This window comes from Rathayibacter sp. AY1F4, from assembly GCF_002931775.1.
Taxonomy (GTDB): Bacteria; Actinomycetota; Actinomycetes; order Actinomycetales; family Microbacteriaceae; genus Rathayibacter.
The window spans coordinates 1-54,296 of the sequence record NZ_PSVE01000020.1; the positions used below are offsets into that span (position 1 = coordinate 1).

A 54,296-nucleotide genomic window follows, 5' to 3' on the forward strand; every position below is an offset into this window, starting at 1 on the left:
CACCACTGAGTTCCGATGGAGGAACGCCATGGCCACGACACCCGTGCTCCGCAGGATCGCGATCGCGCTGGTCGCGGTCGTCGCAGTGGGTGTGGCGGGCTCCACGATCGGTAGGCCTGCCCTTGCCGCGTGCCGGACCGGATCGTGGGGTGCCCCTGAGCGGGGCCGCTCTCTCTATCCGTCCGGCAGCCGCTCTTGACATGCGAGCGAAGTAAGTGTTCGATCAGTCACATGCCTTCCCCCTCCTCCCGCTCCACCGCCGAGGCGCAGCGCGAGCGGATCACCGCGGCGGCGCTCCACGTGTTCGCGCGCACCGGCTACGCCGCGACTCCGATCACCGAGGTCGCCGCCGAGGCCGGCGTCTCGCCCGCCTACGTCTTCCGCCTGTTCCCCGGCAAGCTCGGCGTCTTCGTCGCGGCCGTCGACCGCTGCTACGAGCAGGTCGCGTCCACGCTCGCGGCGGCGGGGGAGGCCTCGCCCTCCTCGGATCCGGCCGACCGGCTCGAGGCGATGACCGTCGCCTACATCGACCTGATCGCCGACCGCGACCTGATCATGCTGCAGTCGCAGGCGCAGAGCGCGTGCGACGTCCCCGAGATCCGCGAGGCTGTGCGCCGCGGGATCTCCGCGGTCGTCCGGACGGTCACCGTCGTCTCCGGAGCCGACGGCCCGGCCGTGCAGCGCTTCATCGCCTACGGGCAGCTCTGCCACCTGATCGTGCAGACCGACCTCGGCGGCGTCGACTCCGAGTGGGCCCGCATCGTCTCCGACGGCATCCGGCACCGCGACTGAGTCCGCGGCGCTCGCCTCTCCTCCTCTTCTTCCTCCCCTCCTCCTTCTCCTCTTCGCCACCATCCCTTTTCATATCCGCCGTTGTGACTGTTCGGTCACTCACCTACGATCTCCAGGAGCCCCTCATGTCCACCACCCTTCCCCGCACCACCACCCGCGTCGTCCTCCCCGGGGTCGTCGAGCCGTCCGGGCTGCTCCTCGAGCAGGCGCCGGTCGAGCCTCCTGCGGCCGGCGAGCTGCTCGTCGCCGTCGAGGCCACCGGCATCTCGTTCGCCGAGCAGTCGATGCGCCGCGGCCGCTACTTCGCCCAGCCGCGGTTCCCCTTCACGCCCGGCTACGACCTCGTCGGCCGGGTCCTCGCGGTCGGCCCCGGCGGCGCCGCGTCGTTCGAGGGCCGCCGGGTCGCCGCGCTCACCAAGACCGGCGGCTGGACCGGGCACGCCCGTGTCGCCGCCCGCGACTGCGTTCTCGTCCCCGACGCGGTCGCGTCGGAGGACGCCGAGGCCGTCGTGGTCAACGGAGTGACGGCGTGGCAGATGCTGCACCGCGCGGCCCGGGTCTCCCGCGGCGACACGATCCTCCTGTTCGGCGCGAACGGCGGAGTCGGCGGCCTCGTGCACCGCCTCGCCCGCCTCGAGGGGATCCGCGTGATCGGCGCCGCCTCGCCCCGCCACCACGAGGCCCTCCGAGCGGCCGGAGTGGAGCCCGTCGACTACGCCGATCCCGACCTCGCCGCCCGCGTGCGCGAGCTCGCTCCCGGCGGAGTGCAGGCCGTGTTCGACAACGTCGGCGGAGCGACGACCCGGCTGGCGTGGTCGCTGCTCGCGCCCGGCGGCACCCTCGTCGCGTACGCGATCGTCAGCGCGAGCACCGGGAGTATCTGGCCCCCCTTCCTCCGCCAGCTCGCGCGGATCCAGGCCTACCAGCTCGCCCCCAACGGCCGGCGCGCGGTCTTCTACGACCTCTGGGCGGGCCACTCGCTGCGCCCCGCGCGCTTCCGTGCGCGGCTCGAGGAGGACCTCGGACGCGTGCTCGGACTCCTCGCCGACGGCTCGCTGACGGCCAACATCGCCGCCCGCTTCCCGCTCACGGGGATCGTCGAGGCGATGGAGCTCGCCGAGTCCCGGACCCTCGACGGCAAGGTGATCCTGCTGCCGTGAGGGCGGTGCGCCCGGGTGGAGGCTGATTCCGGCGCGGAGGCGCCCGGGCGGCGAGCGGAGGAGAATGGCGCGGTGGACACGGGACTGGTCGAGGTGCTGAAGGCGCTGGGCAACCCCGCGCGGCTGCAGATCATGGAGTGGCTCCGCTCTCCCGAGGCGTCGTTCAGCGAGTTCGAGCCGATCGCCGACCGCGCCGAGTTCGGGGTCTGCGTCACCCATCTCGCCGCGAAGAGCGGTCTCGCGCAGTCGACCATCTCGTCGTACATGGGATCCCTGGAGCGCGCGGGCCTCGTCCGCTCGACGCGCGTCGGGAAGTACACCCACTACCGGAGGAGCGACGCCGACGTCGACGGGCTCCTGAAGCGGCTCGGAGCGTCGATCTAGCGACGTATCGCGAATCGTCGATATGATCGGCGGCATGACCGATGCTGCCGAGGCCGCCCCCGTGCGCCGCGCTCTCCTCGTCCACGCCCATCCCGAGGAGCGGTCCTTCTCCTCGGCGCAGGCGGACGCGGTCCTCGAGCAGCTGAGGGCCGACGGCATGGAGGTCCGCCGGCTCGACCTGTACGCCGAGGGCCGGGACCCGGTGCTGCACCGCGACCAGTTCGCGCCCGGCTCCGGCTACTTCAAGCCGCAGGTTCAGCAGATGACCGCGGTCCTCGAGAAGACGCTCGGGGAGCCCGTCGCGAGCGATCTCGACGAGCTGATGCAGGCGGATCTCCTGGTGCTCTCGTTCCCCCTGTGGTGGTTCTCGATGCCGGCGATCATGAAGGGCTGGATCGACCGGGTCTTCGTGATGGGCGCGACCTTCGGAGGCGAGCACGGCGTCTTCGCCGAGGGCGGCCTGCGCGGCAGCAGCGCCATGCTCCTGCTGACGACCGGCGGCGGCGAAGCGGCCTTCGCGCCCGGCGCCGCCGACGGCTACGGCGACCTGCAGTCGTTCCTCTTCCACATCCACCGCGGGATGCTGGAGTTCGTCGGCTACGACGTCCTGCCCCCGGTGGTCACCTACGGTCCCGCCCGCCTCGACGCGGCTGGACGCGAGGACGCCCTGCAACGGGCGCGAGCGCAGGCGTCCGCATCGACGGCCCGGCTGCGCGGCGCCTAGCAGCCGCTGCGCGCCCGGCAGGAGTCAGCTGCCCGCTCGAAGCGCCGCCACGAGCTGCCGCAGTTCGGACGCGTGGTCCCGCTTCCACTCGCGGAACGCCGGAGTCCCGTGCTGGTCCTCGGACGCGGGGACGTACTCCACGACGGCCACGTCGAGGACGGTGGCGAGCGCGTCGTCGTCCGGCTCCGTCGAGGTCCCGGCGACGCCGACCGTCGCGGAGTGATCGACGCCTGCTCCGGAGAGGGTGATCGTCCACAGCTGGATCGGCCCGTCGGGCGTCCGGGTCGCGTCGCCGGTCCTCGCGTGGACGACCTCGATGACGACTCCGCCCACCGTGCGCTGCATGGCCCGAGCGTACTCAGCGGATCCGCGTGCGGCCGAGCGGGCCCGCCCAGGGAGGCGCCGCGCTGCCGTGTCCGGCCGTCAGCCGAAGAGGAGCGCCGCGCCGATGACGATCGCGGTGAGCCCGAGGATCGCGAGGAGGACTGCGCCGCAGTCGACGACCGCGAACCAGGCAGCGCCGCGCCCCCCGAGCGTGGCGGGCTGCCTCACGGCCAGCACTCCGACGATCAGGCCGGCGATCGCTGCTCCGACGACGGCGACTCCGAGCAGCAGCGCGCCCCAGCGGGCCCAGGTCGCACCCGCTCCGAGGAACAGGAGGAGCAGGAGGAGCGCGATGCCGACGCCCACGACCCGCGTCAGCACGAGCGCCGCGGCGGCTCGGCGGTTCTGGGCGGGGCGGACGAGACGCGTCCACTCCTGCTGCAGGGGGATCGCACTGCCCCAGGGGACGCGCGCCGAGACGGTCGACCACGACGATCCGTCCCACCACCGCTCGAAACCGGGGCGCTCGGGGTCCGGAAGCCATGCGGGCCCTGCGGGGCGGAGGTCCGTCTGCGCGGGCTCGGCTGCGGTCATGGGCACACCCTGGCAGAGGGGCACGCCTGCTGTCATCGCCGGATGTCGCGCGGGAGACGGCAGCGGGTTCCCCGCCTCCCGGCCGCGCTCAGTCCCGCGACCGGCTCGCGTGCGCGCGGGCCTTCATCCGGTTGCCGCACGTCGCCATCGAGCACCACTTGGCGGTGCCGGGGCGGCTGCGGTCGAGGAGGAAGAGGTTGCACTCGTCGTTCGCGCAGGCGCGGAGCCGCCCGGGGAACCGGGTGTTCACAGCGGACCAGGCGAGGACCGACTCCACCGCGAGTCGAACCGGCTCGGGAGCGCTCAGCTCCCACACGACGCCCTCACCGGTGACGCGCGGGGTGCGCACGGCGTGCGCGACCAGGTCCGCGAGCTCCACGACGGCCGCGGGCGCGCCCGAGCGCACGACGGCCTGGAGCGCGTCGCGGGCACGGCGCAGCTGCTCGAGCTCGTCCTCGGTGCCGACTCCGCCCCACCGCCGCGCGAGCTCGCGACCGGACGCGTCGCCGAGGCCGTCCGTCGGCCGTCCGTCCACCACCGGCGCGCTGTTCAGCACCGCCAGGAGCAGCTCCTCGTCCCGATCCATCGCTCCCCGTCCTCCCGCCGTGCGGCCCGTTCGATCCATGCTAACGTCCGGCTAACCAGTAAATCTACCGTAAGGGGTTAGCCATGGTCGTCGTCCATCACCGCACCGTGTCCGTCGACGGACTCGACGTCTTCTGGCGGGAGGCCGGTCCCGTCGACGCGCCCGTCCTCCTGCTGCTGCACGGGTACCCGAGCAGCTCGCACATGTTCCGCCACCTCCTTCCCGCCCTCGCGGGGCACTACCGCGTCATCGCCCCCGACCACATCGGCTTCGGACGCTCGTCCGCGCCCTCCGTCGACGACTTCGACTACACGTTCGCGGCCCTGACCGCGGTGACCGGCCGCTTCCTCGAGACCATCGGGGTGACCCGGTACACGATGTACGTCCAGGACTACGGCGCCCCCGTCGGCTGGCGCCTCGCCCTCGCCGATCCGTCCGCGGTCGTCGCCGTGATCTCGCAGAACGGCAACGCCTACGAGGAGGGCTTCGTGCCCGGCTTCTGGGACCCGATCTGGGCCGACGCCGCCGAGCGGACCGACGAGACGCGCGAAGCCCTCCGACCGGCCCTCGGCCGGGAGGCCGTCGAATGGCAGTACACCCACGGTGTCCCCGACTCCACCACCGTCGATCCGGACGCCTGGGAGCACGACCTCGCGCTCCTCGCCCGCCCCGGCCAGGATGACGTGCAGCTGGCGCTCTTCCGCGACTACGCCACCAACCGCGAGCTCTACCCCGCCGTGCATGCGTGGATCCGCGAGTCCGGAGTCCCCGTCCTCGCCGTCTGGGGCCGGAACGACGAGATCTTCGCCCCCGCCGGCGCCCAGGCGTTCCTCCGCGACGCCCCTCACGCGCGCATCGAGCTCGTCGACGGCGGGCACTTCCTGCTCGAGTCCCACCTCGACCGCGTCGTCAGCGCGATCACGGACTGGCTGCGCCCGGCGTGATGCCCGAGGACGGGCGGGAGGGCCTCGTCGCCCGCCCGACGCTCCTCAGCGGACGGTGGTGGCAGCGGTGTCGGCGTTGCTGCGGATCGACGGATCCGGAGCCCTCACGGAGAAGGTGGTTGCGAGCGCTGTGACCGTGCCTGCGCTCGCGGCCGTGACGGTGATCTTCTCGGTGGAGGTCCGCCCGTTGCCGAGGCTGGAGCACTGGAAGACCACGACGCTGCCGATGCGGGTGTACTTCCCCGTCGCGGAGACGAACCGCACCCCCGGCGGGAGGATCACCTTCGAGTAGACGGACGTCGACGTGGAGGGTCCGGCGTTCTTCGTGATGAGCGTGTACGTGAACGTCCTCCCCTTCACCGCGGTGGTCGGAGCGGAGACGTCGACGCGGAGGTCGGCCTTCGCAGTTGCGGACGCAGGGGACACGGTGAGAGTGCTCTGCGCGGTCGCGGTTCCGGCGGTGCTGGCGGCCTGCACGGTGAAGACGTAGGCGCCGGTCCTGGTCGGAGTGCCGGTGAGGCGCCCCGTCGGATCGAGGGTGAGACCCGGGGGCAGGGCGCCCGACGACACGGTCACGACGGGAGCCGGAGTTCCCGCGACCGCGTAGGTGAAGTCGTAGGCCGAGCCGACGACGCCGGCTGCGACGGTTCCGCTGATCGTCGGCGCGACGGGTGCAGGCGGGGCGGCCTCGACGGTGATCCGCCGCGAGGCGGTGGTGGTCGTTCCGAAGGAGTTGGTCGCGGTGACGGTGAAGTCGGAGGTTCCGGGTTCTGCGGGCGTGCCCGTCACGAGCCCCTCGGGAGTCAGGGTCAGTCCGGGCGGGAGCGTCCCGCTGGCGAGGGTGTGGTCCGCGAGGCGCGCATCCCCTCCGAAGGCGAAGGAGAACGGAGTGCCGACCGTCGCCGTGGGAGGCGCGGCAGCCGTGAGGACGGGACGGGTCCCGGTGGCGAGGGTGAAGCCGTAGCCGGCGTCGATCGAGGTGACCCCCTTCAGCCCTGCGGGAACCGTGGACTGGCCGACGGTGTCGTCGCCCCAGGCGGCGACGGTGCCGTCCTCGCGGAGCGCCACGCTGTGCCCGTACCCGGCGGCGACCGCGACGACACCGGTCAGCCCGGCGGGGACGTCGCTCTCTCCGTCCCTGTCGCTCCCCTCGGCGACGACGCTGCCGTCGGCGCGGACGGCGAGGTCGTGGGTCCGTCCCGCCGCGACCGCGACGATGTCGGAGTAGCCCGCGAAGATGTCGTCGGGGCCGTCGTAGCCCCAGCTCACGACGCTGCCGTCGCTCGTGACGGCGAGGGTGTGGAAGGACGCGGCGGAGATCGCCACGACGTCGTCCAGACCGGGAGGCGCCTCCAGCACTCGCCCCTGGTCGTATCCCCAGATCGCCACTGTCCCGTCGTCGCGGAGCGCGACGCTGTGGGTGCCGCTCGAGTCGATCGCGGTGACGCCGCTCAGCCCGGCCGGCGGCTCGGTGTACCGGTCCTCCGGGGGGAAGAGCGGCGCGACGGTGCCGTCCTCGAGAAGCGCCAGATCGGGGGAGACGGCCGCGACGCCGCGGAGGTCGTCCGCCGGGAAGGGGCCGCCCTCGAGGTTGTCACCCCAGACGGCCACTGTGCCGTCGCTCCTCGCCGCGACGCCGTAGTACTGGCCGGCCGCGATGGAGACGGCGTCGGTCAGATCCTCGGGGGCGCTCGCCCGACCGTCCTCGTCGTATCCCCAGCCCACGACGCGCCCGCCCGCGACAGGATTGTCGGCCGCATGAGCCGCGGCTGCGGTGCCGGCGAGCGGCCCGTCGAGGGCGGCGAGGCCGGTCCCGAGGAGGAGGGCGCCGGTGAGGAGCGCGAGCGGGCGGACAGTGCTTCGGAGGCGCATGGGGGTCTTCCGGTCGGGTCGGCCGTCGTCGGCCGCCCTGCGACCGTGACAGCTGCGAGCGCCGTGGGCAACGCCCTCTTCCGGCCACGTCCGGAAGAGGGCGCCCGGGTGGACGTCCTACGTCGGCCCCGCTCGCCTGGTCCTGTTCACAACGGAGGAAGGATGAGGCTCCGGCGCCCGTTCCGCGCGGATCGCGGGGTCCTGGAGCAGATCCATCCTTCGTTGTGAACACCGTCTGGACGAGGTCCCGCGTCGGCGATGCTCCGAAGCCCGGCTTCGACCTCGCGCCGCAGGGGAGGCTGCCGGCGGCGCACGCGATCGTCGCCGCCGACCTCGAAGCGGCTGAGCGCCGGGGAGGCGTCCCCCTGCAGTCCGGCGACGCGCTCGTCGTCCGCAGCGGGTGGGGCTTCTCCTGGGACTCGGAGGAGCAGGCCCCCGGCAGGACCGTCGACGCCGTGACCTGGATGCACGAGCGGGGCGTGGCGCTCCCCGCGGGGGACGTCGGCGACAGCTTCCCCCCTCACGATCCCGAGATGCCGATGCCGATGCCGATGCACAGGGTCGCGCTCGCACGGCTGGGCATGCCCCTCATCGACAGCGCGGACGTGGAGCAGCTCGCCGTGGTCTGCGCCGAGCTGTCCCGCTGGTCGTTCCTGCTCAGCGTGGCCCCACCGCACCTGCTCGGGCTCACCGGCGTTCCGGTCACTCCGATCGCCGTCTTCTGACGTGCGCCGCCGCCGCTCCGCGGATCGCCGCCGAGGACCCGCCGCTCGCCGCTCAGCGGCTGAGGAGGGCGACGAGGTCGGTCGCGATGCGGTGCTCGACGTCGGCTGGGACGGGCTGCACGGCGGCGTCGAGGTCCGCGGTGACGACGGCGGCGAGGCTCCGTGCCTGGAGGGTCAGGCCGAGGTCCATCGCCTGGATCGGGTTGCCGCCGGCCGCGGTGAGGTTGATCATCCGGCCGTTCTCGAGGCGGACGATCTGCTTGCCGTTCTTCAGGCGGATGCCCTGCCGGCGCTGTCCGTCGGCGAACTCGGTGGTCGACTCCGTGGCGGCCGCGAGGGCGTCCTCGTCGATCTCCCACGGGAAGTGGCCGACGCCCGCGATCACGGCGCCGTCGGCGAACGCGTCGATCTCCGCGGCGCCGATGACACCGGGTGCGCCGGTGGCGGTGAAGACGAACTGCGCGTCCGAGAGGACGTCGGCGACGGGTCCGACGCGGTGGCCGCGGAGGATCGCCTGCAGCGAGCGGATCGGGTCGACGTCGGCGACGGAGACGCGCGCTCCGAGCTGCGCGAGGGTGTCGGCGACTCCGCGTCCGCACGGGCCGTAGCCGATGACCGCGGCGCGGGTGCCCGGGATCATGAGGTTCGTGGCGTTCATGAAGCCCTGGACGACGCTCTGGCCGACCCCGTACTCGTTCTCGACGATCAGCTTGAGGGGCGAGTCGTTGATGACGACGACCGGTCGCGGGAGGGTCGCGCTGTTCTCCCGCAGGCGGATGCCGCCGGTGGTGGTCTCCTCGGTGCCGCCGAGGTAGTGGTCCGGGACGCCCGAGTTGATGAGCCGGAGAGTCAGGTCGGCGCCGTTGTCGAGGGTGAGATCGGGATCGTGCTCGAGCACCTTCTCGATGTTGCGGAGGTGCTCCGCCTCGCCGTCGCTCTGCTTCGTGTGCACGTGCACGCCGAGGGTGCGGAGGTCGTCGGCGACGTCGTCCTTCGTGGTTCCGGGCGAGCCCGTCAGAGCGATGTCCATCCCGGCCTCGACGAGGAGCGAGACGAGGGCGGCGGTCTTGGGCTCGACGTGGAGGCAGATCGCCAGCTTCTTCCCGGAGAGCACCGGAGCGAGCTCCCGGACCGCCTGCGCGGTGAGGGGCATGTGGTCGAGAGCCCAGCGGCTCGCCGGGTGGGAGAGGGAGGAGGTCATGGCGGGTCCTGTCTGGAGTGGGTAGGTGCGTGCGTCGAGTGGGGGCGGCGTGTCGCCGGCGGCGCGGGAATCGCGTCAGGGCGCTCGGCCCCCGGCGGGCTGCCGCCGCGCCCGGCGTCGCGCGTGCTTCGAGTGCGCTTCCCGGTACGGAAGGTCTTGAGGAGGCCGATCGCCGGGGACGGCCGCGAGAGGCAGCACTCGCTTGCTCTCTGCGAGATGGAGCCTGAGGTGCATCTCCTCACGCTGCGCCGAGGTCGGCACGGCGCGGATCGTCATCGGTGAGGACACCAGCCCAGTCTGTCGATCCGGACGCGCCCTCGCTCGGATGATCGTGCCCGGCGGCAGCACCTCGGGAGGGGCCGACCTGTCGTGCGGTGACGTCCCGCGCGGATCGACAGGCGCGCCGCGTCCGCTCACCCTCCGGTGACTGGGCGAGGGGCGTCGAAGAAGAGGTAGGACACGAAGTGGATCGCAACGGTGGCGGCGATGCCGGCGGCGGGCGTGATCCAGAAGCTCCTCAGGGGGGCGGAGAGGCGACGGACGACGATGAACGAGACGACGGGAGTGATGACGACGAGCACCCACGGAGCGAAGGCCGCCCATTGGACGGCCCGCCCGAGCGTCGACAGGTCGGACCACTCATCGACGGCAGGATAGTTCTCGGAGGCGTAGCCCAACAGTCCGAATGGGACCAGGTTGACAGCGATCACGAGGTGGACCAACGCGAGCACTCCGATCCGGAGGCGTGCACGAGCGAGGTCCACTGCGCGAGTCGAGGAGGTCACGGGCGAAGGCTATCGGCGTCGCCGGGAGCGCAGAAGGAGCGGTGGTCCTCGCTTTCGGCGGTCGCTGCGCTACAGCCGCGCGAAGAACCCAAGGCCCCCAAGGCGAGGGCGGCGCTGGTGAACGCCACCGCTACCCTGACGCCATGCGCCGCAGCCTCGACGACCCTCTTCGGAACCGCGTCCGCACCGGCTCTCCGTCCGTCGCGTCCGCCTGATGGAGCGGCGACGGACGGACCGCTCGGAGCCGGTTCGCGAGTTCCGGCCCTCGAGGGCCCGGCAGAAGAACGAGTCGCGACGCCTGAGGCCGGTTGCCGTGCTCCCCGCGCTGGTCCTGCTGGCGGGGAGCGTCTGGGGAGTCGTGGTCGCCGACGACCGAGGTGCGGCGCTGGCCGTCTACCTCGGGCTGTTCGGCTTCGCCGCCGCGGTGGCTCTGGTGATCGTCGGAGTGCTGGCGCTCCGCAACCGGCGGTTCCTCGCCACCGCGTCCCTCCGGATCTCGGACCGGACGATCGAGTGCACGGACGCTCGAGGCAGGGTCGTGACCTTCGACCGCGCCGACCCATCGGTGAAGGCGCTGCTCGCCTGGGTGCCCGCCGACCCCAACAGTGAGGGGATCAACCTGCCCCCGTCGCTCATCCTGTTCCTGTCGGACGAGAGCCGGTCGCTCCGGCTCCGCGGGGCGGACTGGGAGATCGAGGATCTGCGAGCCGTCGTCGCCGCCGTGACGACGCCGCTCCTGCCGGCGGCGCGTGGCGTGCACGCCGGTAGCCGGAGCATGTGGGCGCGCCTGACCGGAGCCGCTCGTCGGCAGGAGATCGAGGCGCCGCCCGCCGCGGAGAAGACGCTCAGCCCCTCCGAGATCAACGAGCTGATCCCCGGCGCGATGAGCTTCCGCGAGACCCGTCCGCTGACGTTCGCCCTCCTGATCGGGTTCGGCTCGGTGGCTCTCGTGCTGGGCGTCGTCGTCGGAGTCGCCTTCGTGGTGGTGCCCGGGTAGCGGTGCAGGTCGGCGGCCGTGCCGTGGACCGCTGGGCGGGAGACGCGGGCGACAGGCCCACGCCCCCGACCGGCGACCCCGCCGGGGTGATATTGCCCGCGCCCTAGGCTCCACGCATGACACTCACCCAGGACTCCGGTTGGATCTGGTTCGGACTCGCGATCGTCACCGCCGGTCTCGCCGAGCAGAAGGGCCGCTCGCGCTGGCGCTGGTTCGTGCTGGGGCTGCTGCTCGGGCCGATCGCGACGGCCCTCGTCGTGCTGTGGGCGCGACCGGAGGGCGGAGTGGCGACGGACGTGCGCTGGAACTTCGCGATCGGCGCCGGCGTCGCCGCGGCGGCGCTCGTCCTCGTCGCCGTGACCTCGGCCCTCTGGCTGCTTCTCATCCCGGCGGCGATCGCGGCGCTCGCCGCCGGTCTGCTCGCCTGGCTGAGCCGCCGCGTCCCCTACGAGCACCTGCCCCGCTGACGACCGCCGCCTGGTCGAGCCTCGGAACTCGAGATCTCGCGGCCCGAGGCGGGAGGCGCCTCACTTTTCGGACAAGATCGATGACCTCGCGAGGATCGGCCGGCCGCGGCGTCAGCGTTTCGGCCAGGCCTCCCACACTCGACTGAAGGGCGCGGTCAGCTGCTGCCCGTCGTGGCCGATCCTGTGACGCACCCCGACGTCGTTGCTGTAGCCGCTCGACCAGCCGAGCTCGCTGCCGCTCCCGATGCGGTAGCCGACGATGATGCCGTCCTTGCCGGCGGCGATGCTCTCCTCGTAGCGGCCCGCGACGACGTCGAAGACGGTGCGCTCGAGGTCGTCCGCGAGGGCGGTCCACTCGTCGTCGCAGGCGTCGCAGCCGCAGACGGGGTAGTTGAAGCGGTGCAGTGCTCCGGCGTGGAGGAGGACGCCGGGGAAGACGGTCCAGACGATCGTCAGAGGTGCGGCGTCGACCGACCGCGGCGTCACGCGGACGGCGCGGGCGGCCCAGGAGATCTCCGCTTCGTCTCGTGAGGCCAGGGCCGGGTCGTCCTCGACCGTGACGTCGTAGGTGCGCTCGAGGTGCCCGAGCAGGGCGTCCGCGACGGTGTGCAGCGGCTGGAAACGCTCGAGATCGCTCGTGACGGAGTAGCTCTCGTCCGGAGGCGACTCACCCTGCCAGCGAGTGCCGTAGGGGATCGGCCGGCCGTCCTCGCCGATGAAGACGCGGTCCGCGACAGCCGGTCGGGCGTAGTCCGTCATGGACGAGAGGGTACGACGCGAGCCGTCCCGCCGTCAGGTCGGCGACTTCCTGCCGACGGGTGCCGCCCCACCCAGCCGCACGTCCCCCTCCGGATACGCGTCGTGCGAGAAGCGCAGCCGCACGCCCGCCGCCTCGACCCGCTCGAGCACCTCGGACGTCCGCTCGTGCGCCCGTGCGTCGTCGCTGATGAACCGCGGCAGTCGGCGCAGGCGCGAGGACCAGCCGAGGAACTCGCGCCCCCACGCCGTGTCGCCGGCCACCAGCACGCGCCCCTCGACGAGCACCCCCAGGTGACCGCGTGCGTGCCCCGGCAGCGGCACCACGAGCAGCGACCCGTCGCCGAACAGGTCGAATCCGGTCAGCCCCTTGATCGTCGTCGCGGGCTGCTCGTCCGCCACGATCCCGGCCGCGAACCACGGCGGCAGCAGCGCGCGGAAGATCCCCTCGCGCACGCGGTTCCGCCGCACGGAGGCGACCTGGCCCGACGACAGCACGAACGTCGCGTCCGGGAACCAGCGCACGCCGCCCACGTGGTCCGGGTGCAGGTGCGTGAGCACCACGAACTCCACGTCGGCCGGGGTCAGGCCGAGGGCGAGCAGCCGCTGGTCGACGGTCTCGTCGTCCGGCACCGTCGCGGGCAGGATCCGCTCGTACAGCCGTCCGACGAGGCCCGTCCCGCGGAACGTCGGCGGGTAGCCCGTGTCCACGAGCACCCGTCGGCCGCTCGCGTGCGTGTAGAGGAAGACGTTCGAGGGGAAGACGCGGCGGGGGAGTCCCTCCCCGCGGAACACCCGGGACAGCGGGAAGACGGTGCTCCCGCACGCCATCACCTGCAGCGACGACTCAGCCACGTGTCCTCCTCAGGTGCTCGCCGACCCGGCGGATGCCCTCGGCCAGCGGCACGGTCGGCTCGTAGCCGAGCTCGGTCCGCGCCCGCGAGATGTCGAGGGTCTGCGCGTAGGCGAGGGTCGCCACGGTGTAGCGGGTGAACGGCGGCTCGCGGCCGGGCAGCAGCCGGTAGACCCGCTCCAGGATCTCGGCGAGCGCGGTCAGCACGCGCAGGTCCACGCGGATGAAGCGCGGCTCCTCGCCCATCGCGGCGAAGAAGCGCTCGAGGAGGTCGCCGAGCGGAGCGGGCTCGCCGTTGGTGATGTTGTAGACGCCGCCGTCGGCCACGGGAGCGTCGGCAGCGAGGACCAGCGCGTGCGCGGCGTTCTCGACGCAGGTGATGTCGACGGGGTTCCGGCCGCCGTCGAAGAGGGGGATGCCACGGCGGCGGCTCGCGGCGACGAAGCGGGGGAGGAGGCTGGGGTCGCCGACGCCGATCAGGCCGCGGGGGCGCAGGATCACGAGCTCGGGGATCCGGCCGGCGCGGTGCGCCCCCTGCAGCAGCCGCTCGGCCTCGATCTTGCTGCGGATGTAGAGGCTCATCCGGCTGCCGGTGTCGACCTCCTCCTCCCGCACCAGGTACTGGTGGCGCCGGGCGGAGTAGATGCTCGGGGACGAGACGAAGACGAAGCGGCGGATCCCGCAGCGCTCGGCCAGCGCGATCATCGCCTCCGTCCCCGCGACGTTCGCGCGCTCGAACTCGCTCCACGTGCCCCACGGGCTCGAGAGAGCGGCGGCGTGCACGAGCACGTCGGCCTCGACGGTCGTCGCGCCCAGCTCGGCGAGGTCGGCGCGGAGGACCGTGGCGCCCTCCTCCTCCAGCCGCGCCAGCGCCTCGGGGGCGCGACCGGTGGCGAGCACGTCGTCACCCGCGGCCAGGAACTCGCGCACCGCGTAGCCGCCGAGGAAGCCCGTCGCCCCGGTGATCAGCACGCGGCGCCGGCGCTCAGCGGACATCGACGACCTCCAGCCCGCGCTTGCGGCCCCAGTACCAGAGCAGGATCCCCAGGTACCCGAGCGCCTTGCCCTTCCGGATCGACATCAGCACGACCGCGTCCTTGTCGAGCAGCGCCTCGCTCCGCCCGATCACCTGGCAGACCTTGAGGTGCAGCTCCAGGTCCTCGTCGGTGTCGTCGATGCTCGAGCGCGGGAAGCCGTCGACCTGGAGGTACAGCGCGGCGTCGATCGCGAGGTTGCAGCCGGCGGCCATGAACATCCGGTACCGCTGCCCGGGCCGGCGGTAGAAGACGGCCGGCGCGTGCTCCATCAGGCGGATCAGCGCGGTGCCGAGCACGCCGTCGTACCAGCGGTAGACGGCCTCGTCCCGCCGCGGGGACAGCCGCCCGCCGACGAAGCGGGCGCCGCCGCGGAGGTCGGCCTTCAGGCGCGCCACCCAGTCGGCGCTCGGCAGGCAGTCGGCGTCGGTGCGGGCGACGGCCGTCGCGCCCTCGGCGATCGCGTGGCGGAAGCCGGTGTCGGAGGCGGCTCCCGTGCCCTTCTGCGCCTCGTCGATCACGGCGACCTGCCGCTCCGGGCACCGGCGGCGGAACTCCTCGATCACGGCGCGCGAGCTGTCGGTGCTGCCGTTGTCGACGAGCAGGAGCGTGAAGTCCGGATCGGTCTGGCGGGCGAGCGCGTCGAGGGCGCCGCCGAGCAGCTTCTCCTCGTCGAGGAAGGGCACGACCACCCAGAATCCGCGCGCGTCCATCCGTCCCCCGCTCCGGGACCATGGTGTCGGCGGGGGCCCGTGCCGTCAAACCGCGCCGAACAGTGCGCGCGGAGGTACAGAGGCGCGCTATACAGGGATTCGCTCCGCACGTCCCGGGGCAGGAAGGGGCCCGCGTGCCCGACCTCCTCCCGCTCCGCATCCTCGGCACGGGCGAAGCGCTGCCCGAGCGGATCGTCACGACCGCCGAGGTCGCCGCGCTCTGCGGCCTGCCCGCCGACGAGGCCGAGCGCCGCTCCGGCGTGCGCACCCGTCACTGGGTGGCCGACGACGAGGACCCGCTGGAGCTCGGCCTGCTCGCCGCCCGCCGGGCTCTCGCGGCGGCCGGGCTCGACACGGTCGACGTGGTGCTCAACGCCTCGGGCACTCAGCTGCAGGCGATCCCGGACGGAGGCGCGCTGCTCGCGGCGGGCCTCGGCCTCGACGACGTCTCGGCGTACAGCGTCGGCGCCACCTGCCTGTCGTTCCTCTTCGCTCTGCAGGAGGCGGGGTTCCTCCTCGCCACGGGGCGCGCCGACACCGTGCTCATCGTCTCGACCGACTGCGGCAGCCGCGGCATCGACCCGGGCCAGCCCGAGAGCGCCCTGCTCTTCGGCGACGCGGCCGCCGCCGTCGTGATCGGCCGCGCCGAGACTCCGGGCCAGGGCCTGGTCACCACGCACTTCCGCACCCGCCCGAGCAGTGTGCGCCACGCGGAGCTGCGCGGCTTCGGCTCGCGGATCCGCATCGAGGAGGCGCCCGACCGGCTCGCCGACTTCCGCTTCGACATGCAGGGCAAGGCGCTGCTCGTCGACGCATTGCGGCACTTCCCGGCGTTCCTGGAGGAGGTGCGCCCCGGCCTCTCATCCGGGCTCCCCGGCATCGACCGGGTCGTCCCGCACCAGACCAGCGCGGCCGGGCTCGAGGGCATGGCCCGCCTCTGGGGTCGCGACCGGATGACGATCACGCTCGGCGAGGTCGGCAACACGATCGGCAGCGCGATCCCGCTGGCCCTGCACCGCTCGCGCGTGCAGCCGGGGGAGTCGGTGCTGCTGGTGGGCACGGGCGCCGGCACCCACTACGGCGCGGTGGTCCTGCAGGCGTGAGGGGCGGACGGCCCGGAGGCCCCGGTCGCACGGCCGCCGCGGAGCCGGTCGCGGCGCTGCTCGCCCTCGTCGGGACGATCGGAGGGGTGGTCTCCGTCGTCCTCGCCGCGCTCGGAGCCGCCGCGAGCGGGCTGGTCCTCGCGGGTTGCGCGAGCACGTACCGCAGCAGGTTCCTCGAGGTGCACGACCCGCCGATCGACTGCCTCGCAGGACCCGCGTGGCCCTTCCTCCTGTGGTCGGCCCTCGTGGGCGTCGGTGCGCTGCTCGCCTGCTCCGCCCTCGTCATCGGCGCCTACCGGCCCCGCTGGTCGGTCCCGATCGCCGTCGCCCTGGCCGCTGCGACCGCGGTGTGCGCGCTGCTGACGCTCCCGACCGGCAGCGTCTAGCCGAGGAGCGACAGGGCGGAGAGCCCGAGGAACGGGGCCGTCACCAGGAGGCAGATCGCGGCGGAGTGCCGGAACCCGTGGTCGGAGTCGCGCCCGCCGACCAGGCGGCTGAGCAGGCCCGTGACCAGCGGCGGGAGCAGGAACAGCAGCAGCCACGGAGCCAGGACGTCGGCGCCCGGCGCCGTCCAGTCCGGCTGGTCGTCGCGATCCAGCGGCGGGAGCCGTACGAGGAAGAACGCGGCCGTCAGGACGAGGGACGGGAGGACGGACAGGCAGGTGAGCGTGATCGCGGTGAACCTCGCCCCGTCGTCCCGGGAGTACCGGGCCCGGTCGGGATCGGGTGCCGGACCCCGGTCGGTGTCCTCGTCCCAGCCCGGACTGCTGAAGCGGATGCGTCCCATCAGGCGATCATGCCGTCTCCGGGCGGAGCCCTCGACCCGCGGAGGAGGGGCCGGTCCAGCGGCCGGACGCCGGGGCGTCACGAGGTGCACGGCCGCGGGGCGGCCACGTCGGCGGTCAGTGCTGTCCACGGAGGGCGCCGGAACCGCCCGCCCCTTCGTCACCGCCCTGACCGCCGCGACGATCGAGGCCGCGGAGGAGCACGCCGCGCGCTCCCTCGGAGGCCGCCTCGCGACGCCCCTTGTGGCCGTCCTCGATGAGGCCGCGAACGTCTGCCGGTGGAAGGACCTCCCCGACCTGTACTCCCACTACGGCTCGCGCGGAGTCCCGATCATGGCCGTGTTCCAGTCCTGGTCCCAGGGCGTCGGCGTGTTCGGCAAGGACGGCATGCTCAAGCTGTGGTCCGCGGCGAACGTGAAGCTGTACGCCGGCGGAGTCGCAGAGGACGAGTTCCTGCGCACCCTCTCCGAGCTGATCGGCACCTACGACAAGGAGACCACCTCCGCCAGCTACAACAAGGGCGTCCGCTCCACCACCTCGGCGCTGCGGCGAGAGAAGATCCTCGAAGTCTCCGACCTCACCAGCATGGGCCGCGGCCGCGCCATCATGCTCTCCTCCGGCTCCCGCGCGGCCCTGGTCGACACGGTGCCCTGGTACAACGGGCCGAAGGAGCAGGTCGCCGCGATCAACGCCTCCATCGCCGCCCACGACGCCAGTAGCGGACCCGCGAACGCTGCACCCGTCTCGCCTGTCGTGACGGTGATGCCTCCGCTCGAGGATCAGCCTGCGGCGGACGTCGACGCGGAGCAGAACGCGACTCTCCGGGGCGAGCGATGATGACGAGGATCTGTTCGGCGTCGACGTGGATCCCGTCACGCTGCACCCCGTCGAGGAGGAGGTGGACGAGGAGGAGGTGCCTGCGACGTACTTCGGATCTGCCGACGAGTGGGTCAGGAAGTTCCTCCGGCCCTCCTATCGACCTATCGACGCCGGGTGACGGCCAAGGGCCAGGCCGCCGGCGACCGGTGGGCGGCTGAGTGGTGGAGCAGCGTCGAGGCGCTGACGCGCATCGAAGCCCTCTGGCGGATGTGGGAAGAGACTCGTACCAGTGCGGGCTCCCTGAGCGCCTACTGGATCAATCACCTCGACCCGCACATGCGAGTCCTGCTCTCGCCCAGCGGCCCGTTCGCGACGTCGACGGACGAGAACCGACCGGGCGACATGCTGCCTTACACCGCGCCGCCGACCGGGATGTTCCCGCCGGATGTGCAGGGCTGAGGACAGCTCACGAGGAAAGACTTAGACGCCCAGCGAGGTGACCTTGCCGATCAGATCGCGGGTGAGGCGGTGTCGGTGGTGGCGCCTGGTGAGCGTAGGACCGACGCCGCTAGGTGGTGGCCGCTCTTGCATGCGAGTCGCAGGTCGCGATTGCGGAGGAATCCGGTTAGAAATCCCGCGGCGAAAGCGTCTCCAGCGCCGGTGGAGTCCCGGACGTCCGACACAGGGGACACGGGGACACTGATTGGATGTGGCACGTTGGCGATGTGCGTGGCGCGGGAGCCGTTCTTCAGCACGACAATGGTGTCGCTGATGGCTTCGAGCCGGGTGCCCGCTTGAGGTCCGACGAGCCCCAGTACCGCAGCTTCGTCGGAGTTAGCGATGAGGAACTGGGGTCGTAGCGCGGCCATCAGCTTGAGGAAAGCATCCGGCCCGAACCTTTCGAGGACGGATGCGGAGGATGCGTCGATCGACAGGGGGATACCGAGGGCGGTTGCTGTGCGGGCTGATGCTTCGACGTGTTGGCGCAATGCGGGGCCGTCGAAGGAGTAAGCCGGGATGTGGAGCAGCTCTATGTCGCGGAGCTCGTCGGGGTCGAGGGCCGTCAGGAGAAGAGATGCGCCGCGATCGGGCAGCATCGAGCGCTCACCCGAGCGGTCGACGAGGAGGACGATCGTCCCGGTCGAGCCGCGCCGTTGGAGTCGGAGTTCGACGCCGTGTCCCGCGAGGTCGTCCGCAAGCGCGTTGCCGGTGGGGTCGTCGCCGACCGCACCGTAGAACCGAGTGGGGTAGGCGCTGGCCGATGCGAAGGCGGCGACGTTCGCGGCGCTTCCGCCGCGCGATCGATGGATGGACACCACGGTGTCTGTTCCGTGGCGGAGGGGCTCGTCCATCCAGACGACCACGTCCTCGACGAGGTCTCCTAGCACTCCCAGCATCGTTGCTCCTTGGCGGGTGGTCGGCGTGGTGCTCTGACCGTAGCGGTCTCGTTACTTCCCGCCCGGATTCAATGAGGAGTGGCTGATAGCGTGCGGCTATGAGTGTCACTCTCCGGCAGGTCGAGATCTTCATCGGCGTCGCGCAAGCGTTGCACTTCGGTCGTGCCGCTGAGGCCATGAACATCTCGCAGGCCACGGTGAGCCAGGAGGTTCGGCGGCTGGAGGTGGAGCTCGGGCTGAGCCTGTTCCGCCGCTCAACGCGATCGGTGGTGCTGACGCCGGCTGGCGTTGCCGTTCTCGAGGAGGGACGTGCGCTGCTGGAGGCGGCGGCGTCGCTGACCGATCGGGCGAAGCTGTTCCGGGACGAGTACGTGAACAGACTTCGGGTCGTCGCGTCACCGAGCGTTGTGAACAGGTTGCTGCCGCAGTCGATCAGTCGAGCGGAATCGGCGCTGCCGGACCTGCGAATTGAGGAGGTCGCGGCTGAGAGCGGGGAGGTGGCTGCGAAGGTTCTCGCCCGGGGAGCCGATCTCGGCATCGGTCGCTTCCTCACCGTTCCGCCGGGCTACCAGAAGGAGAAGCTCACCGACGAGGCTTTCGTTGTCGCGTTGAGCGTGGACCATCCGCTCGCTCAGAGCGCCTCGGTTCAGCTGGCAGACCTGGGGTCGTTGCCGTTGCTGCTATGGGGGAGGGACCAGGCGCCGGAGTACTACGACGCCCTGCTCGAGCTGTGCCACATCGAGGACTTCAGCCCCCTCGTCCTCGTCAGCCCGCCGCGCATCGTGGGGTCTCGCCTGTACCTCATCGCAGAGGGACGCGCCTTCTCCTTGGTCCCTGAATCCATCGTGCCCTTCCTCCCCGCAGGGGTTCGAGGGATCCCCTTGGCCCGCCCTGCGTCGCTCCCACTCGAGGTGCTCTACCGGATCAATGATCCGCGGGACGGCATGACATCATTCCTCGACATCCTGCGCTCGGTCGCCCGCTCACCATCCGGCTCAACGCCTCGCGCCACATGACACGTCGAAGAGGCGCTGTCCGAATGCTGCCGTCCAGCCCCTGACTCGGCGTGATCCGTCTACTCCCTCGGACGCCACGCATCGAAAGGCCACACCCATGACCCGCACGCCGTCCAACGAAATCGACCTCTCGGTACCGGGTACGCCCTGGATCAAGATCTGCGGACTCACCACACCTGAGACGGTCCGAGCCGCGGTCGGGGCCGGCGCCGATGCTGTGGGCTTCGTGTTCGCCGCGGGGAGCCCGCGTCTCCTGCGAAGCGAAGACGCCGCTGTCCTTCGACGACACGTTCCTGCCGACGTTGAAGTCGTCGGAGTCTTCCGACGACAGAGCGTTGGCGAGATCTCGCAGATCGCGCGCACCGTCGGACTCGATGCAGTCCAGCTGCACGGAGGAGAGGGAGCGGACGTGATCGACGCGGTCCTGCAGCTCGGCGTGCCCGTCATTCAGGCGTTGAGCATGGACGACTACCTTCTGATGAGGCAGAACTCGACCGTGCCGGACCCGCGCGCTCGCCTCCTGCTAGATGCGCCAGATCCCGGGAGTGGATCCCTCGGCCGGGTCGACGAACTGGCTCAGCACCGTCCCGACGCCCCGTGGCTTCTCGCGGGCGGTTTGAACCCGGGCAACGTCCGACGCCTCGTTGAGGGCCTTCGTCCTTTCGGCGTCGACGTGTCTAGCGGAGTAGAGGAGAGCCGGGGCGTCAAGTCGGTTCAGCTGATCCGAGACTTCATCCGTGCCGCCCGAGGAGGCCTTGCACCCGAGCGATCACGCTGACCCCGAGCGACTCTGGCGAGACCGCTCCAAGAAATATCTCGCGAGAAACACCATTCTTCACCTCAAGCTATCAATTGCCGCGAAGTATCCATTGTTCACAGCTGAGCATGTAGCTAGCCTCGTCGCTATTCCGCCGACGACGATCGCTGTTCCATGGCACGTCCAGGCCAGCTGCGAGCAGAGAGAAGCGGTGTCCTCATGGTCATCATCCGCACGGCCCTGACCCAGACCACCTGGACGGGCGACAAGGAGTCGATGCTCGACAAGCACGAGCAGTTCGCCCGCGACGCGGCAGCCCAGGGCGCCCAGATCATCTGCTTCCAGGAGCTCTTCTACGGCCCCTACTTCGGGATCACCCAGGACCAGAAGTACTACCGCTACGCCGAGCCGGCCGACGGCCCGATCGTGCAGCGCTTCGCCGCACTGGCGAAGGAGCTGAACCTGGTGATGGTCCTCCCGATCTATGAGGAGGACATGGCTGGCGTCTACTACAACACCGCCGTGGTGGTGGATGCCGACGGGACGATCCTCGGGAAGTACCGCAAGCACCACATCCCGCACCTGGACCGGTTCTGGGAGAAGTTCTACTTCCGTCCCGGCAACCTCGGCTACCCGGTCTTCGACACCGCCGTCGGCAAGGTCGGCGTGCACATCTGCTACGACCGCCACTTCCCTGAGGGATGGCGTGAGCTGGGCCTGGGCGGCGCGCAGATGGTCTTCAACCCCAACGCCTCCAAGCCCGGCCTGTCGAACCGGCTGTGGGAACTCGAAGGACCTGCCGCCGCCGGCGCCAACCAGTACTTCGTCCTCGTCCCCAACCGGGTCGGCCGCGAGGACAACGAGTACGGCGAGCTCGCCGTCGACTTCTACGGAACGTCCTACGTCGCCGATCCTCGCGGGAACTTCGTCGGTGACCTCGGCTCTCAAGAGAGCGAAGAGCTCCTCATCAGGGACATCGACCTCGATCTGATTCGCGCTACTCGCGACGACTGGCAGTTCTACCGCGATCGCCGCCCCGACGCCTACTCCGACATCATCGCGCCGTAACGATGAAGACCCTCATCGTTGGCGGCACGGTCGTCAACGCGACCGGCACCGGAGCAGCAGACGTCCTGATCGACGGCGAGACCATCGTCGCGGTGCTCGCGCCCGGCTCGACGCTGCTGGGCTTCGACCTCGCGGCGAACGTCGACCGCGTGATCGACGCGGCCGGCAAGTACGTCATCCCCGGCGGGATCGACGCGCACACGCACATGGAGATGCCGTTCGGCGGCACCTCCGCCTCGGACACCTTCGAGACCGGCACCCGGGCCGCGGCCTGGGGCGGGACGACCTCGATCGTCGACTTCGTGGTGCAGTACCCGGGCGAGAGCGTGGTCGACCGCTACCAGGCCTGGCAGGAGAAGGCGGCCGGGAACTGCGCGATCGACTACGGCTTCCACCAGATCCTCTCCGACGTGCAGGACTCGTCGCTGGTGGCGATGGACGAGCTGATGGACGAGGGGGTGACCAGCTTCAAGCTCTTCATGGCCTACAAGGGCGTGTTCCTCTCCGACGACGGGCAGATCCTGCGGGCGTTCCAGAAGGGCGCGGAGAACGGCGCGATGATGATGATGCACGCCGAGAACGGCGCCCTCATCGACGAGCTGGTGAAGCAGACCCTCGCCGCCGGGAACACCGCGCCGTACTTCCACGGCACCTCTCGCCCCTGGCAGGCGGAGGAGGAGGCGACGCACCGCGCGATCATGATCGCCGACCTCACCGGCGCGCCGCTCTACGTGGTGCACGTGTCGGCGAAGCAGGCGGTGGAGCAGATCGCGCAGGCCCGCGACCGCGGCATGAACGTCTTCGGGGAGACCTGCCCGCAGTACCTCTACCTCTCGCTCGAGGACCAGCTCGGCGCGTCCTCCGAGCAGTGGGGGAGCTTCGAGGGCGCGAAGTGGGTGTGCTCCACGCCGCTGCGCTCGAAGGCCGAGGGGCACCAGCACCACATGTGGCAGTCGCTGCGCACGAACGACATCCAGATGGTCTCCACCGACCACTGCCCCTTCTGCATGAAGGGCCAGAAGGACATGGGCGTCGGCGACTTCTCGAAGATCCCCAACGGCATCGGCTCGGTCGAGCACCGGATGGACCTGATGTACCAGGGCGTCGTGTCGGGGCAGATCTCCCTGCCGCGCTGGGTCGAGCTCACCTCCACCACTCCCGCGCGGATGTTCGGGATGTACGGGCAGAAGGGCGTCATCCAGCCCGGCGCCGACGGCGACGTCGTGATCTACGACCCGAACGGGCACACCTCGATCGGGATCGGCGAGGGCCGCAGCCACCACATGGCGATGGACTACTCCGCCTGGGAGGGCTTCGAGATCGACGGCCACGTCGACACCGTGATCTCCCGCGGCAAGGTCGTCGTCGACGACGGCGACTACGTCGGCACGGCCGGCGACGGGAAATACATCAAGCGCGGGCTCAGCCAGTACTTGATCTGACGTCCTGGCCCGAACCGATACCTCAGCCGTCGGTGCACTGTTCACCCGGCTTCGTGAAGACCCCCGCCTCCACCAGCACTCCTGGTGCATCGTGCGGACCGCACCGCAGTCCTCTCGTCCGATCAGAAGGAATCCCATGGAATTCGGCGCTGTCGCCCAGACCAACCCGCCCGCCGCCCGCGTCGTTGCCTTGGCACAACTCGCGGAGCAGCACAGCTTCGACTACTTCTGGACTTACGACTCGCACATCCTGTGGCTCGAGCCGTACGTGATCTACTCGCAGATCCTCGACCGCACGTCTCAGATCAAGGTCGGCACGATGGTCACCAATCCGGCGACCCGTGACTGGACCGTCACCGCATCGACATTCGCCACGCTGAACTCGATGTACGGCAACCGGACCGTCTGCGGGATCGGGCGAGGAGACTCAGCCGTGCGAGTCAGCGGTGGATCTCCCGTGACGCTCAAGACCTTCCGGGAGTCGATTCAGGTCATTCGCGAGCTCGCGAACGGGCGCGCGGCGACCCTCAATGGCTCGACCATCCGGTTCCCGTGGGGGCAGAAGTCCACGCTCGAGATGTGGGTGGCCGCCTACGGCCCTCTCGCGCTGAAGGTCGCGGGAGAGCTCGGTGACGCGTTCATCCTGCAGTGCGGAGACCCCGACATCGCGGAGTGGATGATCCGCACGGTGCGCGCTGCGGCCGAGAACGTCGGGCGGGATCCTCAGTCGATCAAGTTCTGTGTGGCCGCGCCGATGTACATCACCGATGGCACTCAGGCCGGCCTCGATCACGCTCGTGAGCAGTGCCGCTGGTTCGGCGGGATGGTCGGCAACCACGTTGCCGACATCGTCTCGAAGTACGGAACCGACAGCGACATCCCCACCGCGTTGACCGACTACATCAAGGGCCGAGAGGGCTACGACTACAACGAGCATGGGAAATCCGGCAACACTCACGTTTCGTTCGTCCCCGACGAGATCGTCGACCGGTTCTGCGTGATCGGCACGGCGGAGGAGCACATCGAGAGGATGCGCCGCTACGAGGAGCTGGGTGTTGACCAGTTCGCGGGCTACCTCGATCACGACAACAAGGAAGAAACCCTCCGCAGCTACGGAGCACACGTGATCCCTGCAATGCGTGCCGGTCAGCTGGCGAAGTCCTGAGCTGCACTCGATGACCTTTTGAGAGCCGAAGGTCGGTACGTCTTCTCCGCGTGATCGGCTCGACCCGTCACGGCCATGCGGGCATCCTCTCCGACGGGACCCTTCAGAAGAACGGATCCGTCATGACCCTGACCCTCGGCTACAAAGCTTCCGCAGAACAGTTCGCCCCTCGAGAGCTCGTCGAGATCGCGGTGCTCGCCGAGCAGCACGGCATGGAGTCGGTGGCTGTCAGTGATCACTTCCAGCCGTGGCGGCATCAGGGTGGGCACGCGCCGTTCTCCTTGAGCTGGATGGCGGCCGTGGGAGAGCGGACGCAGCGGATCCGCATCGGCACGTCCGTGATGACTCCGACGTTCCGCTACAACCCGGCGGTTCTCGCGCAGGCTTTCGCGACGATGGGGTGCCTGTATCCAGGACGGATCATGCTCGGTGTCGGCACGGGCGAAGCCCTGAACGAGGTGGCGACCGGGTTCCGGGGAGCCGGCGCGCAGGACTGGCCGGATTTCCGGGAGCGTTTCGCGCGACTTCGGGAAGCGATCACTCTCATGCGCGAGCTCTGGCAAGGGGATCGGGTCGATTTCGCGGGGGAGTTCTACTCCACCCATGGTGCTTCGATCTATGACGTCCCTGAGCAGCAGATCCCCGTCTACATCGCTGCTGGAGGACCTGTCGTCGCGAAGTACGCGGGACGAGCTGGTGATGGCTTCATCTGCACCTCCGGCAAGGGGATGGAGCTGTACACGGAGAAGCTGATGCCCGCGGTCGCGGCGGGCGCGGCGGCCGCGGGTCGCGACGTGGCGTCGGTGGACACGATGATCGAGATCAAGCTCAGTTACGACACCGATCCGGTCCGCGCTCTCGAGAACACCCGGTTCTGGTCTCCGCTGTCGCTGAGCAAGGAGCAGAAGCACGACATCACCGATCCTGTCGAGATGGAGCGAGCGGCGGACGCTCTGCCGATCGAGGAGATCGCGAAGCGCTGGATCGTCGCCTCTGATCCCGATGAGGCGGTTGCCGCGATCGGTCAGTACGTCGACGCGGGTTTCCGTCACCTGGTCTTCCACGGGCCTGGCGGTGACCAGGCGCGCTTCCTCGAGCAGTTCGAGCGGGATCTCGCGCCCCGCCTGCGCGCTCTGATCTGACGCCGACCGCGAGGATCGTCTGCGACGCGATGATGCCCGCCAGCTCGATGAGCTGGCGGGCATCAGTCGTTCCGTTCGAGTGCGCGGCCGCGGTCGGTGAGAGCCGCGGCCTCAGCTCAGCGGTTCGAGTCGAGCTGGTAGGGCTTGCCGGCCGCAGCCGGTCCTCGGGAGCGGCCGACCAGTCCCGCGACCGCGAGGATGGTGACGAGGTAGGGGAGCATCAGCATGAACTCGCTCGGCACCGGCGATCCGATGACGCCGAGAACGTTCTGCAGGTTGGTCGCGAAGCCGAACAGCAGCGCGGCGAGTGTCGCGCGGATCGGGTCCCACCGACCGAAGATCACCGCGGCGAGGGCGATGAAGCCGGCTCCAGCGGTCATCTCTTTTCCGAAGAGTCCGACGGCGTCGAGGGTGTAGTAGGACCCGCCGAGGCCGGCGATCGCGCCGGCGATCGAGACATTGACGAACCGGGTGCGGGCCACGTTGATGCCGACGGTGTCGGCTGCCTTGGGGTGCTCGCCGACAGCTCGTAGGCGAAGGCCCCACTTGGTGCGGAACAGACCCCACCAGACCGCGGCGACCGTCACGTACATCAGGTACACGATCACCGTCTGGTTGAAGAGGACGGCGCCGAGTAACGGGATGCCGGAGAGCACCGGGATCGCGATCCTCTCGAATTGGACGGGAGTGTTCAGGCCCGCAGCATCTCCTGCCATCGACTGGGAGTAGATGAAGCTGGTCAGACCGATGACGAGGACGTTGAGGACGACGCCGACGATGACCTGGTCGACGACGTAGCGGATCGCGAACGCGGCGAGGACCAGGGAAACGGCGACTCCGGCGAGCATCGCCGCGATCAGGCCGAGGACGGGCTGCTGGGTGATGGTGGAGACGATGCTCGCCGAGAAGGCGCCGGCGAGGAGCTGGCCTTCGATGGCGATGTTCACCACGCCGACTTTCTCGGAGATGACGCCTCCGAGGGCTCCGAAGATCAGGGGGACTGAGAGCCCGACCGTTCCGAGCAGAAGACCCGGGACGGGCAGGGTCGACCCTGCTGAGGCCCAGGTGAGGAAGCCTGCGAGGAAGACGATGCCGAAGACGCTCGCGAGCCAGAGCGGGACGGTGCGGAATCGTCGGGTCATTTCGAGAGAGACGATGGTGAGCGCGACCAGGATCACGGCCGCTGCGGTCCCCGCGTCGCGGGTAGGGACCGCGAGCTGGGGCAGAGCGAAGAAGTCGCTCTCGCTAGCGAGAGAGAACGTGCTCGTTCCGTCGCGCCCGAGGATCACGAACAGGATCACGGCGAGGCCGGTGAACGCGGCGAACGCGGCGGGTGCCTTGGCGCTGCGGGTGCGAAGGCGGACGGGATCGATGGTCGCGGGGAGGGTGAGTGCTGTACTCATGCGGAGGCCGCCTTCGATGTCGTGGCTCGGACTCGGGGGAGAGCTCCCGGCGTCGGAAGCCGGAAGACCGCTCGCACGAGGGGCGGTGCGGCGATGAACAGGACGATGAGGGACTGGACGACGAGCACGACGTCGATGGGGACGCCCTCGGCGGCCTGCATCGAGTAGCCGCCGGCCTTGAAGGCACCGAAGAGGATGCCGGCGAAGAACACGCCCCACGGCCGTGAACGGCCCAGCAGCGCGACGGTGATCGCGTCGAAGCCGATGCCCGCGTCGATACCGGAGGTGAAGCCGGTGGTGACGGTCCCGAGGACTTGGGAGACGCCGGCCAGACCGAGTAGGCCACCAGAGATGAGCATCGCGAGGACGTAGTTGTTCTTCACGTCGATGCCCGCCACTCGTGCGGCGTTCGGGTTCTCGCCGATGGCTCGAAAGCGGAAGCCCAGGCTCGAGCGCCCGAGGAGCCACCAGATTCCGACGGTGGTGAGGAGGGCCAGCACAAACCCGAGGTTGAGGGCGTAGTCCGGGCCGAGGAGCCGCGGAAAGATCGCGGTGTCGGCCATGGCGGGGGACTTGGGGTTGTTCGAGCCGGGAGCCTGTAGCGCTCCGGGGGTGCGCAGGAGGTAGGAGACGAGGTAGAACGCGACGTAGTTGAGCATGATCGTGAGGATCACTTCGTGGGCGCCGGTGCGTGCTTTGAGCAGACCGACGATGCCGCCCCAGAGCGCACCTCCGAGTACGCCTGCGCCGAGGGCGATGACGAGGTGCACTCCGGCGGGCAGGTCGAAGGAGAAGCCGACCCAGCCGGCGCAGGCAGCGGCGATGAGCATCTGCCCGCGGCCGCCGATGTTGAACAGTCCGACGCGGAACGCGAGGGCGACACCGAGCCCTCCGACGATCAGGGGCGTGGCGAAGTTGAAGGTGTCGAAGAGCGGCTTGATGCCCGCGGCGAAGCCGTCGCGGCGGAAGTTGTAGACGGAGCCTTGGAATAGCGCCGAGTAGGCGCCGGCGACCGAGTTCCATGCCGCTGCGAGTAGGTCGATGGGGCGGGCGAAGAAGTATCCCGCCGCCTGCTGCACCTGCTCGTTGGTGGTGGCGATCAAGATCCCGCCGACGACGAGGGAGAGCAGGATCGCGAGGAATGACATCAGGGCGCTGCCGGCAAGAATCTCACGGAGGATGCGAGAGGCAGCAGTGTCGGACCGGCGGGACGGCTTCTCCTGTCCCGGGTGTTGGCCGGTCTCATCGCCGGGGGTGGTCTCGAGACCGGTGTCGGGGTTTGCTCGGGGGAGCTGGAAGTCGCTCATGCGGCCGTTCCTGTCTCGACCGGTGCTTGGCCGGCCATCATGAGGCCCAGGACCTCGCGGGGTGTGTCGGCGGGGACGATGCCGATGATGCCGCCCTTGTACATGACGGCGATCCGGTCGGCGAGGGCGGTCACTTCGTCGAGCTCGGTGGAGATGACGATGACGGGGACGCCGGAGTCGCGGGTGGCAATGATGCGCTTGTGCACGAATTCGATGGAGCCGACGTCGATTCCGCGGGTGGGCTGGGCGGCGATGAACAGGCGCAGCTCGCGGCTGAGTTCTCGGGCCAGCACGACTTTCTGCTGGTTCCCACCGGAGAGGCGTCCTACCGGTGTGCTGATGCCTTGGGTGCGGACATCGAACTCGGCTACCCGTTCCAGCGCGAATCTCTGGAGGACACGGCTCTGCACGGCTCCGCCCTTGACGAAGGGGGCGCCGTCGCTGCGGTCGAGCATGAGGTTCTCGGCGATGGTGAATTCGGCGACGAGGCCGTCTTCGGTGCGGTCTTCGGGGACGAAGCCGACCCCGGCGTCGAGGATGCGGCGGACGGGGAGTCCGCGCAGTTCGACGTCATCGAGGGTGATGGAGCCGCGCACGCGGTCCTGCAGTCCCATGATCGCCTCGGTCAGTTCGGTCTGGCCATTGCCTTGGACGCCTGCGAGGGCGAGGACCTCGCCTCGGCGGACCTCGAAGGAGACGTCGTCGACGACGATCTGACCGGTGGGGTCGGTGACGGTGAGGCCTCGGACGACCAGAGCGTTCGCGCCTGCACGCGCCGGTTCCTTACGAACAGTGAGTTCGACGGCGCGGCCGACCATCAGGGCCGCCAGTTCGGCGTTGGTGGCGGCGGGGTCTGCTTCGCCGACGACCTTGCCGAGGCGGATGACGGTGATGCGGTCTGCCACTTCACGGACCTCGCGCAGCTTGTGAGTGATGAAGACGATCGCCGTACCCGCTTCGCGCAGCTGGCGCATGATGACGATGAGCTCGTCGGTCTCCTGCGGGGTGAGGACCGCGGTGGGCTCGTCGAAGACGAGCACTTTCGCATCGCGGGAGAGTGCCTTGATGATCTCGACCCGCTGCTGGACGCCGACGGGGAGGTCCTCGACGATCGCGTCCGGGTCGACTTCGAAGCCGAAGCGGGCGGAGATCTCTCTGACGCGGCGTCGGGCGGCGTCGATGTCGAGCCGGCCTCCTGCGCGGGTCTGCTCGTGGCCGAGCATCACGTTCTCCGCGACGGTGAAGACGGGGACGAGCATGAAGTGCTGATGCACCATCCCGATCCCTGATTTCATCGCGTCACCGGGGCCGGTGAAGTGCTGCACCTGGTCGTCGAGCAGGATCTCGCCTTCGTCGGCGCGGTAGAGGCCGTAGAGGACGTTCATCAGGGTGGATTTGCCTGCGCCGTTCTCGCCGAGCAGGCAGTGGATCTCGCCGGGTGTGACGGTGAGGTCGATGTGGTCGTTGGCGGTGAGGGCGCCGAAGCGCTTCGTGATGCCGCGGAGTTCGAGTTTCATGGTTCTCCCTGGGGAGAGGGGTGCGGCCGGCTCGGGAGTCGGCCGCACGTCCTCAGTTCGCGGTCGGGGCGGAGGGGGAGTCGATGGTGATCGAGCCATCGATGATGCCGGCGGTGATGGTGTCGAGCTCGTCCTGGAGGGCGGGGTCGACCTTGTCGGCGAAGTCGTGGAACGGCGCGATGCCGACGCCCTCGTTCTTGAGGGTGCCGATGTAGGGGGTGCTGTCGAAGGATCCCGAGCCGACGGCTGTCGTGACGTCGGAGACGCCGACCTTGATGCCCTTGAGCACGGAGGTGAGGAAGAGGTCCTTGTTCTCGGGGTTGGTCTCGTAAGAGTCGGCGTCGACGCCGATGAGGGCCACGTCCTGGCCGGAGTCGCGGATGGCTTCGGCGGCGCTGAGGAAGATGGGGCCGCCGACGGGGAGGAGGACGTCGGCGTCCTGATCGATCAGGGACTGCGCGGCGGTCTTGGCCTCGACTCCGGCGGCGAATCCACCGGTGAAGCTGCCGCTCTGCGCGTCGACGTCCCAGCCGACGACGCGCACGTCCTTGCCCTTCTGCTCGTTGAAGTAGGCGACTCCGTCGGCGAAGCCGTCCATGAACAGCGTCACGGTCGGGTACTGCTGACCGCCGAAGGTTCCGACCACTCCGGTCTTGGAGTAGGACGCGGCCGCGTAGCCGGCGAGGAAGGAGGCCTGCGAGGTGTCGAAGGTGATCGGCTTGACGTTCTCGAGCGAGATCGAGGAGTCGTCGATGATGGCGAAGTCGACGTCCGGGGCGCCTTCTGCGGAGGCCTTCGTCGCGTCAGCGAGCGCGAACCCGACGGTGACGATCAGGCTGCAGCCCTGGTCGACGAGGTTCTGGATGTTGGGGGCGTAGTCCGTCTCGGACTCGGAGGTGACCGCCGTCGCTTCGACACCGAGGTCCGAGGCGGCGGCGGTGAGTCCCTCGCGGCCGAGCTGGTTGAAGGACTTGTCGTCGAATCCGCCGGCGTCGGAGACCATGCAGGGCAGGTAGTCGCCGGAGGCGGCCGCGGATTCGGTGGAAGCGGCGGGCGCGGAGGCGCAGCCGGCGAGGACGGACACAGCGCCGAGGAGAGTGACGCCGGCGTAGAGAGCTTTCTTCATGGGGTTCCTTCGGGGTGTGCCGGGCGGACGGACGCCGGCAGGCGAAGGAGAGAGCTGCGCGGATCGGGTGCGCAGAACGGTCTCTCAGGCGACGATGCCGAGCGTGCGGAGGGGCTGATCGGGCGGATGGGGCCAGGATCAGTCCCGCCCGTGGGCGGGGGAGTGGGTGAGTAGGAGTGACGGTACGCAGTACGCCCCTCCGGAAAAAGATGCAATAGCCACCCATTCATAGGGTGGACCTATAGCAATGCGTGACGTCCGGAAAAGGTGACACCGTGTGGCCCGTCCTCCAGGTAGGACGGGCCACACGGTGTGCGCGAGGGGTTCTCGCGTCACGGGAATCGGGTGATCGGGACGCTCTTGTCAGGTCGGGTCAGCGGGCGCTGATCGACTTCGCGATCTCGGCGCCGAGCTGCACGTTGTTGCGGTACACGTCGATGTTGACCTCGAGGCTTTCGCCGTTGGTCGCCTTCTGGATGTAGTCGAGCAGGAACGGAGTGGTGTCGTGGCCGACGATGTTCGCGTCGGCGGCCGCACCGTGGGCAGAGGTGAGGACCTTCTCGAGCGTGTCGGGGGAGAGCTGCTTGTCGGCGGGGATGGGGTTGGCGACGAGGACGGTGGAGTTGAGCTGGAGTGCGTCGCGGGCGGCGACGACCTCTGCGATCTCGTCGGTGGTGTCGACGGCGTAGTCGATGTCGTAGCCGGAGTCGGTGATGTAGAAGCCGGGGTAGTCGGTGGTCTTCCATCCGATGACGGGCACGTTCAGGGTCTCGAGTCGCTCGAGGGTGAGGCCGATGTCGAGGATGGACTTCACGCCGGCGCTGATGACGACGATCGGCAGGGCGGCGAGGGCGCCGAGGTCGGCGGACTCGTCGAAGGTCTCGGAGGCGCCCTGGTGGACGCCGCCGAGGCCGCCGGTGGAGAACACCTTGATGCCGGCGCGGTGGGCGGCGTAGGCGGTCGCGGCGACGGTGGTGCCGGCGGAGAGCTTCTTCGCGGCGACGATGGGCAGGTCGCGGATGGAGGCCTTGACGACGGTGTCGTCGTTGCTGAGCTGCTCGATCTCGGCGGTCGAGAGTCCGATGACGAGTTCGCCGTTGACGACGCCGATGGTGGCGGGGGTGACTCCGGCAGCGCGGAGCTGCTTCTCGGACTCGGTGGCGACCTCGAAGTTGCGGGGGCGGGGCAGCCCGTGGGTGAAGATGGTCGATTCGAGCGCGAGGACCGGCTTGCCTGCGGCGACGGCTTCCTGGACCTCGGTCGAGATGCGAAGGGTTGAAGTCATGGTCTGGTTCCTGTCTTTCGGTTGGTGCACCGAGAGTCGACGCTTTCAGCCCTGCAGGGCTGGGAAGCGGCCGTTCTGGTGCGGGTGATGGTTAGTGGGTGGGGAGGGAAGTTGTGTTGAGCTCCACGCCGCGGGGCTTGGGGAGCAGGAAGGACACTGCGAGGGCGAGGAGGGTGATGCCGGCGCCGGCGAACATGGCGAGGGCGTAGCCGGAGGTGGTGGGGACGCCGTCAGCGGTGCTGCCGATCATCTGGAGAGCAGGGATCACGGTGAAGCTGATACCCGCGCCGAAGCCGAAAGCGGCGGAGTTCAGTCCAGGCAGGAATCCGGGGTTCTCCGGCGGGCTGAGCACGACTCCGAGGCCGTTGAGCACGATGTTCGCCATGCCGGCGTACGTGACTCCGAGGAAGAGTGTCGAGCCGATGAGGAACGCGAGGCTGTGGGTTCCGAGGAACGCCATGGCCAAGATGCCGAGGACGGAGCCGCCGAGTCCGAGGCGGAGGATCGTGCGGTATCCCCAGACCGGCGCGAGGCGGCCGGCGAAGGGTCCGACGATCCACCCCAGGAGCGCGTACGGAGTGAGGAGGAGCAGGGAGGTGGTGTCTGCTGCGAGTCCGAATCCGCTCTCGGTGTTCTGAGAGATGGACAGCGCGACGGCGTTCACGACGGCGAGGACGCCGGCGAGGGTGAGGGCGGTGGTGAGCAGAAGCGCCCAGACGGCTCGTTGCTTCAGAAGCGCGATCGCGGCGAGGGGCACTTCGACGACGCTCTCCACCTGCACGAAGACGAAGGCGAGCACGACTCCTGCGACGGCGAGACCACCGACGAGCCACCAGTTCGTGCCGCTGAGTTTCTGCAGTTCATTGAGGGCGAGCTGCAGGGAGAGGATCGCGCCGGCGAGGATCAGCACCCCCCACCAGTCCATGCGGGACCGTGCCGAGGGCCGCGACTCCGGTGTCCAGACCTGGGTGATGAGAATCGCAGCGACTCCGAGGACCGCGATGATCCAGAAGATGGGTCGGAACCCGAAGTAGGTGGTGATCAGGCCGCCTGCGATCGCATCAACGCCCGCGATTCCGCCGTTGACGGCGGCGACAAGGCCCATGAGATAGCCGTACCGTCGCGGATCGCGCACTTCGGTGCGCAGGATCAGCAGGCTGACGGCCACGACCGGGCCGGAGGCGCCTTGCAGTGCGCGGGCGGCCAGCAGGATCGGTAGGTTCGGCGCGAGGGCGGCGATGACGCTGCCGACGGTCATCGCTGTGAGCATCAGGAGCATGACGCGCCGACGCCCGATGATGTCGCTCCACCGGGGAAGGAAGATCCCGAACACGGCGGTGGCGCTGAAGAAGACGGTCTGCGCGAGAGCCGCGCTGGCCTCCGATACGTCGAGCTCTCGGGCCATGGTGACCAGGGCGGGCGAGAGCATGCTCGCGTTGAGCTGGAATGCGGCGCAGGCGACGAGCAGCGCGAACACCATGCCGGCGTTGGAGCGCGGTCTACGAGAAGTCTCGGCTTCCGTGGCGAGTCGGGTCATGGGGTGTCCTTGGAAGGCGTGAAGTCAGGAAATTGCAGGGATTCCGGCGGTCGCGCCGGGCGAGGCGAGGACCAGTGCAGCGCTCGCGTGACCACCGACGGCGGCTTCCTTGAGGTCTCCGGTCAGGAGCAAGGAGGCGAGAAACCCTGCGGCGAATGCGTCGCCGGCTCCGGTGGAGTCGCGGACGAGCGCGACGGGCGGGACGGGGATGACGAGCGCGTCTCGCCCTACCCGAAGGATCCGCGTCGGGTTCGCACCCGCTTTCAAGACGACAGTGGTGTCCCAGAGCCTGCGCAGGATCGGCTCGACATCGCTCCCGACGCCCAGTCCGAGCAGGTCGGCTTCGTCGTTGTTGGCGATGAGGTATTCCGGCCGGAGCTCTTCGATGTAGTCGAGGAACGCCGCAGCCCCGAAACTCTCGATCACCTGCGTTGACGAGGTGTCGATCGAGATGGCGCCGCCCTGTTTGCGGACGGTGACGATCATGGATTCGACGGTCTCTCGGAGAGGAGAGCCGTCGAAGGAGTACGCGGGAACGTGCAGAAGTTCGACGCCGGAGAGCCAGTCAGCGGGGATCTGCTCGAGCTGGGTGGCGGCGCCACGGTTGGGGAGCATCGTGCGCTCGCCGTCCGGCTCGATCAGGATGACGATCGTGCCTGAGGTGCCCTTCCGCTGCAGACGGATGTCCACGCCGTCGGCTTCAAGGAGCCGGCTGAGGTGCTCGCCGATCGCGTCATCTCCGACGCAGCCGATGAAGCGCGTCGCGTACCGGCTTGCCGCGAACGCTGCGACGTTCGCTGCCGACCCGCCGCGAGTCCGATAGATGTCTGCCTTGTTGTCGGTTCCGCTTCGCAGCGCACCGGCCGGCCAGACCACGACGTCCTCGATGAGGTCTCCTACGACCGCAAGCATCGTTGCTCCCATCTCCGCCCGGCGAAGTGCCGCGGCGTTACTTAGGACGGTACGGATCCCGATCAATCAGACAAAGAGGCAGATTGATCGAGATTGATAGTTCAACTCGATTAATAAGGAGTGCGGTGTGCTCGAGGTGGAAAGCGATGACCTTCCTCGCACCGCGCACCCGGGCCCGCCGCAAGAACATCGGTCGGCCTCGTGGGCATCAGTGGGATGCGTGGCTGGCGGGTGCCGCCTGGCGTCCTCGAACAAGACGCCAATCGACGATTCCGGCTACGACGAGAAGCAGCCCGAGAACCGCCCCGAGAGCGAATCCTGCGTCGGGGCCGGCGCCGGTGACCACAACGCCAGCTCCCGCCGTGAGAACGGCCTGGCTGACAACCAGCGAGCTCGCGAGGATCGCGAACGCTGAGGTGTGACGTGGTCCCGGAACAGACTCCGCGGCGAAGCTGAAGATCGAGACCAGGCTCGCTCCCACGCCGAGCCCGAGGATGAGGAGACCCACGGTGAGCAGGGGAAGGTCGGGAGACACTGCCATCACCGCGAGTCCGGCCAACGCAAGAACGGCGGTGACAACCCAGCGGAGTCGGCGCGGGAGGAACCGCCCAGGGATACGGCTGATCGCCGCAGCAGAGATGATCGACCCGATGCTCATGACTCCGTAGACGAGTCCTGTCCACTCCGCCATGCTCTGCAGTTCGAGCTCACTGGTGAGCGCGGTCAGGGTCGTGCCGAAGATTCCGCCGACGAGCACCATGCCTGATACCAGGACGATGAATCGCACGTTCACGAACCGGGTCGGTGCGAACTCGTGACCCTCGAGCGGATCCGTTCTCGCGGCGGCCGACCGATGCAGGGCGAAGCCGATGACGGCGGTCGCTGTCAGCCCGGCTGCGCCCAGTAGAGGCGCGAACGGTCCCAGGAGTACCGAGAAGACTCCGACGAGGACGGGACCCACGACGAAAGCACCTTCGTCCGCCATCGACTCGTACCCCATGGCGCGGTCGAGCTGCGCTGATGCCAGCCCGACTCTGCGAGCCTTGGCTGTCACGCGAGACCGCGACATCGGGGCGACCTGCGGGCTTGCCAGCCCCGCGGCCAGAGCAGCTGTCCCAACTGACCACAACGGCGCGGAGATCGCGACCAACCCGACGAAAAGGAGCAGCGCTACCAGGAACACCGCACCCACGCCGAGAAGGACGGCACGTTGGCCGAAGCGCTCGACCAGGCGGCCGACGACAGGAGCGCTGACCGCGGTACCGATCCCCGCAACCGCGGAGATGATCCCCGCGACGGCAACCGTCTCTCCACGCTCGACGAGCAACGTCAGCGTTCCGACGATCATCATCGTGAACGGGAGCCGCGCGACGAGAGCAAGCGCAAGGTAAGGCAGGCCCATCAGGGCGATGACGCCGCCGGATTGGAGTGGCCTGACCGTCTCGATACTTCCTGTGGTGCTCATTACTTAAGGGTTACCCGTTTTATAGCGCTCTTCAACTTTAATCGGGCCAAATTAATAGCTTCAGCCGATGAGTTGCTACCGGTGAGTTCGGTGGTGCTCCGTATGCTCGTGCGCTTGGCAAATCCGGCGCGCGAGCTCGCGAACCTCCTGGACTAGTGGTCTGCTGCGCCCGGGGTGCACGCCATTTCGGTCACCGAGACTCGCGGCGGCGCCGATGCTGATGGAACCACTGTGGAGTTCTGGCGGCGCATCGGAGACGCGCTCGGGTACATCGTCGACCTCGAGCGCAGGATGGACGATCTGGAACGCGCCGGCCACTCCGACGTCTCCGCATCACGAGGGGTCTTACCGGCCTGCTACCGCGCGATCGTCCTCCCCGACCAGAGCTGGGGCGCAGCGAACAAGAAGCTCCTCTCCGGCGAGCAGATGGCGTCACGTCGTCTCCTGGCGACGTTGATCGACGTCACCGAAGGTCGCTCCGAACTGACGTCACCCCGACGCCGGGCGCTGCTCGAGTGCGTGGAGGACGCCCTTTCCGCGCTCGCGGAGACCGACGACCTCCTCGACGACAGCGAGCGGCGGTACATCCTGAACCTGCTCACGTCGATTCAGAGCCTCCTGAACGAGAAGGACGTGATCGGCAACGTCAACCTCGCCTCCCTCGTGCGGGTGTGCACCGCGACGGCCTCGTTCGCCCAGTCCGCGGGCGGCGGGTAGGCGAGGACGTCGTCCGCGCCTCCGATGAGCCCGCGGTCGCGGAGCCTCTGCACGGCCGCGCGGAGGTCCGGCGGGTCGAGGTGCGTCGCGAGAGCCGCGTCGTCGAGCGTCATCGGCCGCCCGCGCAGCAGGATGCCCAGCAGAGTGTCGTCGTCCATCGCTCCCTCTCGCGGGAGCGCGGCACCGGCTCCGCGACCACAGTGCCCAGGGGCGCAGGGTCGTTCAACGGCTTGCATCGAGGGGGATTCCGTGAGGGAGGCGTCGGGGCGCGCGACCCGTGGTCCGCTCCAGCGGATACCGTCCTCCCGACCCGCCGTTCAGCCCTGCCGCTCGACCAGCGCCCGCAGCGCGTCCCGCACGAACTGCGCGCCGACCGCGCCGCCGTAGTGCGCCGAGAACCGCTCGTCGTCGACGTACATGTCGCCGAGCCCGAGCAGGTACTCGTCGCTCGGCCGTCCGGACGCGTCGCGGGGCGTCGCCGGCACCTCCGCGAGCCAGGCCCGGTGCCGCTCGGCGAGCGCGAGGGCGGCGTCCCCCGTCGGATCTGCTCCGCTCGCCGCCGCGGCGGTCCACGCGCCGGCGAGGTCCGCCTGCCTCCGCTGCCACCGCTCGCGCTCCTCCGCGCTCATCGACTGCCACCAGCGGTCGCCGTCGGCGTAAGCCGGGGCGCCCCAGCGGCGCTCCACCTCCTCGCGGTGCTCCGCGTGGTCGAACCCGTCGAACATCTCCTCGGCCATCGGCCCGTTCCCCTCTCTCATCGTGGTGATCGTCCCGGCGACCGCCCGGATGCGGCGGTCGATCCGCCGGCGCTCCTCCTGGAGCACGTCGAGGTGCCGCTCGAGAGCGGCCACCGGCTCCGCGTCGCGCCGCAGGATCCGCCCGATCTCGGGCAGCCCGAGACCGAGGTCGCGCAGCAGCAGGATCCGCTGCAGCGTCACGAGCGCGGCCGCGTCGTAGTAGCGGTAGCCGTTCGCGCCCACCCGGCTCGGCGGCAGCAGCCCCTCGGCCCCGTAGTGCCGCAGCGTCCGGCTGGTCGTGCCGGCGAGCCGCGCCACGTCGTGCACGGTCCACTCCTGCTCCACAGCGCCCTCCGTCTCCGCGTCGCCGGTGACTCCGGCGGCGATGGAAGCGACGGTACGGGTTGACGCAGCGTCAATGTCAAGCGGCGCGGACGAATCCGCTATCGGGCGCCGATCCTGCGCGTTCCCACCCGGAGGACGAGCTCGGTCACCGGCACCGCGGCGATCGAGCAGCAGGCGGCGGGCACCACGGTCAGCAGCGCGACGACAGCGTCCGTCCCGTCGCCCGCGTCGGTCCACGCCGCGATCGAGACCACGATCCAGGCGATCGCGAGGATGCAGACCGCAGAAGCGGTCCAGAGGACCGGCCAGGGCGCGCGACCCCGTCCCGCGGAGTAGGGGAGCCCGCCGACGGCCGCCGTCACGGCGGCCGCCAGAAGCGCTCGGGCCAGCGGGAGGAGCAGCTCGCCGGGGTCCCGGCCGGTGTCGAGGGAGGACAGGGCGAACAGGACCGAGGTCGTCGCGAGCGAGAGGACCCCGGCGACGGCGACGAGCGTCAGCAGGGTCCGGATCAGGAGCCTCACCGGTCGCCTCCGGCGAGGAACGCGCCGCGCTCCTCCAGCAGCCGCCGCAGGTGCCGGTCGAGCACCAGCCGCTCCGCGATCCGCCCGAGGACGCCGAGCGGGGCGGAGTACTCGAGCCGGTCGATCATCACGGAGCCGGAGCCGTCGGACTCGAAGCGGTGCTCGTGCCGGAAGGTCGCGAAGGGCCCGCGGGTCTGCTCGTCGACGAAGGAGTGCGGGGCGTCGAGCGCGGTGACGGCGCTGGTCAGCCGGAGCGGGACGCCGAAGTGCCGGGCGCTCCAGGTCACGTGCTCGCCGAGCCCGATCAGCCCGGTGGTCGTCCCGGAGACCGCGCGCTCGCGGGCGCCGGCCTGCGAGCGCGTGTGCAGGTCGATGTCGCGCGCCCGGTCGAACATCTCGGCGGCCGGGCGGGCGGAGCGGGTCACGACCTGGAGGAGCACGGTGTCGATCCTGCCCGTCGCGCCCGCGGCCGGCCGCGGACGCGCCGGTCCGTCCGCCTCACCAGCTCGTCACCACGGTCCGCGTGATCACCCACCCCTCGTCGCGGCGGACGAGGCGGCTCGTCAGCTGGAGCCGCCAGGTCGCGTGCAGGCGGCCGATGGTCGCCTCGGTGATGGTTCGGGAGGTGAGCACCGGGTGCGCGGCGCCGCCCGAGAGGGCGCTCTCGACGTGGTCGATCTCGTGGTATTCCTTGCGCGCCTCGTCGATGTCGGCGAGCCACTCCTCCCGCGACTGCACCAGGCCGGTCGGGTGCTCGATCACGAAGCGCTCGTCGAGCAGCGCCTCGAGCGCGGGCAGGTCCACCAGCTCCAGCGCGTCGAAGAGGGCGGCGTGGACGGCGGTCGGGCCGTCGTCCTCCAGCTCGTCGCCCGTGCCGGCGGTCCCGTCGCCGCTCATGCCGGCGGTCCCGTCGTCGCGCGGCGGACGAGCTGCGTCGGCAGCTGCACGTGCAGCGAGCGCGGCTCGCGCCCGGCCATCAGGGCGATCAGCATCTCGGCGGCGGTCGCTCCGAGCGTCTGCATCGGCTGGCGGACGGTGGTCAGCGGCGGATCGAAGCGCGCGGCCTCGGGCACGTCGTCGAAGCCGATCACCGACAGGTCGTGGGGCACGGCGAGGCCCAGGTGCGCGGCGGTCTCGATGATCGCCAGCGCCGAGACGTCGTTGGCGGCGAAGACCGCGGTCGGCCGGTCGGGCAGCGACAGGAGCGAGGAGGCGGGCCGCCGGGCGGTGTCGCGGTGGTAGTTGCCCACCCGCAGCAGGCGCTCGTCGAAGGCGATGCCGGCCTCCGCCAGCGCCGCCCGGTAGCCGGCCTCCCGCAGCCGCGCCGAGCGCAGGTCGCCGCGGCCCGCGACGAAGCCGATGCGGCGGTGCCCGAGGGCGACGAGGTGGCGGGTGGCGAGCAGGGCGCCGCCGAAGTTGTCGGACTCGACGGTCGGCAGGTCGGCGCGGCCGGTGTGCGGGTCCACAGCGACGAGCGGGATGTCGGAGGGCGCGCTCACCACGCTCGGCGTCACCATGATCGCCCCGTCGATGAGGGTGCCGCTGAGCCGGCTGAGCGAGCGCCGCTCCCAGCCCTCCTGCTCGCCCTCGTGGGAGCCGGAGTAGGCGAGCAGGTCGAACCGCGACTCCGCCAGGACCGACCCCACGCCCTTCAGGATCTCGGCGCTGAACGGCTCGAACCCCGCGACGAGCACGCCGATCACGCCCGTGCGCCGGGAGCGCATGCTGCTCGCGACGAGGCTCGACTCGTAGCCGAGCTCGCGCACGACCTCGAGCACGCGGGTGGCGGTGGACGGGGCGATGCCGTAGCGGCCGTTCACGGCCTTGGACACCGTCGCCACCGAGACGCCGGCGGCAGCGGCGACGTCGTGGATGGTCGGTCGGGTGGTCATGTGGCCGACTGTAACCCGTGCTTCGAAAACCATTTCGAAAACGTTTGACCACTTTCGCAAGCACTGCGGACACTGACTCCACCCGCGAAGGCGGGAACCCCCCACGGCGCCGGTGCACCAGACGGCGCCCTCGATGAAGAGAACGGTTGGACGATGAAGTTCAGGAAGATCGCAGTGGCGACAGCAGCCCTGCTCGGCACGGTCGCGGCCCTCACCGGCTGCTCGGCCCAGGACTCGGGATCGAGCGACGGCACCGTCGCGATGACCCTCTGGCAGAACTCGACCACGGGCCCCGGCCAGGAGTTCTGGGACAAGACGATCGCGGACTTCGAGGCCGCGAACCCCGGAGTGACCATCGAGTCGCAGGCCATCCAGAACGAGGACCTCGACGGCAAGCTCCAGACGGCGCTCAACTCGGGCGACGCCCCCGACGTCTTCCTCCAGCGCGGAGGCGGCAAGCTCGCCGCCATGGTCGCGGGCGGACAGCTGAAGGACCTCACCGACGGCATCTCGGACCAGGCGCGCAGCGAGATCCCCGAGGGCTCGTTCTCGGCGAACACGCTCGACGACAAGGTCTGGGCGATGCCGGTCGCCGTCCTCCCGGGCGGCCTGTTCTACAGCCAGGACGTCTTCACGGCGGCGGGCGTCACCGAGACCCCGAAGACCATCGATGAGCTCGACTCCGCGATCACCAAGATCAAGGGCAGCGGAGCCCAGGCCGTCGCGCTCGGCGCGAAGGACGCCTGGCCCGCCGCGCACTGGTACTACTTCTTCGCGCTCCGCGAGTGCAGCGCCGACACCATGGCCGAGGCGGCCGACACCAAGGACTTCTCGGACGACTGCTGGGTCCGCGCGGGCGAGGACCTGCAGGACTTCTCGGCCACCGAGCCGTTCAACGAGGGCTTCCTCACCACCGCCGCCCAGCAGGGCGCGGGCAGCTCGGCCGGACTCCTCGCCAACCACCAGGCGTCGATGGAGCTCATGGGCGCGTGGGACCCGGGCGTGATCGCCTCCCTCACCCCCGACGAGAAGCCGCTGCCCGACCTGGGCTGGTTCCCCTTCCCCGAGATCGACGGCGGCGACGGCGAGGCCGGCGCGATCATGGGCGGCGTCGACGGCTACTCCTGCTCCGCGGGCGCTCCCGACGAGTGCGTCGACTTCCTCAACTACCTGGCCACCTCCGACGTGCAGAAGGAGTACTACGCGGCCTTCAACGCGCCCCCGGTGAACACCGTGGCGCAGGAGGCGGTCACCGAGCCGTACCTGCAGCAGATCCTCGAGGCCTACAACTCGGCCCCGTACGTCTCGCAGTGGCTCGACACCGTCTACGGCCTCAACGTCGGCAACGCGCTGAACGTCGGCGTCGTCGACCTGCTGGCCGGCAAGAGCGACCCCGAGCAGCTGGTCGAGGCCGTCAACGCCGCCGCGGCGAAGGCCTAGCCACCATGGCACTCCGCGAGAGCCCGCTCCTCGGAGTGGATGAGCCCCGCGGGACCGCGCGCACCGGAGGCGTCACCTCGACGCCTCCGGTGCGCCGGCGCCGCCGCAGCGTCGGCTGGGCGGGGCGCTTCGAGATCGCGCTCCTGGTCGGCCCGGCGCTGATCGTCTTCCTCGCCTTCGTGATCTTCCCGGTCGTGATGGCGGCCTACTACGGCTTCTTCAGCTGGCAGGGCTACGGAGTGCCGACGGACTTCGTCGGCTTCCGCAACTACCTGACGATCCTGCAGGACCCCACCTTCCACGACGCCCTCGCGCACAACGGCATCATCGTGGTGCTCTCGCTCGTGCTCCAGGGGCCGGTCGCGATCCTCCTGGCGCTGCTGCTGAACCGCAAGCTGCGCGGGCAGTCGATCATCCGCGTCCTGATCTTCGTGCCGTACGTGATCTCGGAGGTCGTCGTCGGCACCGGCTGGAGCCTGATGCTCCAGACCAGCGGCGCGGTCAACGGCCTGCTCGAGAAGGTCGGCCTCGGCGCGCTGAAGCAGGACTGGCTCTCGGATCCGGCGATCGCGATCTGGACGCTGATGCTGATCATCACGTGGAAGTACATCGGCTTCGCCGTGATCCTCTTCCTCGCGGGACTGCAGGGCATCCCCGAGGAGCTGTCCGAGGCCGCGGCCATCGACGGCGCCTCCTACTGGCAGGTGCAGCGGCGGATCACCCTGCCCCTGCTCGCGCCGACCCTGCGGATCTGGGCGTTCCTGTCGATCATCGGCGCACTGCAGCTGTTCGACCTCGTCTACATCATCTGGGGCCAGTACGTGTCCTCGACCGCGGGCACCTCGACCATGGCGATATACCTGGTCACCAACGGCCGCAACGCCGGCAACTACGGGTACGGGAACGCCGTCGCGGTGGTCCTGTTCCTGATCTCGCTCGTGGTGGCGCTGCTCTACCAGCGCTTCGTGCTCCGGCGCGACACAGCGGGCGCACTGACGGGAGACAAGCGATGACCGGCACGACGATGACGGCCCCGCCGATCACTCCGGAGACCCCTCGGCCTCTCGCGGTGAAGCGGCGCCGGCAGCCCCTGGGTCGCGGCACGACGATCGCCTACGTCGTGGCGATCGTCGTGATCGCGCTGATGCTCGCCCCGGTGGCGTACATCATCCTCGGCGGCTTCCGCACGAACGCGCAGATCACCACCGACCCGGCGGGCCTGCCCTCGCCGTGGAACGTGCAGAACTACCTCGACGTGATCACCGGCGGCGTCTTCTGGCAGGAGGTCGGCAACTCCACCATCGCCGGCCTCGCGACGACGCTCGGCGTGGTCGTGCTCGGCCTGATGGCGAGCTACGTCCTGGCCCGCTACGACTTCACCGGACGCGGCGTGTTCTACGCGCTCTTCGCCGCCGGCCTGATGTTCCCGATGACCGTGGCGATCACTCCTCTCTACCTGGTGATCAAGAGCCTCGGCCTGATGAACTCGCTCGCCGGAGTGGTGCTGCCGCAGATCGCGTTCGGCCTGCCGACGACGATCATCATCCTGGTGCCGTTCCTCCGCGCGATCCCGGACGAGATCCAGGAGGCGGCCTTCATCGACGGCTGCAGCCGGATCGGCTTCTTCTTCCGCATGGTCGTGCGCCTGGCGATGCCCGGCGTGATCACCACGGGGATCCTCGCGTTCATCGCGAGCTGGAACAGCTACCTGCTGCCCCTGTTCATCCTCAACAACGAGTCCACCTTCACGCTCCCGCTCGGAGTCCAGGCGTTCTCGTCGCAGTACTCGGTCGACACGGCGAAGGTGCTCGCCTTCGTGTCGCTGTCGATGATCCCGGCGCTGATCTTCTTCAGCGTCTTCGAGCGCCGCATCGTCGGCGGGCTGACGGGGGCGGTGAAGGGATGAGCGGATCGCTCCGCCCGTCCGCCGCGTCCCCCGTTCCGTCCGCACCCGTCGCCCCACCCGCAGAGAGGGTCGCACCGTGACCGCACCGCACGCACCAGAGGACCCCCAGGCCCCGTCCGCCCGCACCACCGAGCTGCTGGGCCGGATGACGCTGGAGGAGAAGCTCTCCCAGCTGGTCGGCTACTGGGTCGACCAGGGCGGCGAGGTCGTCGCCCCGCTCGCCGGCGAGATGGCCACCTCGACCGGGTACGCCGAGGCGACCCGCGAGGGGATCGGCCAGCTGACCCGCGTCTACGGCACGCGCCCCGTCGATCCGCTCGAGCGCGCCCGCTGGCTGTGGGCGGAGCAGCGCCGGCTCGTCGAGGAGACGCGGCTGGGCATCCCGGCGATCGTCCACGAGGAGTGCCTGACCGGGCTCGCCGCCTGGCAGGCCGCGACGTTCCCGACTCCGCTCGCCTGGGGCGCCTCGTTCGACCCGGAGCTCGTGGCCGAGCTCGGCGCCGTGATCGGCGGCTCGATGCGCGAGCTCGGGATCCACCAGGGCCTGGCGCCCGTGCTCGACGTGATCCGCGACCCCCGCTGGGGCCGGGTCGACGAGTGCATCGCCGAGGACCCGTACGTGGTCGGCACGATCGGCACCGCGTACGTGCAGGGGCTGCAGTCCACCGGCGTCGACGCGACGCTGAAGCACTTCATCGGCTACTCCGCCTCCCGCGGCGGCCGCAACCACGCGCCGGTGCACGCCGGACCGCGCGAGATCGCGGACGTGCTGCTGCCGCCGTTCGAGATGGCGATCCGCGACGGGGGCGCCCGCTCGGTGATGAACTCCTACGCCGAGATCGACGGGGACCCGGTCGGAGCGACGCCCGCCTACCTCACGGGCGTGCTGCGCGAGCGCTGGGGCTTCGACGGCGTGGTCGTCGCCGACTACTTCTCGGTCGCGTTCCTCCACCTCATGCACGCGGTCGCCGCCGATCTGGGCGAGGCGGCCGAGCTGGCGCTCGCCGCGGGGATCGACGTGGAGCTGCCCACGGGCGACGCGTTCCTCGCGCCGCTGGCGGCGCGCATCCGGGCCGGGGAGGCCGACGAGGCGCTCGTCGACCGGGCCGTGCTGCGGGTGCTCGCGCAGAAGGAGCGGCTCGGCCTGCTCGACGCGCGCTTCGACGACGCCCCCGAGTCGATCGACCTCGACTCGCCGGCCCACCGCGACATCGCCCGCCGCCTGGCCGAGGAGTCGGTGGTGCTGCTCGCCAACGACGGCGTCCTGCCGCTCGCTGCGCCGCGCCGCCTCGCGCTGATCGGTCCCAACGCCGACAGCGCGCCCGCGCTCATGGGCTGCTACTCCTTCGCCAACCACGTGCTGGCGCACCACCCGGGCGTGCCGCTGGGCTTCGAGATCTCGACGGTCGCCGACGCGCTGGCCGGCGAGTTCGGCTCGGCCGAGCTGCTGCTCGCCGAGGGCTGCTCGGTCGAGGGGGAGGACGCCTCCGGGATCGCCGAGGCGGTCCGGGCGGCCGCCGACTCCGACGTGGCGATCGTGGTCGTCGGCGACCGGGCGGGCCTGTTCGGCCGCGGCACGGTCGGCGAGGGCAACGACGTCGAGAGCCTCGAGCTCCCGGGCCGCCAGCGCGAGCTGGTCGAGGCCGTCGTGGCGACGGGGACCCCGGTCGTGCTCGTGCTGCTGACCGGCCGCCCCTACGCCGTGGGCTGGGCGCTCGACGGGCCGTCGGCTCCCGCCGCCGTGCTGCAGGCGTTCTTCCCGGGGGAGGAGGGCGCCGGCGCGATCGCGGGCGTCGTCTCGGGACGGGTCGACCCCTCCGGCCACCTGCCGGTCTCGCTGCCGCGCTCGGCCGGAGCGCAGCCGTTCTCGTACCTGCACCCGATCCTCGGCGGGCCGTCGGACGTGACCTCCGCCGACAGCACGCCGGTGCGGCCGTTCGGCCACGGCCTCTCGTACACGACCTTCGCCCGGACGGAGCTGGCGGTCGAGGAGTCCGCCCCGACGGACGGATCCTTCACGGCGACCGTGCGCGTCCGCAACACGGGCGAGCGGGCGGGCACCGACCTGGTGCAGCTGTACGCCCGCGACGTGTTCGCGAGCGTGACCCGGCCGGTGGCGCAGCTGCTCGGCTACGCGCGGGTCGCGCTCGAGCCCGGCGAGGAGGCGGAGGTCCGCTTCGAGGTCCCGGCCGCGCGCCTGGCCTTCACCGGACGCGAGGGCGTGCGGATCGTCGAGCCCGGCCGCGTCGAGCTGTGGGTGGGCCCGGACTGCGCGACGCGCGAGACGGAGACGGCGCTCGAGCTGGTCGGCCCGGCCGCCGCTGTCGACGCCTCCTCGCAGCGCCTCGTCGGCACCCGGGTCCAGCGGGCGGGAGCGGGCGTCCCGGCCTGACTCCGTCCACACCGCAGGAGGGATCGCTCCGGCGGCCCGTGGATCCGCGGATCCCGGTGCCCGTGGGGCGATCCTTCCTGCGGTCTGAGCACGGCGCGGCTCCGGCACCGCTCTGGCGCGGCTCGGACGGGCGCGGCAGGCTGGGGGGATGAGCGACGACGCGAAGCAGACCCTCCTCCGCTACCTGCAGGAGGGGCGCGACGCCCTGCTGCAGAAGCTCGACGGGCTCGACGAGTACGACGTGCGGCGGCCGCTGGTCGCGACGGGCACGAACCTGCTCGGCCTGGTGAAGCACGTGGCGGGCACCGAGGCGGGCTACCTCGGCGCCGTGTTCGGGCGGCCGTTCCCGGAGCCGATGCCGTGGATGGAGGACGAGTCGGAGCCGAACTCGGACATGTGGGCGACGGCCGACGAGTCGACGGCCGACGTCGTCGCGCTGTACCGCCGCGTGTGGGCCCACTCCGACGCGACGGTCGCGGCCCTTCCGCTCGACGCTCCCGGGCAGGTCCCCTGGTGGACGAACCGCGACGTGACGCTGCACCGGATCCTCGTCCACATCACCGCGGAGACGCACCGGCACGCCGGCCACGCCGACATCGTCCGCGAGCTGATCGACGGGCGGGTCGGGCTCCGGACGCCCGGCGACAACCTCCCGCCGGTGCCGGAGGAGTGGTGGCCGGAGTACCGGGAGCGCCTCGAGTCGCTGGCGCGCGCCGTCCGCGACCGGGGCTGACGTGCCGGCGTCCGTCGGCACCGCGGTCACGCCGGCACGCGCGGCGCGGCTGCTCGACGACCTCGATCCCGCGACGGAGGAGGCGCTCGACGCGGCCCTGGGCGGTCGCGGTCGGGGCCGGGCCGCCCTGCAGCGGCGCCGCGACGGCGCGTCGCCGGAGGAGCGGAGACAGCGGGCCGCGCTCGAGCGCCGGGCGTTCAGCGCGGAGGCGGACCCCGCGGCGCTCGAGGAGCTGGCACTGCTGCGCGCGCAGCTCCGCGAGCGGGAGGAGGCGCTCGACACCGCGGTCGCGGAACTGGCCCCGCCCGCCGGACCCGCAGCGGCCCAGGGCCGGATCGGCCGCGGGACGGCGAGCGACCGGACCGGGATGCGCCGCGACCGGACCGGCCGCGACGAGACCGGCCGGGACGAGTCGGGCCGAGGCGAACCCGGCCGGGACGCGGCGCCCGGCTGGGGCGAGCGCAGTGAGACCACCGGAGGCGCCGACGCCGACTCCCGCATCTCCGCCCCGCCCCGCCCGCGCCGCCGCCTCGGGGTGATCGCCGCGCTCGTCGCCATGCTCGGGCTCGCCGCCCTCGGCACGGCCGCCTCCGTCGCGCTGGCCCCTCGCCCGTCGCTGGAGGTCTTCACCGAGCCCTGGGCCGTCCCCGACGACGTCGCCACGCGCCCGCTGTCGACCCTCGCGAGCCTCCGCGTCTTCCACTGGGGGCCGACGCGCTACCTGGGCAGCATCGCCGGAGTCGACTACTTCGCCACCCTCAGCCTCGACTCCTTCTCGGCCGCGGAGCTCGCCGACGAGTCCGTCTGCCTCTACGGGCTCGCGCGCTCCGACGGCGACGTCGTCGTCACGGACTGCGCGGCGACCACGGACTTCGTCGCGAGCGGCATGGCCCTCTCGCCCGACGACTACCAGGGCGACGCGGGCGGCACCGGAGTCGCCTGGGGTCCGACCGGGGGGATCCGCTCGGCCGGCTGAGGCGGCTCCGCCCGACTCCACCCGGCCCGCCCGACGTCCCCGATCAGCCCCCCAGGCCCCGCCCCGTCAGACCCGCCGCGTCGACGCCCGCTCCACCAGCGGCATCGGCACCAGCACCCGCTCGCCCGGAGCGCCGCTCAGCAGCAGCTCGACCGCCCGGCGGCCCATCTCCTCGTGCGGCAGCGCCACGGTCGTCAGCCCGGGGCGGAGGTAGGCGGCCAGCTCGTCGTCGTCGAACGACACCACGGCGACATCGCCCGGGATCGAGAGCCCCGCCTCCGCGACCGCCTGGTAGGCGCCGAACGCCATCCGGTCGTTGAGGCAGAGCAGGAGGCGGATGTCGTCGCGCCGCGCCAGCAGGTCGGCGACCGCGCGGTGGCCGTGCTCGGGCTCCCAGTCGGGGATCGACTCCTCGGCGACGAACGCGAGCCCCTTCTCGGCCATGGCGTCGCGGATGCCGGCGACGCGCTCGGCCACCGTCGCCGAGCGGAAGCGGTCGCGCTCGACCTCGTCGTTCTGCCCGATCAGCGCGATCCCGTCGCGGTAGCCGTGCGCGTGCAGCAGCTCCACCGCGGCACGTCCGCCCGCGTACTCGTCGGGCAGGATCGACGCGGGGTGCTGCGAGTTCGTCGCGTTGAGCATCACCACGGAGGTGGAGGCGGGCAGCTCCGGCACGTAGAACTCGCGGGAGCGCATCGAGGCGAAGATGATGCCGTCGACCTGGCGGTCGAGCACCGCGTCGACGGCCTCGGCCTCGCGCGCCGGATCGCCGCCGGTCTCAAGGAGCAGGACGACGTGCCGGGCCGCCTCGGCCGCCGTGAGCGCGCCCTTGATCAGGCCGCCGGCGAAGCGCGTGGTCGCGATCTGGTCCGAGATGAAGCCGATCGTGCGGGTCTTGTCGGTGCGGAGGCCGCGGGCGGCGACGTTGGGCCGGTAGTGCAGCGCCTCGGCGGCGGCGAACACCCGCTCGTGGGCGTCCTTCGACAGTCCGGTCTCGGGCTTCCCGTTCAGGATCATCGACGCGGCCGAGATCGACAGCCCGGCCTCGCGGGCCACGTCGGCGAGCGTCACGCGCTTCTTCGCCATGCCCGCCGCCTCCCGCCGTCGCCCTTGACAAGTCTTCCGTGTGCACAGACTATATCCACACCTGAAACCTTTTAGTCCCCCGCTCAAAGGTTTCAGGCGGCCGTCCGGAGCCGCGGCTCGAGCCCCTCCGGGCGGCCGGGCACCAGCAGCACCTGCACCCACGACGAAGGAGTCACCGCATGTCTTTCCCCACCCCCGGCGCGCCGATCGGCCGCAGGACCGTCCTGGTCGGCGCCGGCTCGGTCGCGGCCCTGTTCACCCTCGCCGCCTGCGCGCCCGGAGGTTCGAGCGCTCCGGCCGCGAGCTCCTCGGTCGACGTGAGCACCGAGCTCACCAGCGACACCGTCGAGCTCGTCATCGCCGACGAGACCGGCTTCCCCGTCACCGACAAGCTGACGGAGGAGTTCACCAAGCAGTTCCCGAACGTCACCTTCACCATCAACCGCGACACCTTCGCGAACCTCACCGCCAACTCGCCGAAGCTGCTCGCGAGCGACACGCCCCCGGACCTCATCCGCCTCCCCACCATCGGCGACACCGTCAAGGACGGCCTGCTCGCGAACCTCGACCCGTGGTTCGACGCCTACGGCTGGGACGCCTGGTCGGCCTCGCAGCTCGCCCCGCTCCGCGTCGACTCCGACGGCGTCCGCGGGAAGGGCTCGCTCTACCAGCTGGGCCTGGGCTACAGCGTCACCGGCATCTACATGAACCTCGAGCTCGCGAAGCAGCTCGGGATCGACGCCCCGCCGACCACGCTCGCCGAGTTCGAGGAGGACCTCGCGAAGGCGAAGGCCGGCGGCGTCCTGCCGATCATGGCCGGCGACAAGGACGGAGTGGTCAACTTCGTCGTGCAGGCGGCGATGAACCAGTACGCCGACAAGCAGGAGATGGCCGATTGGATCTTCACGGTCCCCGGCGCCACCTACGAGACCGACGGCAACCTGAAGGGCGCCGAGCTCATCCGCACCTGGGCCGACGCGGGCTACTTCCCCTCGGACATCAACGCGATCGACTACTCCTCCTTCGTCAGCCGCTTCCAGGGCGGCGAGGGCCTGTTCGCCTTCAACGGCAACTGGGCGGCCGCCGACACGCAGACCAAGATGGGCGACGGCGTCGACTTCTTCCTCGTGCCCCCGGCCGAGGAGGGCGGGAACCACGTGGCCATGGGCGCCGCCAACTCGTTCTCGGTCGCCGCGAAGTCGTCGCACCTCAACGAGATCGTCTTCTTCCTCAACTGGATCCACACGAACGAGGCCGCGCGCCAGATCGTCGTCGACGTGACCGGTGCCGCTCCCGGCGGCGACCCGGCCCAGGCGCTCCCCGAGGTCGAGTCGGGCTCGCTGCTCGAGCAGGCGCTCGCCATGTCGGCGCAGATCGGCGCGGAGGACGGCCAGGTCGACTTCATGTCGAACGCGACCGCGGGCATCTACGCGGGCGCGATCATCCCGGAGTCGCAGCTGCTGGTGACCAGCCAGATCTCCGGCCAGGACTTCGTCACGGCCGTGCAGGAGTTCTACGCGAAGGAACTCGCCGGATGACCGCGGCCGGCCCTCTCGTCTCGAGCGCCGTCGACCGCGGGGGCCGGAGCGGGACGCCGCGCCGCAGGAGCACTGCGGCGCGGCGGGCGACCCTCGTCGGCTGGCTCTTCGTCGTGCCGGCCCTGCTCGTCTACATCGCGTTCGTCATCTACCCGCTGATCACCGGGGTGCAGTACTCGTTCTACAAGTGGAACGGCGTCGGCCCCTCCGAGTGGGTGGGCTTCGCGAACTACCTCCGCGTGTTCACCGATCCCGACCTGCTCGGCTCGATCGGCAACGCCTTCGTGCTGATCCTCTACTTCACGGTGATCCCGGTCTCGGCGGGCCTGGTCCTCGCGAGCCTGCTGCGCTCGATGCGCCCCGGCGTGTTCTCGAGCGTGTCGCAGACGATCCTGTTCCTGCCGCAGATCATCCCGCTCGCCGCGGCCGGCATCGCCTGGTCGTGGATGTACTCGCAGACCGGAGCGGTCAACCAGATCCTGCAGGCCGTCGGGCTCGGCTCGCTCGCGCGGCCGTGGCTGGGCGACTTCCAGACCGCCCTCCCCGCCGTCGGCCTGATCGGCTCGTGGGTGCTCACCGGGCTCTGCACGGTCCTCTTCCTCACCGGCATCGGCAAGATCGACGTCTCGCTCTACGAGGCCATCCGGCTCGACGGAGGCACGTGGCTGCGCGAGTTCTTCACCATCACGGTCCCGGGCCTGCGCCAGGAGATCTCGGTGCTCACCACGATCACCGTGATCGCGGCGCTGAGCAGCTTCGACATCATCTACACGACCACGCTCGGCGGCCCCGGCCGCTCGACCCTGGTGCCCGGCATCTCGATCTACCGGATCGGCTTCACCCAGAGCGACGTGGGGCTCGCCTCCGCCTTCGGGATCGTGCTGATGGTGCTCGTGCTCGCCTGCGTCCTCCCCCTTCAGCGCCTCTCGAGAGTGAGCGACCGATGATCGTCACCAAGTCCGAGGTCGTCATCGGCCGCGTCGTCCTGATCGTCGTGCTCGTGCTGACCGTCATCCCGCTGGTCAACATGCTCTCGGCGGCGCTGCAGCCGGCGGACGTGAATCCGACCGGCCTCACCTGGCCGACGGACCCGCAGTGGGGCAACTTCGCCCAGGCCTTCGAGACGGGGCACGTCCTGCAGCTGATGGGATCGAGCGCCCTGATCGTGCTCGGCGTCGTCCCGATCAGCCTGCTCTTCGCGACCCTCGCCGGCTACGCGCTCGGCAACCTGCGCATCCGCGGCGGCGGGTTCGTCTTCGTGTTCCTCATCCTCGGGCTCACGATCCCGTTCGAGTCGCTGATCATCCCGCTGTACTACGAGATCCAGTCGCTGGGCCTGCTGAACACCCAGTGGGCGATCATCCTGCCGCTGATCGGGCTCTACATGCCCTTCAGCGTCGTGTGGATGCGCGCGCACTTCGTCCGGATCCCGTCCGAGCTCTCGGAGGCGGCGCGCGTGGACGGCGCGACGACCTGGCAGGAGTTCCGGCGGATCCAGCTGCCGCTCGCGCGCCCGGCCCTGTCGGCGCTCGCGATCCTGCTGTTCCTCTGGACCTGGAACCAGTTCCTCCTGCCGGTGGTGCTCGTCTCCGATCCGCTGGACCGCACCGTCGCCGGAGCGCTCACCTTCTTCCAGGGGCAGTACAGCAACAGCATTCCGCTGCTCAACGCGGGCGCGCTGCTGATCATCGTGCCGACGATCCTGGTCTTCGTGATCTTCCAGCGGCAGTTCATCACCGCTCTGCTGCAGGGCGCGGTGAAGGGGTGACCGCGGTGCACGGAGTCGTGGAGCCCGGGTTCGAGGGGGTCCGCGACGCCTTCGCCGAGGCCGTCCGGCCCGGCTCGGGAGCGGCGGTCGCGGTGCGGCTGCACGGCCGGTCGGTCGTCGACCTCTGGGCGGGAGAGGCGGGGGCGGAGGAGCCGTGGCGGGAGGACACCCTCAGCGTCGTCTTCTCGTGCACGAAGGGCCTCGTCTCCCTCCTCGCCGCACGTCTCGTGCAGGAGGGGCTGCTCGACTACGACGCCCGGGTGGCCGACTACTGGCCCGAGTTCGCCGCGGCGGGCAAGGCCGACGTGCGCGTGCAGGACCTGCTCGCCCACCGGGCCGGGCTCTCGGCCCCCCGCCTCCCGCTCACGACCGCCGACCTCGCCGACTGGGACCTCGTCGCAGGGCGCCTCGCCGAGCAGGAGCCCCTGTGGGAGCCGGGCACGGGGTACGCCTACCACCCGATCACGCACGGCTGGCTGATCGGCGAGGTGATCCGCCGGGTGACCGGGCGGAGCGTCGGCGCCGCGTTCCAGGAGCGGATCGCCGGACCGGTCGGCGCGGAGGCGTGGATCGGGCTGCCCGCCTCCGAGCAGGGCCGCGTCGCGACGATGCTCGTCGGTCCCACCCTCGCCGAGCTCACGGCGGCGCAGGCCGCGGCGCGCACCCCCGGAGTCGTCGACTGGGGCGAGCGGGCGATGACTCTCGGCGGTGCGCTGCCCGTCGAGCTCGTCGGACCGGGCACGGGCTTCAACGATCCCGTGCTGCAGGCCGCCGAGATCCCCGGAGCGGGCGGCATCGGCTCGGCCCGCGCGCTCGCCGCGATCTGGTCGGCGGCGTTCACCGAGACGGACGGCGTGCGGCTGCTCGAGGACGCGACGATCGAGCGGGCCACCGCTCCGCTCAGCAGCGGCCCGCCGGTGTGGCCGGTGCCGGGCCCGTGGCCGGCCTGGGGCTGCGGCTTCCAGCTCGGCACGGACGCGCGCCGGTACCTCACGCCGAGCGGCTTCGGGCACGACGGCGCGGGCGGACAGGTCGCCTTCGCCGACCCGGACGCGGGAGTCGGCTTCGCGTTCCTCACCAACCGGATGGAGGGGGTCGGCGACGTGCGCGCGACCCGCGTCGTCGAGGCGCTCGCGACCGCGCTGCAACTGCCCACTCCGCGCGGACTCTGACCCCTCCGCCCCACCCCCGTCAAGGGCTGGGGCGCCCGGTCGGCGCCGTCCTAGCGTCGGGGGACGGGCCGACCGGAGGGGCGGTCCGGGATCCAGGGGAGGGCGAGATGCAGAAGCTGTACTACGCGAGCGGATTCGTGCTGCTGGGCGACGAGGTGTGCTCGGCGGTCGTCGAGTACGCGCAGGCGCTGGCGAACGTGGGGAAGTCGGACCTGGTCGTGGTGCCGTCGCTCTCGGACGAGGGGCTGCGAGGCGAGACCCGTCTCCTGGTCGGACCGGCCAGCCAGCTCTTCACCAGCCCGGCGCTCGACCGCGGCGTCGACCTCGACGACCCGGAGGCGGTGGAGTCGATGCGCGAGAAGACCCGACGGCTCCAGCCCGCGCGGCCGACCGTGCAGCCGCGCGGCGAGGGCGACGACAGCGAGGACGACGGCGGGACCGACTACCTCTGACGCCTCAGGTGTCGAGCGTGGTGCTGGGACGCTCGCCGAAGCGGTGGGCGTACGAGGCCGAGAACCGGCCGAGGTGCGCGAAGCCCCAGCGCCGTGCGACCTCGCTGACGCTGACGCCTCCGGACTCGCCCGCCCGCAGCTCCTTCTGCACGCCGTCCAGCCGGATCCGCCGCAGGTAGTCGACCGCGGTGAAGCCGAACTCGCGCCGGAACTCGGTCTGCAGCGTCCGCAGGCCGATGCCCGCCGCGTCGGCGATCTGCTCGGTCCGGAGCGGCTCGCGGGCGTGCTCGTACATGTACTCGATAGCCTGGCGGAGGCGCCCCGAGCGGGGTACTCCGAGGTCGCCGGGAGTGTCCAGCGTCGAGTGCGGGAAGGTCTCGAGCAGGGCGACGGCGACCGCGCGGTCGGCCTCGCGGCGCAGCAGCGGCGAGCTGTCGGCGTCGTAGATCACCCGGGCGACCGTC

At 70.6% G+C, this 54,296-nt stretch carries 58 protein-coding genes (1 of these 58 running past the window's edge); 31 read left to right on the forward strand and 27 right to left on the reverse strand.

The window, feature by feature from the left end:
- Nucleotides 1-231: 231 nt before the first annotated feature.
- The 4 genes from C5C59_RS12605 (at nt 232) to C5C59_RS12620 (ending at nt 3,060) form a co-directional block, all read left to right on the forward strand.
- Nucleotides 232-792 carry a TetR/AcrR family transcriptional regulator gene (locus tag C5C59_RS12605; RefSeq protein WP_104239208.1) on the forward strand — a complete coding sequence of 187 codons (561 nt, stop codon included), beginning with the start codon at nt 232-234 and terminating at the stop codon, nt 790-792.
- Between the two features lie 125 nt (nt 793-917).
- The gene (locus C5C59_RS12610; RefSeq protein WP_104239209.1) at nt 918-1,952 is read left to right on the forward strand and encodes a medium chain dehydrogenase/reductase family protein; all 1,035 of its coding nucleotides are present in this window, start codon (nt 918-920) and stop codon (nt 1,950-1,952) included.
- A 72-nt stretch (nt 1,953-2,024) separates the two neighbouring features.
- Nucleotides 2,025-2,336, forward strand: a complete 312-nt coding sequence (locus tag C5C59_RS12615; protein ID WP_219812482.1) for a helix-turn-helix transcriptional regulator — start codon at nt 2,025-2,027, stop codon at nt 2,334-2,336.
- Nucleotides 2,337-2,370: 34 nt separating this feature from the next.
- Nucleotides 2,371-3,060 carry an NAD(P)H-dependent oxidoreductase gene (locus C5C59_RS12620; RefSeq protein WP_104239232.1) on the forward strand — a complete coding sequence of 230 codons (690 nt, stop codon included), beginning with the start codon at nt 2,371-2,373 and terminating at the stop codon, nt 3,058-3,060.
- A 24-nt stretch (nt 3,061-3,084) separates the two neighbouring features.
- On the opposite strand, the gene C5C59_RS12625 is transcribed toward C5C59_RS12620, so the two are convergent.
- The 3 genes from C5C59_RS12625 to C5C59_RS12635 all read right to left on the reverse strand — a co-directional run bounded on the left by C5C59_RS12625 (nt 3,085) and on the right by C5C59_RS12635 (nt 4,564).
- The gene (locus tag C5C59_RS12625; RefSeq protein WP_104239210.1) at nt 3,085-3,405 is read right to left on the reverse strand and encodes a hypothetical protein; all 321 of its coding nucleotides are present in this window, start codon (nt 3,403-3,405) and stop codon (nt 3,085-3,087) included.
- Between the two features lie 78 nt (nt 3,406-3,483).
- Nucleotides 3,484-3,978, reverse strand: a complete 495-nt coding sequence (locus C5C59_RS12630; RefSeq protein ID WP_181134900.1) for a DUF2510 domain-containing protein — start codon at nt 3,976-3,978, stop codon at nt 3,484-3,486.
- 88 nt (nt 3,979-4,066) lie between these two features.
- Nucleotides 4,067-4,564: a CGNR zinc finger domain-containing protein gene (locus C5C59_RS12635; protein WP_104239212.1), complete on the reverse strand. Its 498-nt coding sequence runs from the start codon at nt 4,562-4,564 to the stop codon at nt 4,067-4,069.
- Nucleotides 4,565-4,647: 83 nt separating this feature from the next.
- Here C5C59_RS12635 and C5C59_RS12640 point away from each other — a divergent pair, with 83 nt between their 5' ends.
- The gene (locus tag C5C59_RS12640; protein ID WP_104239213.1) at nt 4,648-5,508 is read left to right on the forward strand and encodes an alpha/beta fold hydrolase; all 861 of its coding nucleotides are present in this window, start codon (nt 4,648-4,650) and stop codon (nt 5,506-5,508) included.
- Nucleotides 5,509-5,553: 45 nt separating this feature from the next.
- Here C5C59_RS12640 and C5C59_RS12645 read toward each other — a convergent pair whose 3' ends face one another.
- Nucleotides 5,554-7,380 (reverse strand): putative Ig domain-containing protein, encoded by a 1,827-nt coding sequence (locus tag C5C59_RS12645; RefSeq protein ID WP_104239214.1) that lies wholly within the window; start codon nt 7,378-7,380, stop codon nt 5,554-5,556.
- A 224-nt stretch (nt 7,381-7,604) separates the two neighbouring features.
- Between C5C59_RS12645 and C5C59_RS12650 the strand changes: the two genes are divergently transcribed.
- The gene (locus tag C5C59_RS12650; RefSeq protein WP_104239215.1) at nt 7,605-8,105 is read left to right on the forward strand and encodes a cyclase family protein; all 501 of its coding nucleotides are present in this window, start codon (nt 7,605-7,607) and stop codon (nt 8,103-8,105) included.
- Nucleotides 8,106-8,157: 52 nt separating this feature from the next.
- Here the strand turns inward: C5C59_RS12650 and C5C59_RS12655 are convergent, their stop codons facing one another.
- Both C5C59_RS12655 and C5C59_RS12660 read right to left on the reverse strand, forming a co-directional pair.
- Entirely contained in the window at nt 8,158-9,306 is a 1,149-nt protein-coding gene (locus tag C5C59_RS12655; RefSeq protein ID WP_104239216.1) for an adenosylhomocysteinase, read from the reverse strand.
- A 413-nt stretch (nt 9,307-9,719) separates the two neighbouring features.
- Entirely contained in the window at nt 9,720-10,091 is a 372-nt protein-coding gene (locus C5C59_RS12660) for a hypothetical protein (RefSeq protein WP_146082867.1), read from the reverse strand.
- A gap of 313 nt (nt 10,092-10,404) precedes the next feature.
- On the opposite strand from C5C59_RS12660, the gene C5C59_RS12665 reads away from it, so the two are divergent.
- Together C5C59_RS12665 and C5C59_RS12670 are read left to right on the forward strand one after the other, a co-directional pair.
- Nucleotides 10,405-11,088, forward strand: coding sequence for a hypothetical protein (locus tag C5C59_RS12665; RefSeq protein WP_104239218.1), 684 nt, complete (start codon nt 10,405-10,407; stop codon nt 11,086-11,088).
- A 116-nt stretch (nt 11,089-11,204) separates the two neighbouring features.
- The gene (locus C5C59_RS12670) at nt 11,205-11,555 is read left to right on the forward strand and encodes a hypothetical protein (protein WP_104226336.1); all 351 of its coding nucleotides are present in this window, start codon (nt 11,205-11,207) and stop codon (nt 11,553-11,555) included.
- Nucleotides 11,556-11,666: 111 nt separating this feature from the next.
- Here C5C59_RS12670 and C5C59_RS17345 read toward each other — a convergent pair whose 3' ends face one another.
- Genes C5C59_RS17345 through C5C59_RS12690 form a run of 4 tightly spaced genes read right to left on the reverse strand, consistent with a single transcriptional unit; the run spans nt 11,667 to nt 14,911 of the window.
- A complete protein-coding gene (locus tag C5C59_RS17345; RefSeq protein ID WP_181134901.1) occupies nt 11,667-12,314 on the reverse strand; it encodes a DUF6226 family protein in 648 nt (215 codons plus the stop codon).
- A 33-nt stretch (nt 12,315-12,347) separates the two neighbouring features.
- Entirely contained in the window at nt 12,348-13,166 is an 819-nt protein-coding gene (locus C5C59_RS12680) for an MBL fold metallo-hydrolase (protein ID WP_104239219.1), read from the reverse strand.
- On the reverse strand, nt 13,159-14,160 hold the full coding sequence (locus tag C5C59_RS12685; protein WP_104239220.1) for an NAD(P)-dependent oxidoreductase: 1,002 nt from the start codon (nt 14,158-14,160) through the stop codon (nt 13,159-13,161). Before C5C59_RS12685 ends, C5C59_RS12680 begins: the two co-directional genes overlap by 8 nt.
- A complete protein-coding gene (locus tag C5C59_RS12690; RefSeq protein ID WP_104239221.1) occupies nt 14,150-14,911 on the reverse strand; it encodes a glycosyltransferase family A protein in 762 nt (253 codons plus the stop codon). Before C5C59_RS12690 ends, C5C59_RS12685 begins: the two co-directional genes overlap by 11 nt.
- A 134-nt stretch (nt 14,912-15,045) precedes the next feature.
- Here C5C59_RS12690 and C5C59_RS12695 point away from each other — a divergent pair, with 134 nt between their 5' ends.
- Both C5C59_RS12695 and C5C59_RS12700 read left to right on the forward strand, forming a co-directional pair.
- Nucleotides 15,046-16,014: a 3-oxoacyl-ACP synthase III family protein gene (locus C5C59_RS12695; RefSeq protein ID WP_219812483.1), complete on the forward strand. Its 969-nt coding sequence runs from the start codon at nt 15,046-15,048 to the stop codon at nt 16,012-16,014.
- An 86-nt stretch (nt 16,015-16,100) separates the two neighbouring features.
- Nucleotides 16,101-16,400 (forward strand): hypothetical protein, encoded by a 300-nt coding sequence (locus C5C59_RS12700; protein ID WP_146082868.1) that lies wholly within the window; start codon nt 16,101-16,103, stop codon nt 16,398-16,400.
- On the opposite strand, the gene C5C59_RS12705 is transcribed toward C5C59_RS12700, so the two are convergent.
- Nucleotides 16,397-16,801 (reverse strand): hypothetical protein, encoded by a 405-nt coding sequence (locus C5C59_RS12705; RefSeq protein WP_104239224.1) that lies wholly within the window; start codon nt 16,799-16,801, stop codon nt 16,397-16,399. The genes C5C59_RS12700 and C5C59_RS12705 overlap by 4 nt on opposite strands.
- A gap of 118 nt (nt 16,802-16,919) precedes the next feature.
- On the opposite strand from C5C59_RS12705, the gene C5C59_RS12710 reads away from it, so the two are divergent.
- Genes C5C59_RS12710 through C5C59_RS12715 form a run of 3 tightly spaced genes read left to right on the forward strand, consistent with a single transcriptional unit; the run spans nt 16,920 to nt 18,077 of the window.
- A complete protein-coding gene (locus tag C5C59_RS12710) occupies nt 16,920-17,636 on the forward strand; it encodes a type IV secretory system conjugative DNA transfer family protein (RefSeq protein WP_258062768.1) in 717 nt (238 codons plus the stop codon).
- Between the two features lie 25 nt (nt 17,637-17,661).
- A complete protein-coding gene (locus tag C5C59_RS17605; protein WP_258062769.1) occupies nt 17,662-17,796 on the forward strand; it encodes a hypothetical protein in 135 nt (44 codons plus the stop codon).
- On the forward strand, nt 17,793-18,077 hold the full coding sequence (locus tag C5C59_RS12715) for a DUF4913 domain-containing protein (protein WP_219812484.1): 285 nt from the start codon (nt 17,793-17,795) through the stop codon (nt 18,075-18,077). Before C5C59_RS17605 ends, C5C59_RS12715 begins: the two co-directional genes overlap by 4 nt.
- A 50-nt stretch (nt 18,078-18,127) precedes the next feature.
- On the opposite strand, the gene C5C59_RS12720 is transcribed toward C5C59_RS12715, so the two are convergent.
- Nucleotides 18,128-19,015 (reverse strand): PfkB family carbohydrate kinase, encoded by an 888-nt coding sequence (locus C5C59_RS12720; RefSeq protein WP_104239227.1) that lies wholly within the window; start codon nt 19,013-19,015, stop codon nt 18,128-18,130.
- A 98-nt stretch (nt 19,016-19,113) separates the two neighbouring features.
- On the opposite strand from C5C59_RS12720, the gene C5C59_RS12725 reads away from it, so the two are divergent.
- The 6 genes from C5C59_RS12725 to fgd all read left to right on the forward strand — a co-directional run bounded on the left by C5C59_RS12725 (nt 19,114) and on the right by fgd (nt 25,605).
- Nucleotides 19,114-20,031, forward strand: coding sequence for a LysR family transcriptional regulator (locus tag C5C59_RS12725; protein WP_104239228.1), 918 nt, complete (start codon nt 19,114-19,116; stop codon nt 20,029-20,031).
- Between the two features lie 97 nt (nt 20,032-20,128).
- The gene (locus C5C59_RS12730) at nt 20,129-20,809 is read left to right on the forward strand and encodes a phosphoribosylanthranilate isomerase (protein ID WP_104239229.1); all 681 of its coding nucleotides are present in this window, start codon (nt 20,129-20,131) and stop codon (nt 20,807-20,809) included.
- A gap of 198 nt (nt 20,810-21,007) precedes the next feature.
- Nucleotides 21,008-21,856: a nitrilase-related carbon-nitrogen hydrolase gene (locus tag C5C59_RS12735; RefSeq protein WP_104239230.1), complete on the forward strand. Its 849-nt coding sequence runs from the start codon at nt 21,008-21,010 to the stop codon at nt 21,854-21,856.
- A gap of 2 nt (nt 21,857-21,858) precedes the next feature.
- Nucleotides 21,859-23,298, forward strand: a complete 1,440-nt coding sequence (gene hydA / locus C5C59_RS12740) for a dihydropyrimidinase (protein ID WP_104251285.1) — start codon at nt 21,859-21,861, stop codon at nt 23,296-23,298.
- A 136-nt stretch (nt 23,299-23,434) separates the two neighbouring features.
- Nucleotides 23,435-24,463: a TIGR03842 family LLM class F420-dependent oxidoreductase gene (locus C5C59_RS12745; RefSeq protein ID WP_104239161.1), complete on the forward strand. Its 1,029-nt coding sequence runs from the start codon at nt 23,435-23,437 to the stop codon at nt 24,461-24,463.
- A 122-nt stretch (nt 24,464-24,585) separates the two neighbouring features.
- Nucleotides 24,586-25,605, forward strand: a complete 1,020-nt coding sequence (gene fgd / locus C5C59_RS12750) for a glucose-6-phosphate dehydrogenase (coenzyme-F420) (RefSeq protein ID WP_104239162.1) — start codon at nt 24,586-24,588, stop codon at nt 25,603-25,605.
- Between the two features lie 116 nt (nt 25,606-25,721).
- On the opposite strand, the gene C5C59_RS12755 is transcribed toward fgd, so the two are convergent.
- The 8 genes from C5C59_RS12755 to C5C59_RS12790 all read right to left on the reverse strand — a co-directional run bounded on the left by C5C59_RS12755 (nt 25,722) and on the right by C5C59_RS12790 (nt 36,157).
- Entirely contained in the window at nt 25,722-27,008 is a 1,287-nt protein-coding gene (locus C5C59_RS12755; RefSeq protein WP_104239163.1) for an ABC transporter permease, read from the reverse strand.
- Nucleotides 27,005-28,315, reverse strand: coding sequence for an ABC transporter permease (locus C5C59_RS12760; RefSeq protein ID WP_104239164.1), 1,311 nt, complete (start codon nt 28,313-28,315; stop codon nt 27,005-27,007). The genes C5C59_RS12755 and C5C59_RS12760 overlap by 4 nt, the downstream gene beginning before the upstream one ends.
- Complete coding sequence (locus tag C5C59_RS12765) at nt 28,312-29,832, reverse strand: ABC transporter ATP-binding protein (protein ID WP_104239165.1); 1,521 nt, start codon at nt 29,830-29,832, stop codon at nt 28,312-28,314. The genes C5C59_RS12760 and C5C59_RS12765 overlap by 4 nt, the downstream gene beginning before the upstream one ends.
- Nucleotides 29,833-29,884: 52 nt before the next feature.
- On the reverse strand, nt 29,885-30,958 hold the full coding sequence (locus tag C5C59_RS12770) for a BMP family protein (protein ID WP_104239166.1): 1,074 nt from the start codon (nt 30,956-30,958) through the stop codon (nt 29,885-29,887).
- 373 nt (nt 30,959-31,331) lie between these two features.
- Nucleotides 31,332-32,243, reverse strand: coding sequence for a pseudouridine-5'-phosphate glycosidase (locus C5C59_RS12775; protein ID WP_104239167.1), 912 nt, complete (start codon nt 32,241-32,243; stop codon nt 31,332-31,334).
- Nucleotides 32,244-32,334: 91 nt separating this feature from the next.
- A complete protein-coding gene (locus C5C59_RS12780; protein ID WP_104239168.1) occupies nt 32,335-33,780 on the reverse strand; it encodes an MFS transporter in 1,446 nt (481 codons plus the stop codon).
- 24 nt (nt 33,781-33,804) lie between these two features.
- The gene (locus C5C59_RS12785; protein ID WP_104239169.1) at nt 33,805-34,692 is read right to left on the reverse strand and encodes a carbohydrate kinase family protein; all 888 of its coding nucleotides are present in this window, start codon (nt 34,690-34,692) and stop codon (nt 33,805-33,807) included.
- A gap of 208 nt (nt 34,693-34,900) precedes the next feature.
- A complete protein-coding gene (locus C5C59_RS12790; RefSeq protein ID WP_104239170.1) occupies nt 34,901-36,157 on the reverse strand; it encodes an MFS transporter in 1,257 nt (418 codons plus the stop codon).
- A 174-nt stretch (nt 36,158-36,331) separates the two neighbouring features.
- Here C5C59_RS12790 and C5C59_RS12795 point away from each other — a divergent pair, with 174 nt between their 5' ends.
- A complete protein-coding gene (locus C5C59_RS12795; RefSeq protein WP_146082863.1) occupies nt 36,332-36,874 on the forward strand; it encodes a hypothetical protein in 543 nt (180 codons plus the stop codon).
- Nucleotides 36,875-37,191: 317 nt separating this feature from the next.
- On the opposite strand, the gene C5C59_RS12800 is transcribed toward C5C59_RS12795, so the two are convergent.
- The 5 genes from C5C59_RS12800 to C5C59_RS12820 form a co-directional block, all read right to left on the reverse strand.
- On the reverse strand, nt 37,192-37,956 hold the full coding sequence (locus tag C5C59_RS12800; protein WP_104239172.1) for a TipAS antibiotic-recognition domain-containing protein: 765 nt from the start codon (nt 37,954-37,956) through the stop codon (nt 37,192-37,194).
- 98 nt (nt 37,957-38,054) lie between these two features.
- On the reverse strand, nt 38,055-38,477 hold the full coding sequence (locus C5C59_RS12805; RefSeq protein ID WP_104239173.1) for a hypothetical protein: 423 nt from the start codon (nt 38,475-38,477) through the stop codon (nt 38,055-38,057).
- The gene (locus C5C59_RS12810; protein ID WP_258060635.1) at nt 38,474-38,917 is read right to left on the reverse strand and encodes an SRPBCC family protein; all 444 of its coding nucleotides are present in this window, start codon (nt 38,915-38,917) and stop codon (nt 38,474-38,476) included. The genes C5C59_RS12805 and C5C59_RS12810 overlap by 4 nt, the downstream gene beginning before the upstream one ends.
- 58 nt (nt 38,918-38,975) lie before the next feature.
- Nucleotides 38,976-39,374: a nuclear transport factor 2 family protein gene (locus C5C59_RS12815; protein ID WP_104239174.1), complete on the reverse strand. Its 399-nt coding sequence runs from the start codon at nt 39,372-39,374 to the stop codon at nt 38,976-38,978.
- Nucleotides 39,371-40,369: a LacI family DNA-binding transcriptional regulator gene (locus C5C59_RS12820; RefSeq protein ID WP_104224902.1), complete on the reverse strand. Its 999-nt coding sequence runs from the start codon at nt 40,367-40,369 to the stop codon at nt 39,371-39,373. The genes C5C59_RS12815 and C5C59_RS12820 overlap by 4 nt, the downstream gene beginning before the upstream one ends.
- 153 nt (nt 40,370-40,522) lie before the next feature.
- On the opposite strand from C5C59_RS12820, the gene C5C59_RS12825 reads away from it, so the two are divergent.
- The 6 genes from C5C59_RS12825 (at nt 40,523) to C5C59_RS12850 (ending at nt 47,816) form a co-directional block, all read left to right on the forward strand.
- The gene (locus C5C59_RS12825) at nt 40,523-41,809 is read left to right on the forward strand and encodes an ABC transporter substrate-binding protein (RefSeq protein ID WP_104239175.1); all 1,287 of its coding nucleotides are present in this window, start codon (nt 40,523-40,525) and stop codon (nt 41,807-41,809) included.
- 5 nt (nt 41,810-41,814) lie between these two features.
- Nucleotides 41,815-42,822, forward strand: a complete 1,008-nt coding sequence (locus C5C59_RS12830; RefSeq protein WP_104226347.1) for a carbohydrate ABC transporter permease — start codon at nt 41,815-41,817, stop codon at nt 42,820-42,822.
- The gene (locus C5C59_RS12835; protein ID WP_104224899.1) at nt 42,819-43,715 is read left to right on the forward strand and encodes a carbohydrate ABC transporter permease; all 897 of its coding nucleotides are present in this window, start codon (nt 42,819-42,821) and stop codon (nt 43,713-43,715) included. Before C5C59_RS12830 ends, C5C59_RS12835 begins: the two co-directional genes overlap by 4 nt.
- A gap of 145 nt (nt 43,716-43,860) precedes the next feature.
- A complete protein-coding gene (locus tag C5C59_RS12840) occupies nt 43,861-46,107 on the forward strand; it encodes a glycoside hydrolase family 3 N-terminal domain-containing protein (protein WP_104239176.1) in 2,247 nt (748 codons plus the stop codon).
- Between the two features lie 148 nt (nt 46,108-46,255).
- Nucleotides 46,256-46,840: a DinB family protein gene (locus C5C59_RS12845; RefSeq protein WP_104239177.1), complete on the forward strand. Its 585-nt coding sequence runs from the start codon at nt 46,256-46,258 to the stop codon at nt 46,838-46,840.
- 1 nt (nt 46,841) lies between these two features.
- The gene (locus C5C59_RS12850) at nt 46,842-47,816 is read left to right on the forward strand and encodes a hypothetical protein (protein ID WP_104251286.1); all 975 of its coding nucleotides are present in this window, start codon (nt 46,842-46,844) and stop codon (nt 47,814-47,816) included.
- Nucleotides 47,817-47,882: 66 nt separating this feature from the next.
- On the opposite strand, the gene C5C59_RS12855 is transcribed toward C5C59_RS12850, so the two are convergent.
- Nucleotides 47,883-48,902, reverse strand: a complete 1,020-nt coding sequence (locus C5C59_RS12855; RefSeq protein WP_104239129.1) for a LacI family DNA-binding transcriptional regulator — start codon at nt 48,900-48,902, stop codon at nt 47,883-47,885.
- Between the two features lie 179 nt (nt 48,903-49,081).
- On the opposite strand from C5C59_RS12855, the gene C5C59_RS12860 reads away from it, so the two are divergent.
- From C5C59_RS12860 to C5C59_RS12880, 5 genes are all read left to right on the forward strand, one after another.
- Complete coding sequence (locus C5C59_RS12860; protein WP_104239128.1) at nt 49,082-50,440, forward strand: ABC transporter substrate-binding protein; 1,359 nt, start codon at nt 49,082-49,084, stop codon at nt 50,438-50,440.
- A complete protein-coding gene (locus C5C59_RS12865; RefSeq protein WP_104239127.1) occupies nt 50,437-51,387 on the forward strand; it encodes a carbohydrate ABC transporter permease in 951 nt (316 codons plus the stop codon). Before C5C59_RS12860 ends, C5C59_RS12865 begins: the two co-directional genes overlap by 4 nt.
- Nucleotides 51,384-52,208, forward strand: a complete 825-nt coding sequence (locus C5C59_RS12870; protein ID WP_104239126.1) for a carbohydrate ABC transporter permease — start codon at nt 51,384-51,386, stop codon at nt 52,206-52,208. Before C5C59_RS12865 ends, C5C59_RS12870 begins: the two co-directional genes overlap by 4 nt.
- On the forward strand, nt 52,205-53,380 hold the full coding sequence (locus C5C59_RS12875; protein ID WP_104239125.1) for a serine hydrolase domain-containing protein: 1,176 nt from the start codon (nt 52,205-52,207) through the stop codon (nt 53,378-53,380). The genes C5C59_RS12870 and C5C59_RS12875 overlap by 4 nt, the downstream gene beginning before the upstream one ends.
- Before the next feature lie 107 nt (nt 53,381-53,487).
- Nucleotides 53,488-53,832: a hypothetical protein gene (locus tag C5C59_RS12880; protein ID WP_104223414.1), complete on the forward strand. Its 345-nt coding sequence runs from the start codon at nt 53,488-53,490 to the stop codon at nt 53,830-53,832.
- Nucleotides 53,833-53,836: 4 nt separating this feature from the next.
- On the opposite strand, the gene C5C59_RS12885 is transcribed toward C5C59_RS12880, so the two are convergent.
- Nucleotides 53,837-54,296: the 3' portion of a helix-turn-helix transcriptional regulator gene (locus C5C59_RS12885; RefSeq protein ID WP_104239124.1), read on the reverse strand. Its footprint extends 488 nt past the window's final position; only the last 460 of its 948 coding nucleotides appear in the window; the start codon falls outside the window, past its right edge; it ends in the stop codon at nt 53,837-53,839.

What these genes read in the sequence shown, in the direction of transcription:
- C5C59_RS12605 (WP_104239208.1), top strand. Translation starts at nt 232, where the DNA reads ATGCCTTCCCCCTCCTCCCGCTCCACCGCCGAGGCGCAGCGCGAGCGG.
- C5C59_RS12610 (WP_104239209.1), top strand. Translation starts at nt 918, where the DNA reads ATGTCCACCACCCTTCCCCGCACCACCACCCGCGTCGTCCTCCCCGGG.
- C5C59_RS12620 (WP_104239232.1), top strand. Translation starts at nt 2,371, where the DNA reads ATGACCGATGCTGCCGAGGCCGCCCCCGTGCGCCGCGCTCTCCTCGTC.
- C5C59_RS12625 (WP_104239210.1), bottom strand. Translation starts at nt 3,405, where the DNA reads ATGCAGCGCACGGTGGGCGGAGTCGTCATCGAGGTCGTCCACGCGAGG.
- C5C59_RS12630 (WP_181134900.1), bottom strand. Translation starts at nt 3,978, where the DNA reads ATGACCGCAGCCGAGCCCGCGCAGACGGACCTCCGCCCCGCAGGGCCC.
- C5C59_RS12635 (WP_104239212.1), bottom strand. Translation starts at nt 4,564, where the DNA reads ATGGATCGGGACGAGGAGCTGCTCCTGGCGGTGCTGAACAGCGCGCCG.
- C5C59_RS12640 (WP_104239213.1), top strand. Translation starts at nt 4,648, where the DNA reads ATGGTCGTCGTCCATCACCGCACCGTGTCCGTCGACGGACTCGACGTC.
- C5C59_RS12645 (WP_104239214.1), bottom strand. Translation starts at nt 7,380, where the DNA reads ATGCGCCTCCGAAGCACTGTCCGCCCGCTCGCGCTCCTCACCGGCGCC.
- C5C59_RS12655 (WP_104239216.1), bottom strand. Translation starts at nt 9,306, where the DNA reads ATGACCTCCTCCCTCTCCCACCCGGCGAGCCGCTGGGCTCTCGACCAC.
- C5C59_RS12670 (WP_104226336.1), top strand. Translation starts at nt 11,205, where the DNA reads ATGACACTCACCCAGGACTCCGGTTGGATCTGGTTCGGACTCGCGATC.
- C5C59_RS17345 (WP_181134901.1), bottom strand. Translation starts at nt 12,314, where the DNA reads ATGACGGACTACGCCCGACCGGCTGTCGCGGACCGCGTCTTCATCGGC.
- C5C59_RS12685 (WP_104239220.1), bottom strand. Translation starts at nt 14,160, where the DNA reads ATGTCCGCTGAGCGCCGGCGCCGCGTGCTGATCACCGGGGCGACGGGC.
- C5C59_RS12690 (WP_104239221.1), bottom strand. Translation starts at nt 14,911, where the DNA reads ATGGACGCGCGCGGATTCTGGGTGGTCGTGCCCTTCCTCGACGAGGAG.
- C5C59_RS12705 (WP_104239224.1), bottom strand. Translation starts at nt 16,801, where the DNA reads ATGGGACGCATCCGCTTCAGCAGTCCGGGCTGGGACGAGGACACCGAC.
- C5C59_RS12720 (WP_104239227.1), bottom strand. Translation starts at nt 19,015, where the DNA reads ATGCTGGGAGTGCTAGGAGACCTCGTCGAGGACGTGGTCGTCTGGATG.
- C5C59_RS12725 (WP_104239228.1), top strand. Translation starts at nt 19,114, where the DNA reads ATGAGTGTCACTCTCCGGCAGGTCGAGATCTTCATCGGCGTCGCGCAA.
- C5C59_RS12730 (WP_104239229.1), top strand. Translation starts at nt 20,129, where the DNA reads ATGACCCGCACGCCGTCCAACGAAATCGACCTCTCGGTACCGGGTACG.
- C5C59_RS12735 (WP_104239230.1), top strand. Translation starts at nt 21,008, where the DNA reads ATGGTCATCATCCGCACGGCCCTGACCCAGACCACCTGGACGGGCGAC.
- hydA (WP_104251285.1), top strand. Translation starts at nt 21,859, where the DNA reads ATGAAGACCCTCATCGTTGGCGGCACGGTCGTCAACGCGACCGGCACC.
- C5C59_RS12745 (WP_104239161.1), top strand. Translation starts at nt 23,435, where the DNA reads ATGGAATTCGGCGCTGTCGCCCAGACCAACCCGCCCGCCGCCCGCGTC.
- fgd (WP_104239162.1), top strand. Translation starts at nt 24,586, where the DNA reads ATGACCCTGACCCTCGGCTACAAAGCTTCCGCAGAACAGTTCGCCCCT.
- C5C59_RS12755 (WP_104239163.1), bottom strand. Translation starts at nt 27,008, where the DNA reads ATGAGTACAGCACTCACCCTCCCCGCGACCATCGATCCCGTCCGCCTT.
- C5C59_RS12760 (WP_104239164.1), bottom strand. Translation starts at nt 28,315, where the DNA reads ATGAGCGACTTCCAGCTCCCCCGAGCAAACCCCGACACCGGTCTCGAG.
- C5C59_RS12765 (WP_104239165.1), bottom strand. Translation starts at nt 29,832, where the DNA reads ATGAAACTCGAACTCCGCGGCATCACGAAGCGCTTCGGCGCCCTCACC.
- C5C59_RS12770 (WP_104239166.1), bottom strand. Translation starts at nt 30,958, where the DNA reads ATGAAGAAAGCTCTCTACGCCGGCGTCACTCTCCTCGGCGCTGTGTCC.
- C5C59_RS12775 (WP_104239167.1), bottom strand. Translation starts at nt 32,243, where the DNA reads ATGACTTCAACCCTTCGCATCTCGACCGAGGTCCAGGAAGCCGTCGCC.
- C5C59_RS12780 (WP_104239168.1), bottom strand. Translation starts at nt 33,780, where the DNA reads ATGACCCGACTCGCCACGGAAGCCGAGACTTCTCGTAGACCGCGCTCC.
- C5C59_RS12785 (WP_104239169.1), bottom strand. Translation starts at nt 34,692, where the DNA reads ATGCTTGCGGTCGTAGGAGACCTCATCGAGGACGTCGTGGTCTGGCCG.
- C5C59_RS12790 (WP_104239170.1), bottom strand. Translation starts at nt 36,157, where the DNA reads ATGAGCACCACAGGAAGTATCGAGACGGTCAGGCCACTCCAATCCGGC.
- C5C59_RS12815 (WP_104239174.1), bottom strand. Translation starts at nt 39,374, where the DNA reads ATGAGCGGCGACGGGACCGCCGGCACGGGCGACGAGCTGGAGGACGAC.
- C5C59_RS12820 (WP_104224902.1), bottom strand. Translation starts at nt 40,369, where the DNA reads ATGACCACCCGACCGACCATCCACGACGTCGCCGCTGCCGCCGGCGTC.
- C5C59_RS12825 (WP_104239175.1), top strand. Translation starts at nt 40,523, where the DNA reads ATGAAGTTCAGGAAGATCGCAGTGGCGACAGCAGCCCTGCTCGGCACG.
- C5C59_RS12830 (WP_104226347.1), top strand. Translation starts at nt 41,815, where the DNA reads ATGGCACTCCGCGAGAGCCCGCTCCTCGGAGTGGATGAGCCCCGCGGG.
- C5C59_RS12835 (WP_104224899.1), top strand. Translation starts at nt 42,819, where the DNA reads ATGACCGGCACGACGATGACGGCCCCGCCGATCACTCCGGAGACCCCT.
- C5C59_RS12840 (WP_104239176.1), top strand. Translation starts at nt 43,861, where the DNA reads ATGACGCTGGAGGAGAAGCTCTCCCAGCTGGTCGGCTACTGGGTCGAC.
- C5C59_RS12845 (WP_104239177.1), top strand. Translation starts at nt 46,256, where the DNA reads ATGAGCGACGACGCGAAGCAGACCCTCCTCCGCTACCTGCAGGAGGGG.
- C5C59_RS12855 (WP_104239129.1), bottom strand. Translation starts at nt 48,902, where the DNA reads ATGGCGAAGAAGCGCGTGACGCTCGCCGACGTGGCCCGCGAGGCCGGG.
- C5C59_RS12860 (WP_104239128.1), top strand. Translation starts at nt 49,082, where the DNA reads ATGTCTTTCCCCACCCCCGGCGCGCCGATCGGCCGCAGGACCGTCCTG.
- C5C59_RS12865 (WP_104239127.1), top strand. Translation starts at nt 50,437, where the DNA reads ATGACCGCGGCCGGCCCTCTCGTCTCGAGCGCCGTCGACCGCGGGGGC.
- C5C59_RS12870 (WP_104239126.1), top strand. Translation starts at nt 51,384, where the DNA reads ATGATCGTCACCAAGTCCGAGGTCGTCATCGGCCGCGTCGTCCTGATC.
- C5C59_RS12880 (WP_104223414.1), top strand. Translation starts at nt 53,488, where the DNA reads ATGCAGAAGCTGTACTACGCGAGCGGATTCGTGCTGCTGGGCGACGAG.